Raw genomic sequence first — 57,671 nt, forward strand, 5'->3', positions numbered from 1 at the left:
GAAATGACTGAAAAAAATAGTTGCAATGGTCAAAATAGTAACGATTGTCGCCCCCATTTTACTCGTTCCACCACTATCACGAATAAGATATTCTTCAACCGATTCATTTTCAATTCCCCGTGCCTTAATACGATATATACGCCTTTCTGCAAATTGATAATATAATCCATTCGCAAAAATCCCCATGCCAAATATAATAAAAACGAGTAATAGAAATGTAAGGGGAACCATATTAATAACTGGCAACGCTACATTGAATCCCATATAATAAGAAAATGCATCACATGTTACTAATAACAATACAAATAAAGCAGCAGGTAAATAATACTTCCGATAACCAAGCCATCCTACATTAAAAATAGCTGCCCATCCATTCCAGCTCCACCTAGCAATTCTTTTATTTTCTAACTCCCATTTTTTTTTATAATGTGGATAATTTCTTCCTACATATACTTCTAACTCTTTGTCTATTAGCGAGCTTCCTTCACCTTGTTCATTATGCAAGTTTCGCTGACAATTTGCACAATTTAACTGACCATTAGTACAAGGTCGCCCACAATTTATACATTTCAAAACGATCCCTCTTTCCATCCATACTTCATTTTATAATACCTTCATGCTTCAATAACCACTCTTTCCTCCATAAACCACCCGCATACCCAACAAGCTTTCCACTCTTTCCAATCACACGATGACATGGAACGATAATTGAAATTGGATTCCGACTATTTGCTCCTCCTATCGCTCGTACAGCTTTCGTATTCCCAACCTTCTCCGCAATATCTAAATATGAAGCACTTACGCCATATGGAACAGTATAAAGTGCATCCCATACATTCTTTTGAAATGTTGTTCCTTCAGCAGACAATGGAACTGTAAACTCTTTTCTTTTACCTTTAAAGTATTCATCTAATTCATCTATACATTGTTCAACAATTTCATTTTTAAGTTCTTCTTTTCTTTCTTCAACAAATATAACAGACGTAATTCCTTTCGTATTCGCTGTAATTTCCAGCAAGCCTAATTCATTTTCATAATAAGCCCGATACATACGTCATCCTCCAATTCTTTTCATATTTGTCATTGTAACACGAATTGACAAAATTTTGCGTATAAGCGTTTCATTAGGGAAACTACAAACAGAATGATAAAATGAAAGAAAATTCAAACAAAGGGGGATTCCAATGCTTTTTTCACCTTATACAATTAAAGGTGTTACGCTAAAAAACCGTATTGTTATGTCACCTATGTGTATGTATTCATCAGAAAATGAAGATGGACAGGTAACCAATTTTCACCTTGTTCATTATGGGACTCGAGCAGCTGGGCAAGTCGGTCTCGTTATGATTGAGGCAACGGCAGTTGTACCTGAAGGACGTATTTCTAATAAGGACCTCGGTATTTGGGATGATAGTCTTGTTGAAGGTTTACACAAAACCGTAACATTCATCCGTGATAACGGTGCAAAAGCTGCCATTCAACTCGCTCACGCTGGAAGAAAGGCTGAATTAGAAACGGATGCTTTAGCTCCTTCAGCAATTCCATTTAACGATAGAATGAAAATACCAGTAGAAATGAATAAACAGCAAATTAAAGAAACTGTTTTAGCTTTTCAAAGAGCTGCTTTACGATCTAAAGAAGCTGGCTTTGACGTTATTGAATTACACGGTGCCCACGGTTATCTTATTAATGAATTTCTTTCTCCACTTTCCAATAAGCGAACCGATGAATATGGAGGTACACAAGAAAATCGCTATCGCTTCTTACGTGAAATCATTGATGCAGTAAATGAAGTTTGGACTGGACCGTTGTTTGTTCGTATTTCTGCTAATGATTATCATCCTGAAGGTTTAACTGTTCAAGATTATGTTCAGTATACAAAATGGATGCAAGAACAAGGTGTTGATTTAATTGACTGTAGTTCAGGTGCAGTTGTCCCAGCACACATTGATGTTTATCCTGGGTATCAAGTACAATATGCCAAACATATTAAAGAACATACTAAGATTGCAACTGGTGCAGTTGGATTGATTACGACTGGGTCACAAGCGGAGCAAATTTTAAATAATAACGAAGCAGATTTAATCTTTATCGGACGTGAGTTACTTCGCAATCCGTATTTCCCAAGAATAGCCGCCAATGAACTTGGCTTTGAATTACAAGAACCGTATCAATACAAGCGAGCACCTGGGAAAATCCATACGAATAAATAAAACCGAGAATAATATGTAATACTGAATCTAAAGTAATTAAAGATATACTACACGACGACACATGTTGTTTAACAATGTAGTTTTTAGGTGTATCAGCACTTTGCTTGATACACCTATTTTTTCATGTCTTTTATCACTACTTTCAATTGTTTTGTTTGGTGTGAAACTCAAGCAATTTTAATCCTCGCTTATAAATATGAACGCTGAGCTGGCCATGAACCTTGGAGTTTGCGAAGCTGTACAATTTGTCCTGTATGATAAGCATCGTGCAAAAGGATATTCAGATATTGTTGCCAAACTGATAGAGAAGGACTTGGTTGATCCAGTTCCGCTTCTTGAAGGGATGTTAATGAAGATTGTAAGGCATCATGTACGTGAAGTGTTCGCTTCACTGTTTGTTGCCAAGCATCATCATCATTAGGCCCACCTTGGACAAACGTGTCATCATTATTTTGTGGAGCAACAAATGTGTCATCTTGATGTAAGCGGGAAAGTAAGCGCTCTTTAAAGGTTAGTAAATGGTTTACATTTTCCCAAATCGTATTACTGGCCTTTCCTTTTGGTTGCCAACATGCTTGTGCAGCCGTAAGATTCTTTAACGCTTCTGATATCGGTGGATACCATTCTTCTTCGTAAAAAACTTGCTTGACTCCACTTTGCAATATTTCTTTTTTACTCATTAGTACAGCCTCCTTTTTGTAATTTTTCATAAAAATATAAAAAAGTAAAAATATACATACCCTTTATATCTGTGTAGCCCAATCGTTTTCAGATTTCACTCAGACAAACCTGAAAACAATGCTCGGTAAGATCGCTTCTAAATGGGCGGTATATCCTAATGACTTATTGGCATCAAAAACAATGGATATATGATAGTAGTGTATTTTTAAATGAAATAAAAAATTCTTATTAACCTAAAGCATGCGATAGGTTAATAAAATTCTAAAAATGTTGTTGTAGTAAATGAGGTCACTTGTAGTACAAAAATAGGATAGAAATAGCAGATATCTCTTCTGCCTTTCTATCCTTCTTTTTTGAATTTAAATTATAAATTGTCGTGATAATTGTTAAACAACATGCATTTACTGTTAATTCAAGCCTCAACCTTTATTTCTTTGGTCTTTCAGTAAAAGTCATTCTTCCCGGTTTTATTTATTCTATCGTTGTAATTTCATTTGAATTATAAATATGGATACCCGACTCTTCACGTAACGCTGTTATATACATTCCCTTCGCTACGTCTTTCGCTGAGATTGGTTTATACTTTTTAAAAGCACCTTTAAATATAAACGGAATAATACGAGATAACTTCTCAGCCATTCTTTCTCCAAAACGAAATTCTTGTCGATTTCCTACTAATAATGAAGGCCTAAAAATATGAATACCACCAATAACTAGCTTTTGCAACTCCTCTTCCATCTTCCCCTTTACTTGCGAGTAAAAGAAAAATGATTTAGGATTTGCTCCCATTGATGAAATAACAAGGAAATTTTGCACACCTTGTTTTTCAGCTAAACAAGCAGCTCGTAACGTATATTCATAATCTACTTTTTTAAAATTCGCCTTCGATTTCGCTTTTTTAATCGTTGTTCCTAAACAACTAAATACATCATCTACTGCAAAAAACTCTTTATATTCCTCTAATACCGAAAAATCCACCTGTTTCTGCTGTAATTTCTCATGTTGCCATTTCAATGGTTCCCTTACAAAAATAGTAACCGAATCGTAGTAATCTGAGTCAAGTAATAGACGCGTTATTTCTTGTCCAACTAATCCACTTGCACCAAGTACTAACGCTTTTCGTTCATTCATATATATGCATACCTCTTTATTTACTTTTCTCTCCTTTTGCTGATAATCGCTAATAGGAGTTTCCGTTTTATTATTTTATCATAAGTAAAGCACTATGCGTAAGCATAGTACTTTACTTACTCTTTTTTCTTTTCTTTTTCTTCCACTGGCAATTTCGTAATTGTTGTAGCATCCCCTAAATTACTTATTAGTCTTCTTAAAAAGATTAAAACAAAAGTTAACGGCAAAACAACCGCAAGTATTAAAAAGATAGCCTCCATAATGTATCCCAAGCGCTCATCCCCTTTTTTCTGCTCCCTCCCAATATATGAAAGTAACATTGTCACATATGCACCAATCATAAAAATTAATACCTTTCTTTTTGACAGATTTATAACAAAATCAAATCGTAATGATTATTATTTATTGCAACTTTCATAAAGATGTATTATACTAGGTTCGCAAACTAAAACGTAATTATTCCGTTTTGTGTTGAATCGATATTTTCTTCTTACATTTGGAGAAAATATAATTGTAAAAAAGAAAAGAGGAGAATTATATGCCGAAAAAATTAGCTATATTTTCATTTATACTTATTTTCACACTCATCTTTGCTGGATGTTCCAACAACAAAGATGGTGCAGCGAAAAAAGATGGGAAACTTTCTGTTTATACAACCATTTTCCCACTTGCTGACTTTGCAAAAAAAATCGGTGGTGATTATGTAAATGTAGAAGCAATTTACCCACCTGGTGCGGATTCTCATACATTTGAACCGAGTCAAAAACAGACTGTACAAGTTGCAAAAGCCGATTTATTCGTTTATAACGGCGCAGAATTAGAACCATTTGCCGAAAAAATGGAAAAATCATTAAAAAATGAAAACGTAAAAGTTGTAAATGCATCTAAAGATATCGAACTTCGTACTTCAACTGAAGAAGAGCAACACGATCATGGAGACGGTCATAAAGAAGATGAACATCACCATGATAAAGATCCACACGTTTGGTTAGATCCTACTCTTGCGATGAAACAAGCAGAAAAAATTAAAAATGCACTTGTAGAATTACAACCTGAACATAAAAAAGAGTTCGAAAAAAACTTCGCAGCACTACAAACAAAATTTACTGATTTAGACGATCAATTTAAAGCCGTTGTTGCAAATGCAAAAACGAAAGAAATATTAGTTTCACATGCAGCTTATGGCTACTGGGAACAACGATACGGTCTAAAACAAATTCCAATCGCTGGAATTTCAGCATCTGATGAACCATCTCAAAAACAGCTTGCTGACATTACAAAAACAGTAAAAGATCACGGTCTAAAATATATTTTATTTGAGACATTCTCTACTCCAAAAGTAGCATCAGTTATTCAAAAAGAAACAGGTACAAAAGTTTTACGCTTAAATCACCTTGCTACTATTTCTGAGGATGATGCGAAGAACAATAAAGATTACTTCACATTAATGGAAGAAAACGTAAATACTTTAAAAGAAGCAACAAACTAATCAACTATATTTTCTAGGCAGCTGAATATTTCATTCAGCTGCCTTTTTATGTATTTCCCCTTGACTTGACCGAAATAACAAGTAAAATTATCCATATTAGCTTTTAAGCTATAATAATTTAGAAGGTGAGTTGGAACTATGAACCTTCACATTTGTGAAGTAACAGCAAATAATTGGCGTTCAGTAGCTGCTTTAAGCGTAACAAAAGAACAGCAGCAATTTATTGAAAGTAATGCGTTTTCTTTAGCGGAATCATTATATGAAGAAAATGGAACGTCAGTAGGCTTATATGATGAAGAAACACTTGTTGGATATGCACTGTATGGATGGTATTGGAAAAAGAATGAAAGCGTATGGTTAGATCGTTTTATGATTGACCAACAATTTCAAGGAAAAGGATATGCAAAGCGTTTCCTTCGCCTTTTAATTCAGTTCTTACAACAAAAATTTGAATGTAAAATAATTTATTTAAGTTTACATCCAGACAACAAACTAGCAATGGGATTATACGAATCATTCGGTTTCCGCTTAAATGGGGATATTGATGATGAGGGCCCAGTTGTAGGTGTTGTAATGGAATTGCTTATAGATAAAAATACAAGCCTGTGAAAACAGGCTTTTTGTTATAGATTTATCAATGTAACATTTTCTATTTCTAGCTTCTTCCCCTTATATACTTCATTTTTACAATCTAATACTATCTCAACGAAGTGCTCATTCGATTGAATAAAAATAAGCCTGCGATTTACGCAGGCTTACTTCACACACTCTTGGAAATGTTCTTGGAACCACTCTTTATTAATATCTTTTCCGATGAAAACTACTTCACTTACTCGCTCTTCACCCTCTTGCCACTCTCTATCATACGAAGCAGCAAACAATGTATGTACACCTTGGAAAACAATACGTTTATCTACTCCATCAATTGATAATATTCCTTTGTAACGATATAAATGCTCTCCTAGTTCTTGAACGACAGCTGACATCCACTCATTAAGTTTTTGTAAATCTAACGGACGTTCTTCACGTAATACAAATGATTTTACGCCTTCTAGATGATTATGTTCTTTATGTGGGTAAATTTGTAACGTATCTCTCGTTTTAAACGTTTGTATTTGTAGTAATGATGGAATATCCACCTCACAGTTAGTCGTCGGAATTAATTTCGCAGTTGGATTTATTCCTTGAAGTTCATGTAGAAGGTCTTCCTTCTCATTTTCTTCAATTAAATCTAATTTATTAACTAAAACTACATCAGCAAATGCAATTTGTTCTTTTGCTTCTAGTCCCTTTTCAAAATGTTTATGTATATGGTAACTATCTACCACTGTTACAACGCCGTTAATTTGGTATGCAGATTGAATAACTGGATCTAAAAAGAACGTTTGAATAATCGGACCCGGATTTGCAAGACCCGTCGTTTCAATTACTAAGCCATCAAAATCCATTTTCCCCTCTGCTTTTACATCCAGTAATTGTTTTAAGGCAACGAGTAAATCTTCACGTACAGTACAGCATAGACAACCGTTTGTCATTTCCATAATTTCTTCTTCAACATTCATAATTAATTGATTATCTATACCAATTTGCCCTATTTCATTTACAATCACTGCTAATTTCTTACCGTGATCCTCTGATAAAATTCGGTTTAATAATGTCGTTTTCCCTGATCCAAGAAAACCCGTTAATATTGTTACTGGAATCATCCCTTACATCTCCTTATTGCTCTATGTTTCTACATTATAGCATATAGAGAAAATCGTTTTTGTAGCAAAACATATTTATTGTATGTACAACCGGCTAACTATATAATAGTATTTAGCAAGAAAGCCTTTTCAAAAATATTATTATTCATCAAGGAGGTACTTATAATGGAACGAGTTCAAATGACCGAAACACTAGAATTTTCTCGTATTATTCAAGGATTTTGGCGTTTAGCAGAATGGAATATGACGAAACAAGAATTACTTTCTTTTATTGAAGCTTGTATGGATATGGGAATTACTACTTTTGATCATGCTGATATTTATGGTGGATATACATGTGAAGGATTGTTTGGAGAAGCGTTACAACTAAAGCCTTCCTTACGCGAAAACATGCAAATCATCACAAAATGTGGAATCGCTCCCCCATCACCGAAATTTCCAGAACGATATGTCGCTCACTACAATACGAGTGCAGAACATATTATAAAAAGTGCGGAGGATTCATTAAAAAACTTACATACAGATTATATTGATGTACTGCTCATTCATCGTCCCGATCCATTCATGGATCCAAATGAAGTGGCAGAAGCGTTCTTACGCTTAAAACAAGAAGGAAAAGTTCGTCACTTCGGTGTTTCTAACTTTTTACCTTCTCAATTTAATATGTTAAGTTCGTATTTAGACTTCCCGCTTATTACAAATCAAATCGAAGTATCTGCGATGCAGCTTGAGCATTTTGAAAAAGGTACTATTGATTTATGCCAAGAAAAACGAATCAATCCAATGATTTGGTCACCTCTTGCTGGTGGTGAAATCTTTACTGGTCAAACTGAACGTGCTGTACGTTTACGTGAAACTTTACAAAAAATCGCTACTGAACTAGGCGTTGATAGCATTGATACTGTTATGTATGCATGGTTACTTGCTCATCCAGCAAAAATGATGCCAATTGTTGGCTCTGGCAAATTAGATCGAGTAAAAACGGCTGCAATGGCAACAAAAGTTAATTTAGATCGCCAACAATGGTTTACAATTTTCGAAAGCTCTAATGGACATCCTGTACCCTAATGCATACAAAAGAAGAGCTGTTACTTTACAGCTCTTCTTTTTCATATGTATTTCTCGTCATAGCGAACACACACATATCCCTTAATCCATTTCCCTCTACCGCAACACTCGCACTTTCTAAAATACCCTCTAATTTAAAGCCTAATTTCTCAGGTATCGCTCTACTCTTCTTATTTAGAGAATCGCATCGAATTTCTACGCGGTTTGCTTTCAGTTCAGCAAAAGCGTAATCCGTTATACCTGCTGCAGCCTCTACCATATAGCCCTTTCCACTAAACCTTGAATCAATCCAATACCCGATTTCAAATTGAGGTATATCCCAATTAATACGATGTAATCCGGCAGATGCAATAAATTCACCTGTTTCTTTCGAAAACACTAGTAATCTCAAATCCTCACGCTGCAAAAATTGAATATGCGATTTTCTAATACTCTCTTCTATTTCTTCCTCTGTTTGCTCTTTTTGTGCAAAAACCATCCAAGGCTTTAATTCTTTCATTGAAGCTTGAATCGCTTCATATACAACCTTACCATCACCTGGTTTTGGCATTCGAATAAAAAGCCTTTCAGTATTAAATTCAGTAGGAAAATCGAATAATAACGGATTCAATATAAACACTCCTTATAATTCTTTTATATATAATAATATCCATCTCAAGCTATATAGTAAAGAAATTTCTGAATTTTATACATTTTCCTCATTCACATCAGCCGCCACACGAATTCCAGATTCAATCGCACCCTGAATCCATCCGTGATATAGTGTTGTATGGTCTCCAGCGAAATATATTCTCCCCTCAGGTTTTACAATGGCTGGTTGTAATTCAGATTCTTGACCAGCTTGAAAAAGTGCAAACCCTCCCAGTGCATATGGATCTAATGTCCAACTTTTTGATATTCCAGACATGAACTCATCATATACTTGCTCACCTAATATTGTTGCTAAATTTTGTAGTGTGTAATAGATGCGATCACCTTTTGATAAACCATCCCATAGCAATGCATCGTATGACCACGTATAACTCCCAAGCATTATGGCTGGTCCTTTTGAACCGATGCCGTGACTTGGGTAATAGGCATAACGAATAGGAAGATCTGTTATAATTCTCCCCCCTAATTGCCCTTGGTCCTCCCAAAAACGACTTTTAAACTGAATTCCTATTTTTGTAGCTGGCATATAATGCAATTCACGAATTGCTTTCCATTTCGCATGAGATATAGAATCAAATGGATCTACTTCCACAAATCGCATTGTTGAAAAAGGGATTGTAACAATAACTATATCACCTGTTATGCTACTATATTCAAAAGTTTCCTCATTCCGATAGTAAGCTGTCACACCATTAGCTTGTTGATGTAGTTTCATTAATTTTTGGTTATATATAATATTTTCTTCTAATTGTGGTAAAAATGACTTTGGTAATCTATCGTTCCCATCTATTATTTCGCAAAATCCGCTTTCCTCTTGCATAATGTATAAAAAACGTAATGTCTCAATGAATGACCTTTCCAAAAAACCTTCTAAGTCTAGTAGAACTCCTATCATTTCAATCGTTACCGGTGAAAAATACGTATTATATTGATAAGGATGATACTTTAAAAACTGCCCTGTAGAGTACTTCCCAAAATCCTTTTCTACAACGTCCCAATTTTTCTCTGGGTTTCTTTTAATAAAATTTATAATTGGTTGAACTGCTAACAATAATAATTCCTCAGAAGTTTTCCCTTCTTCATTCATCTCAACAGGATACCTTAAAATACTCGGGTCTTTTTCGTATTGTTTCAATGTCGTTTTCCGGCCATTGACATAAATAATATCTGTTTCATTTCTATTAATAAAAGGGCTCACCTGTAGCCCAAACTTTCTTATATATGCCATCGTTAATGTATGCGAATACGGAATTCTCATCGCCCCAACATCTAAGTATAATCCGGTATCTTCCATTCTGACTGTCTCAATTCGGCCTCCTACACGATTATTCGCTTCAAAAATCTTTACTTGATGCCCTGCGTCCTTCAGTAAAGATGCCGAAACTAATCCAGCCATACCGGCCCCAACTATAATAATTTGTTTCGGACGTGTTGTCTTTTGCAATCCCTTCTCTATTATCTTTACATCCGCCTGTGTATCAAACATTATATCTTTTTGCACAATCCCACCCCTTACTTCATAAAATGTGCATTAGTGGTTTAGTGCATTTTATTCATAAATCCCCTTAAACATAACACCATATCAATTTGAAGATTCACTAAAAATACATATGGTGTAGCTCTCCCCCTTCTACGCGCTTCATACAATAAATATATATAGTAACTGTAGGGAAAGGGTGAATACACATGAAACGTACTTATGACTATCACGCAACAAAAAAACATTTAGAATTAAAGAAAGAGCAGCTTTGTAAAAAACTTACTAACGTTAAACTTTCTGAAGAAGAACGTAAGCAAATATATCTAGAAATTGATAACTACGAATATATTTTAAACTTAGTCGAAATGAATCATTATGAACGAGGGTTTTCTCGTTAAAAGCGGATAAAATATTATCCGCTTTTCCTTTTGAGCATTTCATTACGCATTTTTCGTAAGTAAATATATAATAGGATGTACATTAAGATTGAGAGGTATATTCTATGATCAAATTAAGTGTATTAGACCAATCACCTATTTCAGATGGTAGCACAGCAGTTGAAGCTTTTTCACATACAGTTACGCTTGCACAAGAAGTTGAAAAACTCGGATTTACACGTTTTTGGGTATCCGAGCACCATAATTCTGTAAGCTTAGCTGGTTCAAGTCCAGAAATACTTATTTCTCATATTGCAGCGAAAACGAATCGTATTAGAGTTGGTTCTGGCGGTGTTATGTTGCCACATTATAGTTCATATAAAGTCGCCGAGAATTTCCGCGTTTTAGAAGCACTTTATCCAAACCGCATCGACCTTGGTATTGGTAGAGCACCTGGTGGTATGCCTATAGCAACTCGTGCATTACAAGAAGGAAAAATGGTCTCACTTGATCAATACCCGGAACAAATTGCAGATGTCGCAATGTACTTACATGATAAAGTACCTGAAAACCATCATTATGCAAACTTAAAAGCTACTCCTATAATCCACACATCAGCTGAAATGTGGATGCTCGGTTCTAGTGGAGAGAGTGCTAAAATTGCGGCGCACAATGGAGCTTCTTTTGCATTTGCACAATTTATTAATGGCTTCGGAGGTCCAGAAGTTATGAGGGCTTACCAGGAACAATTCCAGCCTTCATTTTTAGGGGATAAACCAAAATCAATCGTCGCTATTTTTGTAATATGTGCCGAAACAAACGAAGAAGCAGAAAAAATTGCTTCTAGTTTAGATTTATCAATCTTATTACTAGAACAAGGAAAACGGACTACTGGTACTCCATCTATCGAAACTGCTCAAAATTATTCGTATAGTGCTTATGACCTATTCCGCATTAAAGAAAATCGCCAACGTATGATCGTCGGTGACCCATCATCTGTGAAAGAAAAAATATTAAACTTAAGCAAAGCATACAATACCGAAGAATTTATGATTGTCACAATCACACATCAATTTGAAGACAAATTAAACTCTTATCGCTTATTGGCTGACGCTTTTAATTTATAATTTCAAAAGGGAGATACATCACATATGATGCACCTCCCTTTCTTACTACATATTGTTTTTGCTTCCTATATATTCAATAGCTTCTTTTAATAACTCATCAAAATTATTAGGATAATCATGTTTTAAGTTAGGCACAACTTTATACTTATGTTCTATATCTTTATCCTTTAATAACTGTACAAATTGCTGCGTGACTTCATAACAATCTTCATCTTGATCGCCACATATTATATATCCCTTTATACCTTTATCCTGTAACATCCCCAGCAACTCATTCCATTCTTCAATCGCTGGAAGCCACGGTGCCATAAAAATAAAACCATCCACATTTATATCTTTTTGTAAAATAGTATATAAAGCTACTCTTGCTCCAGCAGAAAAACCACCAATTACTACATTTTCTACTGTATGATTTTCTATAAACTTATCGTAATGCTCTTTTAATTCTTCTTTCCCTCTATCTATATCATCCCAAACAAACCCATCTGAAAACTGAATTTGCGAAGACTGTGGTAAAGCTAACGTATAATCTTGTGTCAAAACTGATTTCCAATATGGTTCTATTATTTGTATATTTTCTTGATCACCATGCATTGTAAGTAGTAGATTTCCCTTTTTCTTGCTGTAAATATATTTCACGTCTGCTCGTTCTGTTTTCTTTGCTAATTCTTCTCTTTCTTTACATAATTGAACCATTTTATGAAACTCTTCAAATTTATGTAGTGGTTTTAAATCGTCGTCGGAAATTAAATACTCATTTCCATACCAAAATCCATTTTCTATAATTGCTTCCTTCATTAAATGCAACGCTTCTTCTTCAAGTCCAGCTGCACTTGCTAATGCATATTTAAAATTATATATTTGCGCCTCATTCCCCACTACACCTTTAGCATGTTCCATTATATAAGTGTACGCTTCAAAACTTCCTTTATTTGCATAACAATCTAACGTTTCATTTAACAACTTAATATACGTCATGTTATTTTTCATATTGTAGTTCCCCCGTAACCTTTTTACTTATTTCTCGAACTATTAAACCATTCTGTGGTCACGGTGTATTCTATAACTTAACAATAGCCGATTCTCAGAATGATATTTACTAACTAATGTATGTATACGCATAATACATCGCTTCTTTCTATCTACTAGTTTTAGTATAAAGTTAAATAGACTGAAAAATCAATATTTTAATAACCAAAAAAAGACAACAATATATTTATTGTTGTTTGCATCACATCTACCTACTATTCTTTTTTTTCTTATCTGGTTTACTTGAAACTAAATAATGTTTTTCTGAAATATATAAGTTTCTTTTTAATATACGATTTAAGTAAGGTCCTAGTTTCATTCCGCATACGAGGCGATCTTCGCTATTTTCAACAATTGGGAACATTTCTTTTTCAGTTACATATTGATCTACTGCCTTTTGTACGACATCAATTTCTTTAACTAGTTTTAAATTTTCTTCTGTATGTTCAAATACTTCAAGCGTTTCCTTCGTAATAAGAAAAAGATTTGTTGGAAATGCAGGTAAATAGGGCTTTAACAAATCATAATTTACAGTGTAATCATCATTTACTAAGACTGTATAAACGATATTAGCATTCGTTTCTAGAAACTTAGCCATCGCTTGCTCTAATTCGTCTTTCGTAATTTCCCTCTCTTCTTTTCCAGTTCTGAAAAAGCGAAACATCGCATCGCCTCCTTTTCACTATATTATAGCATAAAAGAAAACTGAAAAATTATAAAAAACTCTATTGAAAGAATTTTTCAATAGAGTTTTTTATAATTTTTTATTTTAAGAATGCACTTAACATCCATACATGTTGTTCTAATGTCGTATGAATTGCTAATAACATATCAGCCGATGTTTCATCACCAGCTTCATCAGCTACTTCCATACCTTCTTTTAACTCTTGAATGAGTGCAGAAAAATCGTTTACTAAAGCTTGTACCATTTCTTCTGCAGACTCCTTGCTTGTTCCTTCGCTCACAGTTGAAGTTGCTAGATACTCTTTCATTGTCGCTAACGGTTTTCCTTCTAACGCTAAAATACGTTCTGCTAACTCATCAATATATGTTCCAGCCTCATTATAAAATTCTTCAAATTTCTCATGTAATGTAAAGAAGTGTGGTCCTGTCACATACCAATGATAATTATGCAATTTCACATATAACACATTCCAGTTTGCTACCTGCTTGTTTAATACTTCAACAACATTTGTTTTCGTACTCATACAATCCACTCCTCTTATCATTTTATAATTATTATCTTTTAATAATTCAATTACATTCTACCATACATTTCCTATTCTCTCGAGTGAACAGCTTATATGTAACAAAGTTTTAACACCTTTAATATTTCCCTAATATCATATAATTCATGTATTCTTTCAACTACTTCATATGTCTAATCGTCCAAGCTTACACATATGCATAATAGTAAGTCAAGCTCATCATAGAAGAAAGAGGGATAACATGGACAATCAACAATGGCAAGTAGCAAAGAAAGTCGCTGCTACTTATATCGGAACTGTCGTTGGAGCTGGATTTGCTACTGGGCGAGAAATTGTTGAATTTTTTACAGTTAACGGATTGTACGGGACAATTGGCATATGTATAAGTGGATTTTTTTTTATTTGGCTCGGCACTAAGATGATGTTACTCTCATCACAAATCGGGGCATTTTCAGCTCAAGAATTCAACAAATACTTATTTGGGGATGTATTTGGAAATGTCGTAAACACATTATTATTACTCGTATTATTTGGTGTAACGAGCGTTATGTTATCAGGAGCCGGAGCAGTATTTGAAGAACAACTCCGCCTTCCGAGACAACTTGGCATTTTCATCACAGTCATCGCCTGTCTCATTATTGGGAGCCGAGGATTACAAGGTGTTTTTGAAGTAAATACGCTCGTTGTACCTATTATGATGATCTTTATTATCGGACTCGCCATTACAACTTTTATTCATGATTCAACTCCTATTATTAACACCATTCCTACAGAAAGTTGGAATATGAAATGGATTACTAGCCCTATTACATATGTCGCATTAAATCTTTCTCTCGCCCAAAGTGTTCTCGTTCCATTGGCCAGTGAAGTAAAAGATCGAAAAGCTATTTTATGGGGTGGTATTTTAGGTGGCGCGGGGCTTTGCTTTATTTTATTATGTAGCCACTTAGCAATATTATCAGTTGAACAATTTTATCAATACAACATCCCAATGGCTGAAGTTGTAAGAAGGTTTAATGCAACTTTCCACTTTTTCTTTGTTCTTATCATTTTTGGTGAAGTGTTCACAACATTAGTTGGGAATATATTCGGAATGACAAAACAAATGCAATCCATTACCGGATGGAAAAGCAACCATATTATTTACTTCATATTACTAATTAGTTATTGCTTTAGTTACATCGGTTATAGTGAGCTTCTTCATATTTTATATCCTATTATTGGTTGGGTGAGCATCATTCTACTACCGATTATTGCTTGTAAACAACTTCAAAAAACATGAAAAAGCATCCGTGTATACGGATGCTTTTTCATGTTCATTCACAGTCTCCACATACTTCCCAGTATGGCCCCATCTCCACTGCAAGGTATGGCTTTAATTGCAATCGAATCATTCGACTTGGCATGCGTTCTAAAACGAATTGAATGCCATCTTCCTCTTCGTCTAACTCAACTTTCGAAATAGCAATTCTTTGCATAGTAGTAATGGGGCTTCCATCTTTATATAAAGTGATTTTCACCTCATCATATTCATTAAAATATAATTCAACACTCATTTGTTTTTTTAACATTTCATCAACAATTTCATATTTATCATTTTGTTCCTGGATTATATATTTCCAGCCGTCTCTTCCCGCTTCTAGTGGAGCAACTTGAAATAATGTCACCAAATCCTCGTATAGCATAAGATAACCCCTCTCTTACTAAAAAACGATGAGTATTTTATATACCCTTTATCTCTATCACTATCCATGTTTATTGTACCATATATCAAGAATCTTACCCCATTCATTTGCTTCATAAACACATATAAAACATATAGTATTCTTATTTCATTCTCTGCTCACTAGTATAGCTTTTTGTTGACAACTAATCTCCTACTGATTTATTAGCCCACACCAATCAGGCTTTTACGGGCAGCCCGAAAATAGCGGGATAAATATTTTGGATTTTATATAAAAAAGAAGAGTGACTTGTATCACTCTTCCCTCAAAAAAATTTTCCCGTCGCTACTAATGCTAAAACTATAATTAAGCATGCAAATAATAGCGATACAATTAAACTAAAAATCGGTAATACTTTCTTTTCATTCTTCCTAGATAATAACCTTAAACTAAGAATGATGTTTAATGGTACAAATATAAAATAAAAGTATTTAACGATTTGTATTGAGCTATTTGAAAGTGTTTTAAATACAAACACTTCAATTAAAAAAACAACAAAGAATAAAATACTTAACCAAAATGAGACATAACTAAGCCATGAATGTCTTTTCGTTCCCCAATATACTCCCATAATGATCTCCTTTAAACGTAGTCTATATTATATTAATTATACACCCACTAAACAAATTCCTCTATTTTTCGACAAACATTAAATAAAGTGAACCTCTAATCATTTATATCTCACTGTTTCTGTTTCCCTTTACCTATTAGCTAAAAAGGCTGTCTCTAATAGCACAAATGCTATTTTGAGACAGCCTCCTCTTTTTACACTTTAAACCTTTCAATTAACACTTGTAACTCTTCAGCCATTTGAGATAATGTACCAGCTGCAGAACCAATTTCCTCCATGGAAGCCAGTTGCTCCTCAGCTGACGCAGCAACACTTTGTGTACTCGTCGAGTTATTTTGTGCTGTCATTGCAATTTGACCAACTGAAATAGATACTTCATTTGCACCTTTTGACATTCCATTAGCCGTTTCAACCATCGTTTTTATTTGATCAGCAATTTCATTTGTAGATTGTAAAATCTCAGTGAAATTTTGTTTCGTTTCATTAGCGATAACAAGTCCAGATTGAACTTCTTCATTTACATTATTCATAGATTTTACTGTCTTACTCATATCATCTTGTATTTCACAAATTAATTTACTAATTTCACTTGATGAAACGCTAGATTGTTCTGCTAATTTTCGTACTTCATCAGCAACAATTGCAAAGCCTCTTCCATGCTCACCAGCTCTTGCAGCCTCAATTGCTGCATTTAAAGCTAGAAGATTGGTTTGATCTGCAATATTTTGAATTACTTCTAAAATATCACCAATTTGCTTTGATTTGTTATTCAACAACTGAATAACAGCATCTGATTGTGAAACAGATTCCGCAATAGACTGCATTTGATTTACTGTTTTTCCGACTAGTTTTCCGCCATCTTCTGCTTTTTCACGAGTATGAGCAGAAGCAGCATTAATAGATGATGAACTATTTGCTACATGCTGAATCCCTTCTGTTACATCAAACAGTAACATGGCACCATTTTCAACACTTGATGTTTGCGTCGTTGCCCCACTTGATATTTCATCCATTGCCATTGTAATTTGTTCAGTCGCTTCACTTGCTTGTCTGACGCTTGCTGTTAACTCTTCAGATGCAGCAGCAACATGCCCTGCTGAAGTATTAATCCTTCCAATTAATGTACGTAATGAATGGGTCATCTCATTAAACCCTTTAGCGAGTTGACCAATTTCATCATTTGAATGTATTTGAATCGTTTGAGTTAAGTCCCCTTCACTTATTTCTTTAGAAGTGACAACTAATCTCTTTAACGGTTTCGTAATAGAAAGTGTCACGAAATAAATAAGCGCTCCTCCTACAACTAATGAAATCAGCATAACAATTAACATATTATAAAAAACAGGTTGAGCAGCTTCAACTACTTCATTTGAGTACATCGTCCCACCGATTTTCCAACCTGTTTTTAAATTTGTAGCGAATACCATTTTCTTCTCACTACCACCATAAGAGTATGAAAAAGTCCCATGATTATCTTCATAAATCTTCTTAGCCCAAGCATCATCTGCTTTGTCGCCCGATTTCTCTTGAGGGTGGGCAATTACTTTTTGCTTCCCATCTAAAATGAAAGCATAGCCTTTTTTACCAATATTGATTAACTTTGTTGTTTTCAATAAATTATCTAAGCTTAAATCTACTGCAACAACACCATTTTTATCTTCTGTTTGTTTTGCAATTGTTACGACAATATGTCCATTTCCTTGTGCCTTATATGGTTCAGTGACAACAATTCCACCTTGCTTATTCACTGCATCTTTATACCAAGAACGTGTCGTTGGATCGTAATCTGCTGCCATTTGTATATTTGGTTCTTGTACAAATTTCTTATCATTTCCTGCAACATATACTTGTTCAACATCTTTATTTAAGTTGATATATTGAGATAGCATTTTCCTTATTTCATCTTGATTATCCCCTTGATACATATCACCGCGAATCACTCGTGCGAAGTTATTCACATCATTGAATTTTGCTTCGATCATTTGATTAATTAAATTATCCAATATTTTTATATTATCATTAGCACTATTCATAATTTGTGACTCAAAATTCTTTTTAGCTGTTTCATAAGACATGCCCCCAATAACAGAGACAGCCGCAATTAAAATAACAAAAAATGAAGTTAATAACTTCTTTGCTACTTTCATATCCCGAAACCAACTTAATAGTTTACTCATTATAAACCTCCTACATTTCAATATTAAGTTTTAAAGATAATACAGAGTTAGTTATGAATATATCCCATTCCCTAGTTCTATTTTTACAATTTTGTTTGATGAACACTTTGTAAAGTTTAAACAAATAAATTCTTTTTGTCCATATATATGAATAATATTATTATAAAATTTACAAATATAAAAAACCAAAGGAATAAACCCTTTGGTTTTTTATATTTTTTTATGTTGTTTAGAAATCTTTTTCCATCTATCTCGTTCTGCTCTTGCCAGAGTAATGTTTTGTTTTCTCATAACATATGCCAGTTCTCTTTGCAGCTTTTTATAGCTTAGCAAGCGCTCTACTGCTATAAGTCCATTATCTATAGCGCTGCGTACTCCACATCCTGGTTCACCCTCATGTTTACAATCTCGAAAGCGGCATGTTTTTGCAAGATCTTCAATATCAGAAAATGTGGTTTGAATTGCCGCACTTCCTTCCCAAAGTTGAAGTTCCCTCATACCAGGAGTATCAATTACTAAACCGCCACTCGGTAGTTGGAACAACTCACGGTGAGTTGTCGTATGTCTCCCTTTACTATCTTCTTCACGTATATCTCCTGTCTTAGCTACATCTGTTCCTATTAATGCATTTAACAAAGTAGATTTCCCTGCACCTGAAGATCCAACTAAAGCAATTGTTTTACCTGGAGCTACAAATTGTTGTAATGATTCGATTCCAACGTACGCTATGCTATCAATAACGAAGATTGGAACACCGATTGCTACTGCTTCAGTTTCTGTAATTTTCTGTTCCACATCTTCACATAAACTACTCTTCGTTAAAACAATAACAGGCATTGCACCACTTTCATAAGCCAATAGCAAATAACGTTCCATCCTTCTTACGTTGAAATCATGGTTAAGAGCATTTACTAAAAATAGATAATCCACATTCGTAGCTATAATTTGTTCCTCAGTTCGGTAGCCAGCCTCTTGTCTAGAAAAAGAGCTTCTCCTTGGAAAAACGCGATGAATAATCGCCTTTCTCTCTCCTTCTATTTTCTTTATATACACCCAATCACCAACTGCCGGATAATCGCCCTTCGTTAACGCTTCATGACGAAATTTTCCAGACAATTCCGCTACATATTCACCATCATTACAAATAATCCGATATATATGCTTATGCTCAAGTAAAATACGCCCTACTTCATAGTTCTCCACAGCTTGTTCTTCAAAAAAAGAATCCCAGCCGAACGATTCTAAAATATTTTGGTTCAAATTGATATCCTCCCTAGTTTAAGCTAAGTGGAAGGATAGTGCGCTCACTTATATAGTATCGCCCTTTCCATCCACCTTTGTATTTGGTTTATTATTCATATAAGTCAATTTCGCCATAATACATCACCCCGTTCTCATTTTAATTACTCTCATTATATGGAATATATCTTTAAAAAGCTACCTCATTTTACGTAATTTTCAAATAACTTATTTTTTAGCATTCTAATTTGTCCACGATGACTAATTTCATCTTCTAGCACGTGAAACCAAAGGTAGTGCTGATTATACGCTACGCCGTTAGGCCACTTTCTTTCTGACATTAGCCATTCATCATCCTGTTGTCTCAAACACTCTAATGTTTCCTCTCGAACTTTCTGTAAAAGTTGTACATAATACTGTATTTCATAGCCACGAATAAATCTCCCCGCTTCCCCTAAATACAGTGCATCTTCCCATATTTCTAATTCTTCTTTTGTAAAATCACGATTTTGAAAAGAAATAAGCTGATGGACTTTTTCTATAGCAGCTATATGCTTTAGTAAAGCACCAATTGAATTCTCACCACTCGGCATTATTACATCCAATTGCTCCACTGCTAAATCATCTATTTCCTGTAATGTTACTGCCCGCGTATGCTCCATCATACTTACTAGTTCCCCTATATTTTTTGTATAACCATCTACACTTCTTATTCGATAATCTATATACATTTCACGCACCCCTTTCTGAATTCATATTAGTGAAAAAATGCTTCATATAATAGACTGAAATATATCAGATTTTTCTGTTATAATTAAATTGAATAAGCACTTTACCTAAACAAATTTTCTCAATATGCTTATTTGAAATATTAAAAGGATTCAATATGTAAAAATCGAATCTTATTCACTAAAAGGAGTGGATTCGATGGAAATGTATCAATGGCTAACTGCGGTTCTTGTTGGTGGCATTACTGGCTTCGTTTCCCATCTGATCAATAACCAAGGCAAGTTATTGCTCCCACGCCGTCTAAAAACGTTTTTCCACTTTGGGTTTTTAACCGATATATTTACCGGTAGCCTAGCTGCACTGCTTGGACTCGTTTTATTCGATGTCACCACAATAAAAGAAATTATAAAAGTATCTATTGTAACTGCCATCTCAGGTCAAACATTTTTACTTCATCAAGCTTTAGGTGGTGAACAGGCTAAAAATACGCAAATTGGGAAAGCTGATGAGAAAATTCAAGAAATTGACAAACTATTACGACGTTAATCTATACTTTCTTTAAAAATTATTGTTATAATAAAAAATAAATATTTTCTATTGCGTCGTTTGTCAGAAGAAAGGGTGTTTCGTATGACAAAAAAGAAAATAGAAGATTTCTTAACAAACTCCGAAAAAGAGGAACTGCTAGAAAACTATAAATGTTTACGAGAAGCCCGCACAAAAAATGAAGCTAACTATTTTGGTGAAGCAGTAGACCATCTATTAAATAAAGTAAAAAAGCGAATTATTGAAGAAGCAGGAATACATGATGAAAACGCAGCAACAGTTCAATCTAAACGAAAAGCACTGTTTTAGTACATAACTAAAACAGTGCTTTTTCTTTATAACGCTTCTATGATGCAATTCCCTTCTCATTTTTTACAGAAAGTTTTTCACTTTTCCTAAACAAAAGTAAAGAGATTATATATAATAGTGCCGTAAAACATCCTATAAACATAAAATTATGGGAAACAGTAAATAATCCACCAGCTACTACCGCTCCAATCATTTGTCCAATATACATAGAGGCATTCGCAAGTGCTGCACCTGTTCCCCTTGCTGTACTCGACAAGTTTTGTAAACGTCGCATCATTAATACAAATAATATACCTGTTACAAAAAATAAAACGAAAAAGAATAATTCAACAAAAATTATGTTATTTAAGTGTGGCAGTAATACATATAGAAGTGCTGTAAATACAATTCCACCATAGAAAGACATGCTAAAGCCGATTTTATTCAAGATTCTAGACCCCAAAATATTACCTGTTAAATTCCCTAATCCTAGTACGAGCATAGCTGTACCTATTTCATTTACGTACAAGCCAAATTGAACTGCAAGCCAAACCCCAAAGAAAGAGAATGCTGCGAAATTACCAGTCTGAAAAATAAAATATGCAAAATAAGAGAGTGAAACCTTTGAATCTCTAAGTAATTGTTTATAGCGCTGTAAGATTGATTGTTTATTATCCTCTGTTTGAACAGGCTTTATTTCTGGTATAAAAACACCAATAAAAATAACGAGTAATGCTGAAAGGATGCCAATGACAAAGAATGGTGTTGTATAATGTATCGTTGCTAAATAGGCCCCAATTGGTAGTCCAAGAATTTGAGCAACTGATAACCCCGCTGTTGCAATCCCAATTGCTTTCACAATCTGCTTCTTCTCTATTAGGAATGGAATAGATGCCCACACTTGCGGGGATACAAACGCTGCACTTACACCTGCTAAAAACCGAAAAATCAGCATCCATAAAAAACTAGGTGCAATTCCACACAAAAACGTACTAATTGCGAAAAAGGTCATACCTAATATCATTACTTTTTTTCTGTTTAATCCATCTGATATAGGACCAGCGATAAGCGCAAATCCAGCGTATCCTAAAGCATATGAACTCACCATCCATCCTGAAAACTCCGTTGAAACATGATACACCTGTTGTAATGTTGGCAAAAGTGGTGAAATCAAAAATGTATCAGTACCAATCATAAACATTATTGTAAAGAATACACCTAGTACTCTTTTCATTTATGCCATCTCCTTATATATGGAAAGAGGGTGATATCCCTCTTTCCTATCTATCCTCTAATATAGATTCAATTTTTTTCATATCCTTCTCATTCAATGAAACGTCCACTGTTTTTACACTTTCTCTTATTTGTTCTGCACGCTTTCCACCAGGAATAACAGCATCGATTCCTGGTTTATTTAATAGCCATGCTAATGCTAAATGAGACATTGCTATATTATTTTCTTTAGCTAAACCTTTTAACTTTTCAATTTTCTTAAAGTTTTTCTTATATGTATTTTCCTCAAAAAGATTTACGCCATTGCGCCAATCCTTTTCATTCATTTTAAAATTTTCTGTATATTTACCACCTAATATTCCAAAAGCAAGTGGCCCATATGGAATAAATGAAATACCCGCTTCAATACAATACGGTAAAAGTTCTTCTTCCGCAGTACGATCTAGCATATTGTAAGGCGATTGTACAACATCTATATCTCCATATTGATTCGCTTCTTTTAATTGTTCTACATTTACATTTGATATCCCAATTGAACGAATTTTCCCCTCTTCTTTTAATCGGATAAGCTCTCCAATTGAATCTATGTAACTTGTTTCAGAGTTTGTAAAATGTAAATAATATAAATCAATATACTCTGTCTGTAATCTTCTTAAACTATTCTCCACAGCGTTTCTTAAATAGCTTGGCTCATTATTAATATAAACCTCTCCATTTAATAACGGCTGTATTCCACCTTTTGTAGCGAGTACATATTCATGACGCTTTCCTTTTAAAACCTCTCCTACTAATTCTTCTGATCTACCAAAACCATATGAGTCCGCTGTATCAAAAAATGTAATTCCTTGTTGAATTGCCTCTTCAATCATTTGTTTTCCTTCTTCTTCATTCACATTTGCATATAAATTATGTCCCCCTACTGCATTTGTTCCTAAACCCAATTGTGAAATATTTAATCCTGCCTTTTGTAAATTCGTATACTTCATTTTTTCTCCCCCTATATTTCTATTGTTCGATTATATTCGAACAATAGAAATATAGCACTTTATATGTTATAGTGCAACTAGAACAACTTATACAAGTAGGTGAAATGATGCGAACACTATATCATCCTAATCGTGAGGAAATTCAATTTTCCTCTGTCCTATATGCACTTAGCGATCAAATCCGCTTACAAATTGTAAATATGTTACTAGAGAAAAACGAACAATCTTGTGGTGCGTTAAACATTCCAATTGCAAAATCGACTTTATCTCACCATTTCAAAGTTTTACGTGAATCAGGTGTGATGTATACACGTCTTGAAGGTACACAACGTTTTATTTCAATTCGAGAAGAAGACTTAAATGCTAGATTTCCCGGTTTATTAAATGTCGTACTAAACGCGACAGAACCCTACTAAAAAACATCTCATATGAATATGAGATGTTTTTTAGTATTTCCTATGCTTTTTATACAGTGAAACTTTAATCAGCGGGGGTTTTGTTCATCCTTCACCGATTGTTAGCCCTCATTAACCGGGCTTTTACCGGCAGTGGATCTCCTAACTTTCTACAGCCGCTTTATACTTGAGTACAGCACCAATTGTATTCTCACCACTCGGCATTATTAAATCTAATTGCTCCATTGCTAAATCATCTATTTCCTGCACTGTTACTGCCCGCGGATGTTCCATCATACTTACTATATACAGCCGGGTACTATAAATTAGCTACAAAACCATGTGCTCAATTCTTTTTTATTTTATTTTTGTACTGAACCCTTTGATACTTTAAGAATTTGATTACATTTTATACACATCATTAATATAGGACCTCCCACCTGTTTCAATTCCTGTAGTTGCTTATGCTCGCATTTCCCCATATTATTAGCTCCCCTATCATATAATTAGGTCATATGTAATCACCATAATTACCAGGTCCATCCCTAATTTAAAGTCTGTATAAAACGTTTAAACGCCGATATCCCTTCTTCGTCTCCTTTAAATTTAGGCTTTTCTAAAAATTAGAACTCCAGATTTCTCTGTCTCCACCCTATGTAACCCTTTGGATAGATCGGTTTTATGTTTTCGGATTAATTTGCCAGTGCAGCTGTATGTCTCAATTGTTATATTGACAAGATTTGTTTCTAAATCTAGGATGAACTCCTCGTTTAAAGTGCCATTTACAATAATAAATTCCTCGGGAATATTGGTACCAGTCTTAATACAAACATCTGCGTAAATGGCGATTAGTCTGGTCGAGTCATTCACAGTTTCTACTATCGGATAAAGTAATTCCGGTGCAGTAGGCTTTAAATCACCATTTAATAATACGTCTTGGTATTTTTTCGAAAACCCTAGCCAAAACTTTGCCATTTCAAAATGATCTTTATTTAATTTTTCAAAACGCATGGAAAATTGTGGTACACCAAAAATAACATTGATTAATTGCAGTGCCGCATTTTCAGTCGTATCTTCTGGACTCCACATAATCATATCGGAATGAACAGCAGTGTTTCCTGATAGCAAGCGTAGATCCATAATACCAACACGGTTTGTAATTGCATCATTCGGGCAATCTCCTACCCTGAAAATATTTCCATATTTCCTCATATAAGGTCCGATATATCTTTGTCTGAATTCAACCATAATGGATGGCTTAATTAATTTTAAACTTTCCATAATATCAGTAAATAGACGATCCACCGCTTCCTGTACGGATTCATAATCCCGTTCTGGATCAAATTGAATTGCTTGTCCCTTCGCTCGATTTAAATCAAATAAATCAATAAAATCAAATTTAAATCCGTCTAGATCCCACTCTTTCAGAGCTTTTTCGTAAGTAGATATCAAATATTCCCTGACTTCTGGGTAACGTGGATCCAAAACTCCTGCCTGGAGATTATCACTGAAATATAAAATTTTACTTCGGAATCGCTCCCATGTCTTTGAATAGATTCCCACAAATGGTACACTATACCACAATAAATATTTCATCCCCAAATCATGTACTCTCTCAACATGTTCCCTCATGCCCACGATTCTTTTAGGAGACACTTCCCAATCTCCACAATAAGCATAACCACGATGATCATCTTCTGTCTGCCAGCCATCGTCAACGATAACAGCCCCACAACCTAACTGTTTCGCAATCTCACATTGTTTCTCGATTTCATCATCAGATATGTCCTGATGGAAGCTATACCATGTCGAATACATAGGAAGCTTCGCAGTTTCTGGAACAAAGGATGGCCCATATCCATCCATTTCCTCATACCACACGGAAATATCTTGGATTGCTTGATAATAAGGAATATCCCTCATATCGACTCGAATCACTCCATCATAGGATGATTGAACTTTGGATGGCTCTGTAAATAATGTGATTTGCGCTTTCATCGTTCCAGTTTCTTCGTGGACGCCCAAATTAAAATTAACAGTATCCATCGCATTGGAATATGCTACAGCCAGCCTGTTTTGTCCTTCTTGATTATAGAAACAGCCAACCGGGGCTAATACTGTTGCTTTAGAAGAAAAACCTCCATCCCAATCCACACCGAAACTTTTACTACGGGAGGATCCTGGATGCCAATATGATTGAATATCAACAATTGGGTGATGCCAAACTAAATTAACTTTTGGGAATTGAATGGGTTGTTCTGATCCTATATGGATATGAACAAATAAAACTCCATTTTCTTCTCTTTGGTCAATTTTGACTTTGACACTCTCTTCATGAATGGCCTCAATGTTTACCTTTTGTGTGATCATAGCCTCTCCTCCTCTTTTTCTTTTTTAGAATATTGAATTATAGAGCTACACCTTTTAAGCGAGCAAAAATATTTTTTGTAAACAATACGATGACTAGTGCAATACCACTACCACCAAACATGAATAATAGACCTGGATATATAAAAAAAAGAAGTGACATCAGAATGAGAGTGATGATGATCATGATCGTTTTTATCGGATTTGCTATGCCTATTAATGTGGCATATTTAAAATAATGAAATGTTTTTACTTCAAAATGATTAAATGTCTGAATAATATAGAGTAAATTCACTACATAAAATAAAAGCATTGACAAACTCATAAGGGAAAGAACCCTACTTACCAAGGTGTCATACATTTGAAAAAAATAAAGATCCGTCATAAGTATCGATCCTATTAAAACGATGACAAAACCCATTTTGTTCGATTTTTTAAAATTAGATTGATAGGAATTCCAAAAAGTTGCTACCATTTTTGTATCCTTTTTGTTGATCAAATCCATTATTAATTGGAACATAGCAACCGTCGATGGGAATAATCCAAACACCCCAAAACCAATCAATGTAAATCCAATCCACAATAAATTAAGACATAACAATTTCATAATCCATTCTAATAAATGATAAATCCTTGCGATCACGGCCCACTTCCTCCTTTCTGTCTTCCTTGATCAGGTAGGAAATAAACATTATTTGATACCTGTATTTTGAACGCCATCCAGGATAAAGCGCTGTGCTATAAAAAATACTACAATGGGAGGAATACAAATTAATAGAGTCGAAGCCATGATAGAAGTCATATCAACTCCAAACATCCCTTTGAATTGCATGAGTCCCAACGTTAAAGTGTATTTAGTTTGATCGTTCAGAAAAATTAATGGTCCTAAATAATCATTCCATGAGCCTAACATTTGAAACACACCAACAACCACCAATACTGGAGCCATTAACGGAATGAATATCCGAGAAAAAATTTGAAAATGGTTCGCCCCGTCTATGATCGCTGCTTCTTCCATTTCTTTCGGAACTCCTAATAAAAATTGGCGAAGTAAAAAAATGAAATAGGGTGATCCAAAAAAGTTAGGAACAATCAGTGGTTTTAAAGTATTAATCCAGCCCAACTGATTAAATTCCATATATAAGGGAATTGCAGTTACATCCCAGGGAATCATCATTCCTGCTAGTAAAATTAGAAAAAGAATGTCCCTTCCTTTAAAATTGAATCTGGCAAATCCATAAGCTACTAAAGAAGATGATAATAGTTGTCCGATGATGCCTAATCCTGTAACAATCAAAGAATTTGTCAGAAATGTTGTAAAAGGTAAAACAGTCCAGGCTTTATAAAAATTACTAAATTCAAACTGAGACGGAATTAGTTTCGGGGGAAAAACAAATGTCTCAGCAGGGGTTTTTACAGCTGTAATGAACATCCAAAGAAATGGTGCGATAAAAAATAAACAAAAAATAATCAGTATTGTATGTACAATAACCTTCGTTGTTATACTTCTCGTAATCATCATATTCCTCCTTTCCTATTTTTGTTTCTTTTTCATTTCATTTTCATAGTAAACCCAAGTATTAGACGATTTGAAAACCAGTAATGTCAGAGCCAAAATAATTAAGAACATAAACCAAGCATTTGCGGATGCATAACCCATTTTAAAATACTTGAAAGCATTTTCATAAACATACATCGCATAGAAATACGTCTTTCTTAAAGGCCCTCCACCTGTTAGAACAAGCGCGAGTGTTAACTGTTGAAATGCTGAAATGATAGCAGTAATGACATTAAACAGAATGGTTGGACTCAGCATCGGAAGTGTTATTTTACTGAACTTTTGCCATTTACTTGCACCATCTATATCTGCAGCTTCATATAGGTCTTTCGGTATATTTTTTAAACCGGCTAAGAATATCAGCATCATAGTCCCTTGCCCCCAAATACCTGCAAACACGATGGCAAAAAGTGACCAGGTTGGATCATTTAGCCAGTTTGGTCCATTAATGCCTATTAATGATAGTAGATAGTTTAGTAAACCGTATTCTCCATCGTACATCCATGACCAAATCATTGAAAGGGCTACTCCCGAAACAACCGTCGGAAGATAGAATATCGTTCTATAGCCTGAAAGCCATTTTACTTTTTGATTTAATAATATAGCTAGCAGGAGAGCAATACCGATGTTTAACGGTACTAAAATAGCAGCAAACTTAAAGGTAACTCCTAAAGATTGCCAAAAAACTGGATCATTTGTAAACATATCAACATAATTTTTGAAACCAATAAATGTTGGGGTTCCAACAATAGGCCAATCAAAAAAGCTTATGATAAGAGAAAAAATCAAAGGTCCGAACGTAAAACATAAGAAACCTATGATCCAAGGAGAAATGAATAGAAAGGGAGTAAGGTCTCCCCATCTAATCTTTGATAGAATGGATATGGGTCGTTCGGGAACCGTTTGAGTTATTTTATTTTCAGTTTTTATACTCATGAAATGATCCCCTTCTTTCTCTTAAACTATTTTTCCAATGCAGGCTCTGTTAATTTAACCGCTTCATTCAAGGCTTTATCTGCTGAATTTTGCCCTAATAATACACTGCTAATTGCATAATCTAGTTTTTTGTCAACTTCTGTCCATTTGTTTGTAAGTAAAAAGCCTGGAGTATCTGATGATCTTTCAAGCATAGAATAGAATGTACTTAATAACTGATCATTTTTATGACTTTGTTCGGAAACCACACTCTTAAGTACTGGCATATCAGTCTTTCTCATTTTTGCTGCTTCTGCTGATACAAAGTATTTGATAAATTTCCAAGCTATGTCTTTTTCTTTAGAGTCTTTGGCCATTGCAATTCCTGCAGAATGGATAACACCCTTTGAAGGTTGTCCATGAAAGGACGGAATTTCTGCAGTTCCAAAATCCATGCCAGCCTTTTTAAAATCTTCTAAAGGCCAAATGCCGTTCTCGATCATAGCGATTTTCCCTGATTTGAAACTTTCAGTGACTTTATCAGACACAATAGCACTATTTTCATCAATCATATGTTTAAAGTCTTTAAGGATTTCTTGTGTTTTTGAACTATTCATATATCCATCTACCTTTTTGCCATCAGGACTAATGAAACTACTCCCATTACTCCATACATATTCTTGGAATGCATATGAATTATTTTTGGAAGAGAGAACAAACCCATATTGTTTCTTTTCAGGATTGGATAACTTTTTCGCTGCATCACTGAACTGCTCCCAAGTCCAACCAGAAGTCGGAAGAGGTACCCCTGCTTCTTGGAAAAGTTTTTTATTGTAGTAAATGACGCGAGTGGTAAAACCAACTGGAAATCCATAGGTAGTATCTTTAAATTTGTGATAGTTTTTAATATTTGTATAAAAATCATCAAAAGTATTTTTAAAACTAGTGTCTTTATTTACGTAGTCATCAAGTGGCTCCAGAGATTTATAGTAATCTGGATATTTCCACATATACATGACATCAGGGGGATTTTTTGCTCCGAAAGAAGCAGCCAGCTTATCCTCAAACCCGTCAGCATATGCTTCAACTTGCACTTTCACTCCTGGATTCGCCTTTTCAAACTTTTTCGCAATATCTTGTTGGTATTTGAGACTCTCTCCAGTATCCCATGTAGCAAAGCGTAATACTTTCTCCCCACTTTTACCTTGACTAGAAGATTTCTCACTGTTCACGCAAGCAGAAAGCACCATTGCCAAAGAAATAGCTACAATTAATAATAACGATATTCTTTTTTTCAACATAAATCCCCCTATCATTTTTTGAAGATCAATTTTGTCTTTTGTAAAACAATCTTTAGACCTAAATTTAAGAATGCGTTTTCATTTTTTCTTAAATTTTTTTAAATCCCCTCACCTCCACAACTTTTTCTAATAATCAAACTAGTCGGAACCACCACTTTTAATGGCAGTGTTCTCCCATCAATGCGTTCAACTAGAAGATTTACTGCTACTTTCCCCATCTCCTCGGTATGAACTTTTACAGTGGATAATGGAGGAGTAACAAATTCGCATAATTCAATCCCATCAAATCCAAAGATTGCGATATCATCAGGAACTTTTAATCCTGAATCCGTTAAAGCTTTCAAAGCACCAATGGCCATAGGGTCACTTCCAATGAAAAAGGCGGTAGGGAGATTCCCTGAATGGATCGCTTCCTCCATTAGCGTTAAGCCATCTTTCGTTGTCCATTTTCCAATATAAGTATATTCCGGGTTATATAATCCCTGTTTCGTTAGCATTTTTTCATATGTTTTTTTTCGTACATCATGAATCTCTAATTTTCCAGATAATCCACCAATGGTATATGATTGACCACCAATATAACCGATTTTTTTGTGTCCTAAATCCAATAAGTATTGAATAACCTTTTCAGTAGCTTTTTCACAATCTATCACCACTGAATCATATAGTTGTTCGTCAGGAGATACATCGACAAACACTAAATGTTGTACTTGCTTTACTTGATTTTCCACCTCTTCTTGACCTATGACTCCTACTATTATTAATCCATCCAATCCTTCTAAATCCTTTTTATTGAAAGGAGGTCTCAACACTTTCGATAGTTCAATTCCCAATTCAATCATCCTCTTTTCAATTCCATTACGAATGGCCAAAAAATACGGATCATCAAATTCCGATTCCTGAGAAAGATACATCAAAAGCCCAATTTTTCCGTACTGCTTAGGATTGGTAATTTTTTTTCCTATATTTCGTTGCTTTTTAGGTATGTAATCTAACTCTTCTGCAGCCTGAAGAATTTTTTTCCGAGTCTCTTCTGTAACGGATAAAGTTTGATCCTCATTTAACACTCTTGATACAGTTGTTTTTGATATCTGTGCCTTTTTGGCAATTTCATTTAATGTTACCAATATGATTACCTCTTTTTCTTTTTTAGTAAATAAAATTAATAATTTAGTGAATTTTCACTTAAATATAATATATCAGGGGCAAAAAATAAGTGCAATGTTATTTTTGTAATTTTCAATTTATTTTTACCACTATTCACCCATATTGAAATTCAAGGATCCGAAGATTTTAATAACTATTAACATTCACTCATTTTTTATTACGATAAAAAGAGCGAAAAAAGCCCAGTGAATAAATCAATTAATTCAGTAAACTAAAAACAAAAATTTACTGAAGAAACATTCAGCCTCTTCAACTATAATTGAATTAATCTCATTGCTATTGGGGTAGTGAGTGCCATCAAAGGAGTTAATAAAAATAATGAGTGTTTACTCGAGACAAGAACTTTAATGGATCTGGTTTTTAGAAGCGATTTTACGCAAATTACTGAAAGATATTTTATCGATACTAATGGAGAATATGTTTTAAACTGTTCGCGTTTTCATAGTATATCTGGGTTCAGTGAAGGATTAGCTTTAGTAAAAGTGGACCGTAATGGTTTATATGGTTTTATTAATAAGCAAAGAAACATTTTTTTATAAAATATATTCTTTCTATTAAAATCGGATTGATGAAGATTAATCATTAATATAAGATAAAGAAATCCTCCCCTCAAGTTTTTAGTTTACCTTGTCCTACGAATAGCGAAAAATGAAGCCTAATTCATATGAAAGGGCGTGTTCCTATGATTCAAAAATTAAAATCATATTATGGGAAAGATATAAAGATTAATGAAGCCGTGTTGTCTGAGGATTATAGCTGGTTTTTAGTTGAAGAACATAAAGTAGGGATTCGAAAAACTCGATTACATAAAAAGGAACATCTATTGCTTTCATCTATCTTAACACCTATTCATACTGATACATTTTATGAAACAGAAAAAGAAAAATCATGGTATGAAGTATTATATAAAAATAAGAACATCCCTATAGTATCGGTTCGTTTTTTACATTTCTTCACAACGCGCACTATAGTAGAAAGAGAAGAATTTCAATACGCTTTACAGTCTATGTTTCCTGTCACCACTACAACAATATGGGAAACTTCGCAAACTGGCACCCTCATCCTAGAAGAAAATGTACCGGAGTCTGTATTGCAAGCAGCCCTTGATACACTAGAAACAGATTTTTTTATATCTCTATCCTTTTTTATGGGAAGACACTATACACAAACAAATGAAATTGCTCGACTATATCAATGGGAGCGAAATTTATTTTCTGTTCTTTCTCCCTATTTATCGCAAAAAATTATACACATTGAACAACTACTCCCTTATCAATTAATGATCTCATTACCGAAAGAAGAAAGAGAAAAATACACGAATCAATTATTAGCACACATTTCTAATAACAAGGAACTAATAGATAGTGTTAAAGTATTCTTCCAATGTAATTTAAATGTATCACTTGCAGCTAAACAATTATATTTACATCGTAATACTTTACAATATCGAATTGATAAATTCATTGAAAAGACAGGAATTAATATAAAAACTTTTGAAGGTGCAGTAACAGTTTATATGGCTTTTCTTTCATTGGATATTTCGTAAACCTGCATAAAAACCTCTCATTCTTTTGTGCACCCTGCCAATTTACCTACGCCTTAAATAATCTTATAATTCAATTAATTATAAAGAGGAGTGAGTAATCATGACAGAACTTGTATTAGATCATATTTTTAAAGTTTATGATAATAAGACCACTGCTGTTTCTGACTTTAATTTACATATTGAAGATAAAGAGTTTATCGTATTTGTCGGTCCTTCTGGATGTGGAAAATCAACCACTCTACGTATGATTGCAGGTCTAGAAGACATTTCCGATGGTTCGCTTTATATTGATGGAGAGCGTATGAATAATGTCGCTCCAAAAGATCGCAATATTGCGATGGTATTTCAAAATTACGCACTATATCCGCATATGACTGTTTATGATAATATCGCGTTTGGCTTGAAACTACGCAAACTTCCAAAAGAGGAAATCAATCGCCGAGTAACGGAGACGGCGAAAATCTTAGGGCTTGAAGATTACTTAAAACGAAAACCAAAGGCATTATCAGGTGGACAACGCCAACGAGTTGCACTAGGAAGAGCTATCGTCCGTGATGCAAAAGTATTTTTAATGGACGAACCTCTATCGAATTTAGACGCAAAATTACGCGTAAGTATGCGTTCAGAAATCTCTAAACTGCATCGTCGTTTAAATACGACCACTATATATGTGACACATGATCAAACAGAAGCAATGACAATGGCATCACGCCTGGTTGTTATGAAAGATGGGCTCATTCAGCAAGTGGGGACTCCAAAAGAAGTATATGATAATCCTGAAAACATTTTTGTTGGCGGATTCATTGGTTCTCCAGCTATGAATTTCTTTACTGGAACTTTACAAGATAAATATTTTCATATCGAAAATATTCGCTTCAAAGTACCAGATGGTCTACTAAAAACATTAAACAAACAGGGGTATAATGGAAAAGCAATCATACTCGGTATTCGTCCTGAAGACATTCATGATGAACCAATTGTTCTTCAATCTTCTCCTGAATCCACTGTCGAAATTACAGTAGAAGTTGCTGAATTATTAGGTGCTGAAACGATGATTCATGGAAAACTTTCGAATCAAAACTTTATTGCGCGAATTAACGCCCGTTCCGAGATTAAAACTAACGATACACTTCAATTAGCTTTTAGTTTAGCGAAAGCACACTTTTTCGATATTGCTACTGAACAACGTATACGTAATAATTGATGGATGAATTCTTTCTAATTTTGGACAGACTGGTCCCGTAAATCAAGCTCTTCTTTTTTAATTATACGCAGCATAGCTTCTACTTCAGAAAGAAAGAATGATTGTAGCTGTGTCAAAACATTTCGTGAAGAAGACTTAAAATGCTCGGTTACACAGTTTATTACATGCGACAGAACCATACTAAAAAACATCTCATATGAATATGAGATGTTTTTTAGTATTTCCTATTCTTTTAGCAAATCTATTAATCCATTTCCTTCAGATGTACGCTCATACCCTAAAGGCACGGTTCTTTTAATAAGTTGCGCATATATTTCTGGCTCTGATAGCTTTCTACCATATTCTCTCTCGCACTGCTTAATAAGAAGTGCTAACGCCCCAGCGACATGCGGCGTCGCCATTGAAGTACCACTTAATACCGCATATTTCCCCTCTGGATACGTAGATAGTATTCCATCTCCTGGCGCTACTAAATCAATTTCTTGATTTGAATTACTAAAGCATGAAATTTTTCTCTCTAAATTAACAGCACCTACTTCAATTACTTCAGAATACGCACCTGGAAAATCTAATTCTTCAGTATCATCATTACAATCTCCATCATTTCCTGCAGCGCATACGACAAGTACGTCCTGCTTTACTGCATTTTGAATAGCTTCATGTAACTCTGGTACATCTTGCGGACCACCAAGGGACATTGAAATAATTCTCACTTTCTCTTTATTCGGCCCCCTCCAATTCACTGCATAATGAATCGCCTCAATAATTTGCTCATAACTTCCAGAACCGTCTCCTGCTAATACTTTTAATACTAACAATTTAGCAAGTGGTGCTACACCTAAAACACCTACTCCATTTTCAGTGGCTGCAATTGTACCCGCTACATGAGTACCATGCCCATTATTATCAAGATAAGTATTTTGATCCCCTTCATAATCTTTTGTGAAATTTCTTCCACCAATAATACGATCCTTTAAATCTATATGATTTATATCACAACCTGTATCTAAAACGGCAACGACAATGTCTTTCCCTTTTACACTCTTTTCCCATACTTCCGGAGCGTGAATCAGTTGTACGCCTGGTGGAATTTCGTTTACTTGTTCAACCACTTTATTTACGGTAAACGGAATTAATTTAATACCTTTTTGTTTATTTGCTGTACTACTGTTCATCGTAATCCCTCCTGAAAATGTATTATTTTCATTTCAGAACACTAATTTAGATTTAATATTCGTTTTATTCGCTCCATTTTCCTTCCTTTCAAATATTTCTCAATAAACAAAATAAAAGGACCTATTAAATGGTCCTTTTACTTTTCAGTTTTTCAAAAGAATAATATAAATTAATACTAAATCTCACTCTTGTCCAAAAACTGCTCAATTTCTTTTATTACATGTTTTGCTCCTTCTATACTAACAGTAATGTTTCCATTTGCTAATGAAATATTTTGTTCTGAAACATCACCTGTTATTTGACAAGCATTGTAAGGTTGATATTTTTGTAAGATGACTTTGTCTTCTTCTACGAAAATTTCAAGTGGTGATTTAATTTGTATTCCTAATACATCTCGTAATTCTTTAGGAATAACTATCCGTCCCAATTCATCTACTTTTCGAATAATTCCTGTTGCTTTCATGTTACTCCCCCCTTACTCTCTATTAATTTTTTCACCTCGCTATTTTCATTTTATCACTATATATTTGGTAATGGCTGCCTCTTTTTAGAAAATATAGTACAAAAGTTAAAAAAACACATTCAACGAATATTCAATCTTTCTTTCAATTGTTTTAAATAACGAGATCGTATAAGTATGAAGTATATTGCTTGGATACCTATGAAAATACTTAACACAACCATATTCTCTTTAAAAAGTGAGTACTCAAACATTTGTCCTAATGCCGTTAATGCTACTGCCCCATGTAATGTTGCAACCCCAATTGGAACGAAGAATAAAAGCGCTAAGCGAATTGTAACTACTTTCGATAATTCTCCTCTTGTTAATCCAACTTTTCGAATCATTTCAAATAAACGAGCATCATCTTCTAAATCAGAAAATAATCGGAAGTATAGAAAACTTCCTGCACAAACGAAAAATACAATGCCAATAAAGAAACCTACAAATAAAATTGGCCCCGCAATTTGTAAACTTTGATTTTGATCGTACTCTTCTGCACTAAACGTTGAATATTCTTGATAAGGCTTAAGCTGATGCGTAAGCTCTTTACCAATCTCAATTTCATCTTTCGTTCCTTTCGTTTTATACATATAATCTTTTACTTCTGTAAATCCATCTTGTAATAAATCATATTGATTGTTAGAAATCACATACACATTACCCATAAGTATTTTACTTAGTGAAGAAGTATTAATTTTTTTCACTTTTAAAGTCTCATTAATATTTGATAAAGAAATTTCTTTTCTTTCTTTTATCGGTGGTCCTGGTATTTCTGCTGATAAAAATAAAGCTTCTTTACCTGATAATGTATTGAACGGTTCTCCAGTTAACTTCGCATATTCCTCATAATCAGCTTCTTTTATAAAAATGGCGCTTCTTAACGACTGCTCCTCAGTTTTCTTCGATGAAATATTTATTTTTGAAGCTGCTATATTATGTTTCTTTAATCCTTCGTCAATGATTTTCAGATGCTGTGATTCATTACTATTTCCTTGCTTAGAATGATAGTGAAACGAAATTGGTCTGTTCATAATTTCTTTCGTCATTGAAGCAAATCCAACCAATGTACCAATTGCTGAAAATGCTACCGTTGAAATAATCGTTACAATAAAGAACATTCTCGCGTTATCTCTCATACGGTATGCTAAATCTGATAAAGTAATAATATTTGTTCTTGTCCAGTAGAAACGTTTACTTTTTTTACATAATCGAATAATAAAAACGCTTAACTGCTTATACAGTAAATACGTACCAATAATGACTACCGTTGTGACAGGTATCATCATAATAAATACCATTGCACCATGTGACATAAGAGCTCCTACATACCCTGCGCCCAGTAGTACTACCGCTAATATAGAAGAAATAATAGATGCTTTCGGTTCTGGCTTCGCCTCTGCTGATCCTCTAAACAATTGCATAATTTTATTTTTACGAACCATTCCTGCACTAAACAATGAAATGATAATAAATAATACGAAAAACATAACACTCGTTACAGCAATCGCTGATTTCGGTATGTAATAAGATAAAGAAATATCTAATTTTAATAACAATGGAGCTACAAAAATTAATATACCTGAAAACAACATACCTGAAAGAATACCTATAATAATTGCCCCGATACCAATCATGATATTTTCAAAAAAGATAAGTCGCTTTAATTGATATTTCGTCATTCCAAGCATCATTAATATCCCTAGCTCACGCTTTCTCGTTTTTAAAAACATTCCCATAGAATATAAAATGAAGAAAAATGTAAATAAGTAAATAATAGACTGTGCAAAAGACATACTTACAAATACATATTGTCCTAATGTCCCTGCACTTAATGCTGGATGAAATGCAAAAAATGAATAAACAAAAAAAGCCATAATTGCAAATGCACTACTAAAAAAATAAGCCGAGTATGTCCGTCTATTTCGTGTCACATTTCGAAATGCGAGTTCTCTAATATTCATACTACTTCTCCGCCCTTCTACTAACTATGTTTTTATATTAGTAAAGTTCGGAAATATCTTCCATCGATTCAAATGACAAAAACCTTACATTATTGAAAGGTTTAAAAAAATTGCTTATACAAAAAAGTTTACTTATAATTACTACATTCATATTCATACACGCATCCTATTGTATATTCGTTAGTTTTGCGAAATAATAAAGGATAGAAGTATGTACCAATATACATATAAACTTATTAACCGTTTTAATATGAATAGGAGGAAAACATAATGACATTACAAGAACAAATTATGAAAGCATTACACGTTCAACCTGTAATTGATCCGAAAGTAGAAATTCGTAAACGAATTGATTTCTTAAAAGATTATGTAAGAAAAACAGGTGCAAAAGGATTTGTACTTGGAATTAGCGGCGGACAAGACTCTACATTAGCAGGACGTTTAGCTCAGCTTGCAGTTGAAGAAATTCGTAAGGAAGGTGGAAACGCAACGTTTATCTCCGTACGTCTTCCGTACAAAGTACAAAAGGATGAAGATGACGCACAATTAGCATTACAATTTATTCAAGCTGATCAATCTGTTGCTTTTGATATCGCTTCAACTGTTGATGCTTTTTCAAATCAGTACGAAAACTTATTAGGAGATTCATTAACAGATTTCAATAAAGGTAATGTAAAAGCACGTATTCGCATGGTTACACAATATGCTATCGGCGGACAACAAGGATTACTTGTTATCGGAACTGATCACGCTGCAGAAGCTGTAACAGGATTCTTTACAAAATTCGGAGATGGTGGTGCAGACTTATTACCATTAACGGGATTAACGAAACGCCAAGGACGTGCTTTACTACAAGAATTAGGTGCAGACGAGCGACTTTATTTAAAAATGCCAACAGCTGATTTATTAGATGAAAAACCAGGTCAAGCTGATGAAACAGAATTAGGCATTACTTACGATCAATTAGATGATTATTTAGAAGGTAAATCAGTTCCAGCTGACGTTGCAGAGAAAATTGAAAAACGTTACACAGTGAGTGAGCATAAAAGACAAGTACCAGCGTCAATGTTTGATGATTGGTGGAAATAGAACACAAAAAAGAAGCTAATCTCATTTAGCTTCTTTTTTATATGTTAACGATATACACCTACTCTTTTCTCTAATAAATCCTGTAAGCAATCTTCATGTTGCTTATTAAATAATGGCGGCATTTCGTCTAACGGGAAAAACTTCAAATCTAACGTTTCATTTCCGTCTATTTTTTTGCTCCCTCCAACGATTGAAAACTTAAAGAATATCACAATTGACTGGGCTTGATCACCATTCGGATATGTTTGAAAATATTTCGTGTACACTCCAATAAGCTCATTTATTTCTACATCATACCCGGTTTCTTCTTTAATTTCTCGAATCGCAGTTTCCGCAGCCGACTCTCCTATCTCCATTGCGCCACCTGGAAAGCCCCAAGCATTAAAGTCTCCTCTTTTTTGCAGTAATACTTCTCCCTCTTTATTAAATACACAACCACCCGCAAAGTTTAAGAAAACATAATCATGCCCTACTTTTTCACGTAATTCTTTTATATAATCGGCCATTCTCTTCCCCTTTTCATACTTCTTCTATCGTTATTTCTTATTTGTTTCTAGCAATTCAATAATTCGATTTAGCTTCTGATTCATATTGATAACATGCTGTTTTTTTACAGCGGTGTTTTGCAATATTTTTTTGATAAACAAAGTAAATGATATGAAAAACAAAACGATAAGTCCGATTACTAGACAAGTATATATCAATGTAAATATATTACTTTCGAACAAGTTCATTCAGCCTTCACATCCTCTCCTTTTTGATTTTATCACATAATTCTAAATCTTCATAGAATAATCAATAAATATAAAAAGAGCACCTTTTACAGATGCTCTTCTTCATTAATTAATACGTAAATGTAATTGTCGCTAATGAATAACCCGCCATTGCACTATATGGTGCCACTTGATAAGATACACGCTTTGCACCTTTTGGCCAAGTTATTTCATCTAGTACTTTCTTTATATCTTGCATTGTTCCATCCATTGACTGTTTATATCGCACTTCTACTTTTTCTGGCTTGGAAGCAAATTGTTGCTGTAATTTTTTCTTAAATTCATTGTAATTTTCTGCTCCATATTGTGCAGACAAGTACTTTAAATTTGTTTCTTTTAACATCTGTTCATATACAGCAGTTTTTGAACTACCGGCTTTTATTTTGTTTGTTAATTCGTTGAAGTAACTTGTAGTTGCTGCTGGGTATTTACTTCGATCCCATTCATGGTCTTTGCTTAATTGGTCATCAGACATATTAAAATATGAATATGTTACACGCCCAGCTTTATCAGGTACAGGATCATCAAACGTAGTATCAAGGTGGTACCACTTGTTATCAATGTTTACTAAATTCCATGCGTGAGCTTGTCCATTTCCTTTTCCAGTTACAATATGAGATTGAATACCTGCTTCTTTTAGTAATTGATATGTTAACAATGTATATCCTTGGCAAACTGCAGAACGATTCGCTAACGCTTCATATGCTGTATATGCTTGATAAGACGTATCATAGGATACATGTTTCACAACATAATCATGAATAGCTTTCACTTTTTCATGTTCATCCATGCCTTGTTTAATGATAGAATTCACAATTGCTTTCGACTGAGACTTTACATATTGTGTTTGCTCTTTTGATTCACGATACTCCACTTGTAATGTGAACGTATAATTCCCTGGCATCCCTTTTATAGAATATTTAGTAGACGCTACATTATATTTTACATATTCATCAGCATCTACAATTTTACTATACTCTTTATATAATTGATCCATAACATCTCTAGCATTTCTATCTTTCGTTTTATATGCAATTGTAATATTTTCATCTCGATTATCAATGTGTTTTTTTAATTCTTTTCGAAAATCATCCAATAATTTAGCATCTGATTGTGTAGTCACTACAGTCGATGTAGTAGCTGCGTAAGATACAGACGACGCATGTAAGCCACCCATTACAATTGTTGAACAAAGTGCGACAGCCGTCACATACTTATTTGTCTTTCTCATCTCGTCACTCCTTACATTCTATAAATATACGAAAAAAAGCATCGTATATTTTCAGAGTATACAATACTTTTCAGAAAAGGTCATATGAGATTATGCATATTTATTAATAAACATTATGAAAAAAGTTGTTCTTTTAGAAAAAGAACAACCCCTTCTTTAGCAAGTTTGTAACACACAACATGTATTTTCAAAACGTCGATTCTTCAAATCTTCATTTCCAATACAGAAATAAAGCATTCCTAATTCTCCCCAAACCATATTACAATTTTTATAATCAGAATCAATTTGGAATAAAAGCGTCATATGCTGCGGATCTATCCCCATATATTGTCCGATCTCGTACAATACTTCTTCTTGTACGGAGAATGGTTCTCCAAACATTTGATGATTATCATAGTTGTCTGGGATTAGCTCTTCAAGTAATTGCAAGAAACGATCTGAATCCGCCTCATCTTCAATGAAAAGCTCCGGTAATTTATACGTAAGTTCAAATGAAATTGTACATTGAGTAAATTGCACCTGATCTTCATCTGCTCTTCGTAATTGCTCTGCGGGAATATCATAATAAAGTACACGCCCAGCTTCACTTGGATTCACAGCTTCTTCAAAATAATTTTCAATACTAAAGAAATATAACATCCCTGTCTTAGGAAGATTATGATCCATGCCAACGTTTTGTAAATCACTTAAATTAAATTGTGCGATAAAGCGTAATGGATTCCCTTTGTATGTTGGATATTCAAATGCATCCGGCAAATCAGGAACTCCGCCCATCTTCGAACTACCTATCGCAATTGTTTCCTGTTGATTTGGCACAACTTTTATACAAGGAAATATAGTATTTACAAGCTCCTGTTTCAAATGCGCTAGTTCATATTTATCAATTAATACTTCAATTTTCTGCTTCATAAATTCTCCTTACATTTACATACTTATTTGTATCATAGCACAAAGATTATACTCCATTCATTGTAAATTCAACAAGCTCTCAAAAAAACGGGCTCATCCCTCGTACGCGAACAAGTTTAAAAGAGCATAGTATACATTGTTCCTACAAACATGATATCTCATAATTTCTTACAGTATACTTTCCCTCGTTCATTTTCACTTTTAATATAAGGAGGAATTCCACATGGGTTACGGTGGTTACGGTTACGGCGGTAGTTGTGGCGGTTACGGCGGCGGTTACGGCGGTAGTTGCGGTGGATGTGGTTATGGAGGTTTCGCTTTATTAATCGTTTTATTTATCCTTCTAATCATCATCGGAGCTAGCTGTTGGGGCGGCTTTGTAGGCTGCTAGTAAACTTAAAAACTATTGTAAAAAAGCACGTACAATACGTGCTTTTTTGCCATTTCAGAATTTATCCCGCTATTTGCGGGCAGTAAGACTCCCACCTCAAAATTCGGCTGTAAAAAAAGAAGTTAGGTGGGAGGCGGGCTGCCCATAAAAGCTCGATTGGTGAGGGCTAATAATCAGCGTGGAATACCCCCCACTGATTAAAGTTTCACTTTATTATCCGAAAGGGAGTATGTTTATGAAGATTGATGGTGTTTTCGAAGGAGGCGGTGTACGCGGAATTGCACATGTAGGAGCAATTTGTGCGTTAGCCGAAAAAGGTTATGAGTGGGAACGTTTAGCAGGGACATCAGCTGGTGCTATTATCGCAGCACTTCTAGCAGCAGGATACTCCTGTTCCGAATTAAAAACGATTATAACTGACATTGATTATAACAAATTTACTAAGAAGACTTTTCTTGATAGAATTCCCTTTATCGGTAAAGGATTAAGTGCATGGTCTACTCTAGGTATTTATTCAAATGCATTTCTCGAAGAATGGCTCGAAGACCTGCTTAAAAAAAAAGGAATTCATCTATTTACAGACTTACCTGATTTGAATAAACTCAAAATTATCGCTTCAGATATAAGCAATGGTAAAATGGTTGTCTTCCCTGATGATTTACCAAGCTACGGATTTTCGAATTATCGCTTCTCTATCGCTAAAGCAGTACGAATGAGTGGAACCATTCCGTTCCTCTTCGAACCAGTGAAATGGCGAACACCAAAATGGAAACAGCCTTGTTATATGGTTGACGGAGGTATTTTAAGTAATTATCCAATTTGGATTTTCGATTCACCTTCCTCGCCTCGCTGGCCTACCTTTGGATTTCATTTCGTGAAAGATGAAATTCAAGCTGATCCCGCCCACTATGAAGATCCTATCTCCATGTTCAAAGGCTTATTTAAAACGATGATGCAAGCTCATGATTTACGTCATTTAGATAAAGAATCAAAGGCAAGAACTATTACAATTCCAACAGGAACCATTACAAGTACTAATTTTCATTTAACTAAAGAAGAGAAAGAATGGCTCTATAACTCTGGTTATAACGCCGCTAATAATTTTTTACAATCTTGGAATTTCAGGCAATATGTTGATAAATATAGAAACGGAAATCAGGATCAAAAAACAAATCGATTTTTCCGTCAGCTCGACTCATAATATTATTTTTTTCATTAAAGAGAGATCGATACTCTAAATATAAATAAGCCTAATAATTTAGTATGTTATTAGGCTTATTTACTTTCTGCATACTTCCACACATCGTTTAAGGATAAGTTAACCCTTTTGCTTCTTCCGCGGTAATTACTACGTAACGATTTCCTGTTCTTAATCCTAACAATTCAGCTTTTTCAATCGCGTCCTGCTTCGTCTCTGCATAAGCTGCTAAATATTTATCTCCGTCAATAATTTGACAAATCACATATTGTTTCATCCTTTTCTCCTTTTACCTTTTTATCCCGCTATTTGCGGGCTAATAACCAGTGTGGATGATCAAAAATCATATTGATTAAAGTTTCACTTTATTAATTGCGCTACCTTTTTTATCCCAATTTCAATTTCTTCTAAAGTTGCATAAGAATACGAAAGTCGTAAAAATTGGTTCGCACTTCTATCATACAAAGTACCTGGGTTTAATAACACCTTTTCTTGCAAAGCTTTTTCAAATACACTACGATTCGAAAAAGGTAGATTCATATGTAACCAAATATAAAAGCTCCCTGCTGGCTCATGCCAAGTTGCAATTTCACTGCAATACTTTTCTAACATACTTATCATAAAATCTCTACGTTTTTTTAATTCACTTCTGATTAACTGTAAATGTTCATCATACAAACCATCTGTAAACCACTCTGCTGCAATTTGCTGGGATATAGAACTTGAACCATAATCTGTTTGCATTTTTATATCTGCTAATCTTTGAATAACTGGTTCAGCCCCAACAATCCAGCCAATTCTTAAACCAGGACTTATAACTTTGGACATGCTCCCTATATGTAATACTATCCCGTTTTTATCATACGCCTTTAAAGGCTTTGGAACTGGTGCATCGAACCATAAATCTTGATACACTGCATCCTCAATAATAGGTAATCCAATTTCATTACATATACCCATCACTTCTTTCCTCTTCTTAGCATTCATACTAAAGTTCGTCGGATTATGAAAAGACGGAATTGTATATAAAATCGATGCATTAAATTGCTTCATATATTGTGTAATATATGAAGTGTTTATACCATTCTCATCCATTGGCATTCCTATCAAGCGCATTCCTGTTGATTGAAAAACATTAATAGAATATAAATATGATGGTTTTTCTAATAGAATTGATGCTCCTTTTGGAAGTAGCCCCATGGAAATAAGCTGCAGTGCTTGAATTGCCCCTGAAACAATTAAAATAGAGTCAGGGGATACATAAACACCATGCCCTTTTAAATATTCCGCAATTTTTTCTCTTAGATGGCGATTTCCTTTCGGTTCTTCATACCCAAGTGGAACATTTGTCTTCATACACTTATTAATAATTCTCTTCATTTTTTCCTCAGGTAAAAGACTCGGTGAAAGCTCACCAGTTCCTAATCGAATTACATTGGGATAAAATTCAGCTTGGTTAATCTCTTGTATAGCAGGAAGATTCGGGTAATGAAGTCCTGTTTCTACATAAGATTGCCAATTAGGTGGCGGGGCATATGTTGAAGTATTCTCGCTATTATTTATAACAATTGTTCCCTTCCGACCGTTCCCCTCAATATAACCTTTTGCTACTAATTCATCGAACGCCATTACAATTGTACTTCGATTCACTTCAAATGTTTGTGCCAAAGCTCTTTGTGAAGGTAATTTCGTTCCAACTGTCCATTCCCCATTAACAATTCTTCCCTTTATGTATGTTTCTATTTGTTTATATAGTGGAATAGACGAAGACATATTAGGTTTCCATTCTAATCTTTCCATCCTATCACCCCACATTCATTTTGGTTGGTCGACTATCCAACCATATGGATGGATACAATTTCTCATTTCCTCTATACAATATACACTATCATAATTAATTACACTAAGTAGGAGGTAATATAATGAGTGAAGCAATTATTCACGGTATCATCCTTGCATTTGGCCTTATCATCCCATTAGGTGTCCAAAATGTTTTCGTCTTTAACCAAGGCGCCAGTCAACCAAATATTTGGCGCGCTGCTCCTGTAGTCTTAACTGCATCTATATGTGATACATTATTAATTTTAATTGCTGTACAGGGTGTATCCCTTGTACTCCTTACTTTTTCTTGGCTAACAACTACCTTGTATATGATTGGATTTTTCTTTCTTATGTATATGGGCTGGGTTATTTGGAAAAGTAATCCTTCAAATGATGTACAACAAGAAAAAAGCATGCCTTTAAAAAAGCAAGTTATTTTCGCCGCATCAGTTTCATTACTAAATCCACACGCAATTTTAGATACAATTGGTGTAATTGGAACAAACTCTATTCAGTACATAGGAAATGAGAAATGGGCTTTCACTTTCGCAACAATTATCGTTTCTTGGATTTGGTTTATAAGCTTAGCTATGGCTGGAAAATTTCTAAAAAGACTAGACTCAACAGGAAAAACGATCATAGTATTAAATAAATTTTCAGGGCTAATCATCTGGGGCGTCGCACTTTATATGTTAAAACAAGTGCTTTTTCCTAACTGAATAAAGTGAAACTTTATTCAGTGGTTTTTTTCTCAGTCCTACTGATTATTAGCTCACACCAATCTGGCTTTATGGACAGCCCGAAAATAGCCTGATAAAGAGAATTGCATGCTAATTACAAATCATGCAATTCTCTTTCCAATTATGAAGTTGGTTCCGGTTTTTGTTTTTGCACCATGTTATCTTTTGCTGGTTTAATCCAAATAATTGCTATGACAGCACCAATAGCAGCGAAGATACTTGTTAAATAAAACACTTCATGGTCCGCCCCTTTCATAAAAAAAGAATAAAGGGGTGGTCCAGCTGCTACACCGATAAATCGCATTGAACTATAAAATGAAGTAACTGTGCCCCTCTGCTCTTTTTCAATTCCTTGAGTAATAAGAGCATCTAAACATGGTAACGCAATACCAATACCTACCCCCATAATAACAAGACAAAGAAGTAGCAAATAGATCCCTTTTATAAATAAAGGTAATACGACAGAGGCAGCAGCCAATAAAAACCCAATATAAATACACTTTTTCATAACATCCTGTTTATCTCCAATTTTCTTACCAGCCATATATGAGCTAAGTGATAGTACAAGTAAAGGAATAGCAAGTACACACCCTTTCCATATACCATGAATGTCGTACTTCGACTCCAGTATAGTCGACAGATAAAAAAGGATTCCGAATAAAATAAGCATAATAATTGCACCTAGTATAAAAATGGCAATTAACCATCTTCCCTTTTCTCGAAACGTAGAGATAATAGATTTAACAAATTCTTTCAGTGGAGGCGCTTGTTCTTCTTGTTTCTTCGCCTTTACTAACACCAATAATAAAACAATCGATATTACACATAAAACTGGAATCGCCCAAAATGGTAAGAACCATACAATGGCCGCAAGAGCAGATCCTAAAATAGGACTCAATACTTTTCCAAATGTATTTGACGTCTCAATAATACCTAAGCCGGCACTAACCTGTTTTTCATCTTTGTACAAATCACCAACGCATGGTATAACAACTGGCATAGCTCCAGCAGCTCCTATCCCTTGAATTGCCCTTCCGATAAGAATCCAAACATAGGGATTATCAACTTTCCATGATACCCAGCCCGTAATCGCTCCTCCAATAGCTGCAATTACTAAACTTGGAACCATTACCATCTTTCGTCCCCATCTATCTGATAAATAACCAGCAATTGGTATAAGCAAAATCGCAATGATAGAATAAATTGTAATAATCATGGATACTTGGAAAGATGAAATATGTAATTTTTTTTCAATGGTTGGCAGAATTGGAATAAGCATTGAATTACCTAATGTCATAACGAGTGGAACTGATGCAAGCGCAATTAAACAACAGTTTTCTTTTTTTAACATGTTGATTTCGGAACCTTTCATCATATATTTCTTACCATATAATAGCCCTGCTGGAACTTAATTTTACATTCCACCAGGGCTATTACATCTTTACTACTTTCCATTCACAACAAAAGAAATTGGGTAAAACATAGCGTTACTTCTATTCTTTGAATCCAGTTCACAATATATCCATACCAATTAATTGAAAATAAAAAAGAAAGGAAGAATCCTTCCTTTCTCCTATAACCTTCTACATTTAGCGAGTATATCCGCCACCAAGCTGTTGTTCTGCCATCGCTACAAGGCGTTTTGTAATTTCACCGCCTACAGAACCGTTTGCACGTGAAGAAGTATCAGCTCCAAGTTGTACACCAAACTCTTGTGCAATTTCATATTTCATTTGATCTAGAGCTGCTTGTGCTCCATTTGATGCTAATTGATTAGTGTTACGATTTCTAGCCATTACCGATCACCTCCTTATATATATTAAATTGTATCAAAACCGATATTAAATACCTGGTAATTTTTGGTTATTCATTTTTTTAAAAAAGAGTCTCGCAATGAGACTCTTTCATCATTTCACATTATGAAGTTACTACTTCTAATTTTCTATTTGTTAATACCTTCATTACTAAACTTTTCGTCTTTTTACAACATTAAATCCGTATTTTTTAATAGCCGAAAGTTTAGTTTACATAATATAATTATTTAAACCTAAATTGATAATGTTTTATATAAACAATCCATATCTCGCCACACATATGCTATTTCTTCTATATTTAGTCTTGCTAAAAATTTTGTATCAATTTTTTCAGGATTATATTTTTCATAAAATTTTTTAGAAGGATTATTAGAGACAACCCAAACTAAAAGAGATTGCATATTACTTTTTTTACAATCTGATAGTAAAGCTTGAAATAAACGTTGTCCTATCTTCATCCCTTGATACTCTTGTAAAATGTATATTGCATATAATTCCCCATCACAATTATATGTCCCCGTTCTTTCAGTCCCACCATCGATAAATCCGATAATCTCCCCATTTAAGGTCTCTGCTACAAACCTATATTGATGCCCGTCTTCTTTTTGAAAAATACTTTCCCATAGCTTTTCTCGTTGTTCATACGTTATATTTTCTAAAATTTCGTTAGCAAATATCCCTTTATACGTTGTTTTCCAGCTTTCCACATGCACTTTTGCTATACTTGCAATATCATTTTTCGTTGCCCTTCGAATATGTATCTCCATCATTTGCATCCCCCTATGTAAATAATTATAGCAAAATGCTTTTTGATGTATAAAAAAAAGAGTGAATTTTCATCACCCTTTTCAATCTTTTTTATCTACTTTCCACTTCAACAGATACAACATGATCGATTTCTTTTAGAGAACTATATAACTCAGTTGTATATAAATCTTCCGGAGCTAAAATAACCATTTCTAATTGCTGAGATGCTCCATTATCAATATCTTTAATTTTTACTCGCTTCACTTGCATATTTAAATTTTTAATTTGCTTAAAAATCCCGTCTAACTCTCGATGTTTGTTTACAGTAATTTTTATAGACAAGTCCTTTTGTCTCAATGAATACGGGCCTGCAATTTTCACAAGTTGAGGAAGTACATTAATTGCTAATATAATTAAAATCATGGCAACAGTAGCATGTACATAAAATCCTGCTCCAATCGCAATACCTAGTGCTGAAGCAGCCCATACCATAGAAGCTGTCGTTAATCCTGAAATAACGTCATTACTTCTTCGTAAAATTACCCCTGCTCCAAGAAAACCGATACCACTTACAATTTGAGCAGCTAATCGCATTGGATCCATATTCGTATGTCCTGGAACAGAATATACATTCACTGATTCAATTGAAACCATCGTAATTAAACAACTCGCTACAGAAATAACCATACTTGTTTTCACTCCAAGCGGTTTATTCTTTAGCTGTCTATCTATTCCGATGAATAATCCTAAAAAGAGTGCTAAACCTAATTTGAATAAAAATTCATATGACATATTTCATTCTCCTTACTTTACAATGTTCCCTTCGAATAATACACTATAACTCTTTTATGATATCAATTCCAGTCTTTTCTATTCATTGAACGACAAAAGCCGAAAAAACATTTTTTACTGCAATGTTTTTCCGGCTTTTTCTATAGGTTTTTTAGCATGATTAAGATACTTTTTTATTTTTGTTCTTTAGTCTTAATCTGTGCATCTTTATAAAATGCTAATTTACTGTCATTATACTCTTTTGTATGTTTGTTAAATTGTTCTTTCTCCTTTTGAGCTTCCACATTTAACTCATTAACAGTTTTAACTTTTTCACCAATTTCTTTTAACTTCGTTTCTTTTACTTTTAATTTTTCATACAGCTCTTTTTCATTCGCTAATGCCTTCGTATAATTCTCATACATCTTTTGGAAAGATTCATAACGGTTTTTATACGACTCTTCTACTGCTTTTGCTTGTTTTTGCAATTTCTTATCTTCAAGCTTCTCTATATTGCTTTGAACCGATTTCGTTTCCTTCTGAGCTTTTTCTAACAGTTCTTTCTCGTTTTTCATTACTTTTTCACGCTCATCTACATTTGCAGTAGCTTGCTCGATTTTCTGCGTAACTGCTTCATTATGCTCTTTACCTTCTTGTAAAATTTGAGAATATAGTTCTTGCCCTTGCTTCTCTAATTTCTCTAATTTTTTCGTATCATCAACTAAAGATTTTTCTTGTGTCGCTGCTGCTTCAAAAGCCGTATATAAATTTTCTTCTGGCTTTTCACTGAAACATCCTGATAATAATCCTACTGATAATGCTCCAACTACTGCTACTTTTCCATACTTCAACTTCAATTCCTCCAATTATAAACGGTTATCGTGCCAGAAGTTCACTGGGAAGTGATTCTCTTCATGATATGCTTCAAATTCATAACCCTTTTCTTTTAGACCCTTTAAAATTGCTGGCACAGCAGCAACTGATTGCGGGTGAATATCATGCATTAAAATGACTTCTTGTGGTTTTGTTGCACCAGCTAATACATTTTGAGCGATTTGCGCTGCCGCTGCATCAACTGGTACTTTATTGTATTTCCAGTCTAAAGAGTCAATTGTCCAGTCCCATACTTTCAAACCGTCCTCTACTACTTTATTTCGGAGACCTTCATTTAAACCAGGCGTCGATCCGTATGGAGGACGTGTTAATTTAGGAGATTTCCCAATAATATTTGCGATTAAGCCTTGATCTTCTTTCATTTCATTAACATACTCGCCATTTTTATATAACTTCGCATAATTGTGTGTCATACTATGCATTCCAACATAATGTCCTTCTGCATTTTCACGTTTTACTAAATCAGGAAACTGTTTCACATTTGCGCCAATTAAAAAGAATGTCGCCTTCGCATCATGCTGTTTTAACATATTCAATAATTCAGCCGTATATTTTCCTGGCCCATCATCAAATGTAAGGTAAGCAACTTTTCTTTCCGTTCCATTAAAACGACTTGGTGCCGTTTTATTCATTTCAACTTTCGGTTGTTCACTTGCAAGCTGTATTACATTTTCTTGTTTCGCAACAGCTTTTGCTGGTGAAGTAATAGATTGAAACATGAAATACCCAATAGCTACTGCTGCAATCGCTATTAAAACGACTACTACTCGTTTAATGTTAAAAGCCTTTTCCATTCTATCGAATTCCTCTCCCTATTAATCTTATATATAAATCACCCAATGTAATTATACATTTATTTATTTTATTACACTATATAAACAAACAATATATGAATTATAGTGGGAGCTTTATCAAAATTGTTGTTCCTATTCCTTCTTTACTTATTATACTAAGAGTACCTCCATGAAGGTCTACCATTTTTTTTACTATAGCTAGACCAATGCCTGCACCTGCAACATGATTATTAATTTGATAAAATGACTGCTCTATAAAAGGTAGATGCTCTTCAGCAATTCCAATACCTTGATCTGTCACTTTAATCACTGCTTGTCCTTCACGTTTTGTCACTTCAATGTGAACTGTACTGTTTTCATATGAATATTTAATAGCATTATGAATAATATTCAAGAAAATTTGCTTTAGCCTATTTCGATCCCCCATCAATTCAATTCGTTCTAGAGTATGGATGAATTGAATTTTCTTCTTTTCAGCGTTAGGAGTTAATTGCCAAATCGTCTCCTCTAGTATATCGTACAATTGCACTTTTTGTTTATATAAATTAAAATGATTTGATTGTAATCTTGAAAAATCTAGCAATTCTTCTACTAAATGAATCAATCGGTCTGTCTCACCTGAAATAATTCCCATACCTTGCTTTATTTCTTCTTCCGTTAAATGCTCTACAGTTTTTAACGTCTCACTCCAACCTTTAATTCCCGTTAAAGGCGTCCGTATTTCATGAGAAATAGAAGCAATAAATTCATTTTTCATCTGTTCTGCTTTTTCTATTTTATCAGACATATAGTTTAAACTATGTGCTAACTCACCTAATTCACCGGGATAGTCTTCTTTAATTCTATCTTTCAGTGTTCCTTCTGCGATTTGTGAAGAAACTTGAATAATAGATTCAATTGGCTCAACAAATGAATTTGCCAAGCGTCTGCTAATTAAGAAGACAATTCCTGAAATAACAATACCTACAGAAATAGTAAACATCATGATTTCAATAATCTTTGCATTTACATGTGTTAAAACAGTCGTATATTTTAAAACACCGATAGTTTGCCCTTGATGTACGAGTGGACTTAATACTTCTAATTGTTTTTCATTATCTTTCGTAGTAGTAACTTGGTGATACATTTCCCCCTCTAGTAAAGAATAAGGAATATTTACTTTACCTTCTACCTTTTGTCCGCTTGACGACTGTATAATCGTACCGTGCCGATCGATCAATTGTAATTCTGTTCCTTCCAATTGAAAACTTCCAATGATGTCACCACTATATTCGTTCAAACGAATAAAATATAATGAATTATACTCAGAGAAAAAACGTGTACTCGTCTTCGCATGAGATTCTATATACTGTACAATACCATTATAATAATATTGATAAATAGAGACTGAAAATGCTATTTCAAACAATACAAGCATAAGTGTTATGACCGTCATAAAATACAAAGTCACTTTCCGTCTCATTTTATAGTTTCCTTCCACACATATCCTTTACCCCACACTGTCAGGATAAACTGCGGTTCAGATGGATTGCATTCTATCTTTTGACGTAACCGCCTCATATTTACATCTACGACTTTCGTCTCACCTACGTAATTAACTCCCCAAATCATATTTAATATTTCATCCCGTGATACCGGCTTAGAAGCATGGTCCATTAAATATTGTAGTATCATATATTCTGTAGGGGTTAAATCCACTAATTGCCCATCTTTATATAAACTTTCTTCTGTAAGATTTAATGAAAACGGACCAGATGTAAGTATATTTGTTTTTTCTGCATGCACTTCTATTCTTCTTAATAAGGATTGTACACGTGCCGTTAACTCTACTGGACTAAACGGCTTTGCAATATAATCATCCGCCCCAATTCCTAATCCTTGTACCTTATCCTCATCTTGTACACGTGCGGTTAACATAATAATACCCATTTTTTTATTATTTTCCCGAATAGCTTTACATACTTGAAAACCGTCAATCCCTGGTAACATTACGTCAAGTAGTGCAACTTGAACAGTATGTTGACGTAAAATCTCTAATGCTTCTTCCCCTGTATTAGCCTCTAATACATGAAATCCAGCACGTTTCATATTTAATACAATAAAGCTACGAATTGGTATTTCGTCTTCCAATACTAAAATTGTTGGCATAATTCCCACCTCCTACTCTTGTTGATAATCCGCTAGCGGTTTTATATATGCTTTCACTTTTTCAAACTTTGATTGCTTCGGTACTGCATATACGTGAGAAGCTGTTTTAACTGCTGCCTCGTATCCTTTTATTTTGAACCAGTCTCTCCGCTTAAAAATATGGACTTCAAGCCATACTTCATTTGTACTTGCATCCAAAAACTTTTGAACATTTGATTCCTTTTGCTGATCTGGGATAGTAATTTTCCCCATTAACTCTTCAGGAATTTTCACAAAATATCCTTTTTCTATATTGATATATCGTTCTTCTATAGGTTTAGTTCCATCTTCACTCCACTGTATGTAACGTTCAAAGAGCGGACTATCACCATATGATTTATCTTCCCAACCTTTTGGACGTACAGTACGAACAAATTCAATAATGCCGTCTTCATTTACGTCTTTACTTTCCACAACATAATCATTGAATAAATCTTCTTTCCCGCCTATAGGTAATTCCTCATAATGATCCTTATTAAATTTCGCTACATATGTTACACCTGAATGAGCCCCAACTCCCGCATCAATTACAACCGCCTTTGACATTTTGGAAATACATCCAATCTGTATTCTTTGAATACTATTTATAAATGGGTCAAATGAAACTTCAGATATAGTCTTAAACTGCTCAATGAACTCAACTGTCAACTTCTCATCTTTTTCATAAGTAACAAGGCTTATATCATTAAGACCATTTCTGTTTAGATCTTCTATAAATAGCTTCGTATAATGCCGATTATAAATCTCCTTCATATCTTCATTTTCTTCCGAGAAAACATACATAACATGATCTAAAGATTGGCGACTTACAGAGATTCCAATTAATAATTCTCTCTTCCCATTCCCTGTAAAATCACCCACTTCAACGATATCTACTTCTCCTCCATCAAATTTATGCGTGGACTTTATTTTCCATCCATTTCCGATTTCCTCATATACAGCTAAATATACGCTATGATCTTCATTCGGCAATTTATAAAATACGATGGCTTCTTTTTTATTATCTTGTTTAAAATCCATTGACCAAATCATTTGTTTATCTTTATTAGACATCGGAGTAAGCAATCGATAATTAACAGGCAAATCTTTATCTATTTGCTCTTTCAATTCATTTATCCACTTCTCATTTGCAGGAGCCACCATTAAATTTGTCGGAGCTTCAGACATTTTACATCCAGTCAATATAAAAATGATTCCCATAATGCCTATCCATTTCTGCATATGATATCTTTCCTTACTACAGATTTTAAGTATTTCTTTATACTTTTGCTTCTCCAATATTCTCATACATATGAGTATAATTTTTCTAAAATAAAAAATCGTTACAGAAAAGTTACAAATCCATTTCCAAAAAAAAGATTGGCGGAGGCCAATCTTTTTTTACTATTCATTTCGAACTGATTTTGGTGTTACACCTAAATGTTCATTTAATTTATTTGAAATATCTTTTACATTTTTTTCGTTTGGAATGTAATAATAAATACCACCAATACGTTTATCTGTTCCTTCTATTTGCATCTTTTCCATTTGCAGATCCGATCCTGCCATATTTTTCGTAATAGCAAGCATATCATCAAATGTTAAATTTGTTTTCATATTTTTATCAATTGCATCAAGTAAAGAGCCCATTTTGCTAATCGATTGAACAGACATTGCTTTTTTCGCAATTGCTTCAATTACAAGTTGTTGCCTTTGACCACGCATAGCATCACTGTCAATTTTACGCGTTCTTGCAAGTGCAAGTGCTTGCTCTCCATTTAAATGTTGGAAACCTTTTTCTAAATGAATCATACCTGCTTGGTCTTTACTATCTTGTTCTGTGAAAGTAACCGGTACATCAATATCAATACCACCAAGCGAATCTACAATTTGTACAAATGACTCGAAGTTAAACTTCACATAATAATCAACTGGAACATTTAAAAATCGTTCCACTGTATCTCGTGTACTTTCAACACCACCAAATACGTGTGCGTGTGTAATTTTATCTAATTTCTTTCTAGATGGAATGTAAACGCGTGAATCACGTGGAATACTTACTAATTTAACTGACTTATCATTTTTATTAATTGTCGCTAATAAAAGTGCATCTGTCCGAACCGCTTCACCATATTGGCTTTTTCTCATTTCACTTCCGTCTACACCCATAATTAAAATTGAAACATTATCCTTTAAAGGTTCAACTTCTTTATCCCGTTTTGATGACTTATCAATTTTTGCATATGCATCACTTACAACAGCTTTTGCTTTGTTATATATAAACGATCCATATCCTACTCCTCCAAAAATAAGTAGGAAAAATGGAATTAAAATGAACCATTTTATAGACTTTCTTTTAGAACGTTTTTTACTACTTCTCGTGTTTTGTTCTAATTCAGAGCTCATGTTCATTCTCCTCTCTTTCTCTTTTCCTAGTATAATGTATGTCTAGTAATCTTCATATTGAATTTCCTTTCAATCACCTTACATTTTTGTAAGGTTACATCATGAATTCAATATGTATTCCATTTCACATTATACTCTCGTGCTTATTTTTGGCAAGTCTCCATTTACAAACTTCAAAAATTTAACACTTCGAAAAATTCGAATTTACAGATTTACTATTCTGCTATTTGTGAATATAAGACTTCAACCTCAAAATTCAGTAAGTATGCAGAGGCAAGTTCCCTTTAAAATCCCGATTGGTTCACCTAATAATGAGTAGGGAATGCCCCCACTCATTAAAGCTTCACTTTATTGACTCTCATTTGGTGTATACATTATTTGCTTCCCGTTATTATAAATTAAAGCTGAATTTGCTTTAATTTTCGTTTTTTCTATTTCCACATCGTCATTCGAGAAATTCACAATGATTTTAATATCTTTTCCATATGAAGCAGATTGTACTAGCTTATCTTCTGACAGATATGCAAAGTTCGTCATTTCTTCTTTTACTGCCTTTTCATGAACTTCATTCCAAACTTTCAGATGCTGTGTAATTTCTTTTTTATGCTTATTCCACTCTACTTCATCTAAATGGTACAACGGAGGAACATTATATAATAACTCATATAACATACGATTTCCAACTTCATCTTTCACCTTCAAACTTCCCCATTCCCAGTGGTGCGTTGTAATAACGGAATTGTTGTATACTAATTTATATAATGGTACCGAATATACTGGATTTAAATACACTTGTTTATATTCTTCTTTCAACGGTACTTGCTTTGCATATTTTTCAGGAACATTTTGATTTGGTGACCAATATCCACCTACATAATACGGGCTTGTTTTGTTTTTCCTCATATCTTCATCGTCCCATTTAATAACTGGCGTTTCAATTCCATGAGCAAATGCAATCGTACTACTTGCAAAATCATTTCCGCCCTCAGAGCCAACTACCATACCTTTTTCTTGCGCAATATAATCCATTCGTTTTAATCTTGCTTTTAAATCTTGTTCTTGTGTCGTTATATGTTTCGTTGAATAATCATCATAAATTTCACCCGTTGCATCACAATCAATAAACCATGAATTATACTTAGGTCCATTTTGTAATATATCGTTCATTCGTTCTTTTACACTAGGAAGTGATAATGTCGGATTTAATTTTCGACCTCTTCCTAAAAACCCTTGCACCTTCTCTCCATTTTTCTTCGTTACAGTTGCTTCTTCATATAACGATGGATCATTAAAGGAAGCTGTGTTCCAATTTTTATCACCTTTTTCGTGAATGGAATGGTAAGAATCATACGGACCAACTAAATATCCCATTTTCTTAGCTTCTGTAACGAAATTAGGCTGCATAAATCCTTGTTCCCAGTTCGGCAGACCAATCCATGCTTTGTCTATCCCTGCTTCTTTCATTTCCTTTATAATATCTGTTCCATCTGCAGAACCCCATTCACTCACCTCTTCAACCGCATCACCGAGTCCTGACTTTAATAAATGCTTATTTAAGCTATACAACTCCGTCTTCGCTAAGTAATCTATGCCTTTCTTTAATAGTGCACTAGCTTCCTGATCAACTTTCGGGAAAATATCCTCTTTATAAAATTCCTTCATTGATAATACTTCGTTTACATAACGCAAAATAACATTTTTTTGATACTTATCGATGAAATCTTGTTTACTTACTTGCTCAAATACATTCAGTTCTCCAGGTTCTGAACTATTCTTTTGAATGAGTTCTTTTATATGGCTAAACAGTGGGCTATTTATTTGCCCCCTTAGCTTTGGCCAATTTACGTTACTTTCTGATAAACCATTTTGATTCCAAAAATAAAAATGACCTGCACCGTAAAGTTTTTCTATCTCTTTATTTTTTCTAGCCTTTTCTTGTAATGTTTTAAATTCACCTTTTTCAACGATATTGTTCTTATATAGTTTGGCGATACTTACTGCATCATTATTTGTCACATATAACTGAAATCCATATGTTTTATTTTTATTTATACTCGGGAATTCATGTGTAAAATCAAATCCTATTTTCGGATCTGAATGAAATTTCAATTCATTATTAAACATATTGTTCGCAATATATACAATCGAATATTTCGAACCATTTAATGCGAAAAACTTCATG

The 57,671-nt window shown here is 34.1% G+C and carries 62 protein-coding genes (2 of these 62 only partly in view); 17 read left to right on the plus strand and 45 right to left on the minus strand.

Going from position 1 to position 57,671, the window contains the following annotated elements; all coding sequences use genetic code 11:
- Window positions 1-573, minus strand: the 5' portion of a protein-coding gene (locus VK90_RS10735; RefSeq protein ID WP_048372639.1) for a DUF2628 domain-containing protein. 423 nt of this gene lie to the left of the window's left edge; 573 of the gene's 996 nt are visible here — the first part of the coding sequence; the start codon lies at window positions 571-573; its stop codon lies off the left edge, out of view.
- A gap of 25 nt (window positions 574-598) precedes the next feature.
- Window positions 599-1,051 (minus strand): methylated-DNA--[protein]-cysteine S-methyltransferase, encoded by a 453-nt coding sequence (locus VK90_RS10740; protein ID WP_002171519.1) that lies wholly within the window; start codon window positions 1,049-1,051, stop codon window positions 599-601.
- 133 nt (window positions 1,052-1,184) lie between these two features.
- Here VK90_RS10740 and namA point away from each other — a divergent pair, with 133 nt between their 5' ends.
- A complete protein-coding gene (namA, locus tag VK90_RS10745) occupies window positions 1,185-2,213 on the plus strand; it encodes an NADPH dehydrogenase NamA (RefSeq protein WP_048372641.1) in 1,029 nt (342 codons plus the stop codon).
- A gap of 188 nt (window positions 2,214-2,401) precedes the next feature.
- Here namA and VK90_RS10750 read toward each other — a convergent pair whose 3' ends face one another.
- The 3 genes from VK90_RS10750 to VK90_RS29825 all read right to left on the minus strand — a co-directional run bounded on the left by VK90_RS10750 (window position 2,402) and on the right by VK90_RS29825 (window position 4,366).
- The gene (locus VK90_RS10750; protein WP_048372643.1) at window positions 2,402-2,893 is read right to left on the minus strand and encodes a DinB family protein; all 492 of its coding nucleotides are present in this window, start codon (window positions 2,891-2,893) and stop codon (window positions 2,402-2,404) included.
- A 472-nt stretch (window positions 2,894-3,365) separates the two neighbouring features.
- The gene (locus tag VK90_RS10755) at window positions 3,366-4,025 is read right to left on the minus strand and encodes an oxidoreductase (RefSeq protein ID WP_048372646.1); all 660 of its coding nucleotides are present in this window, start codon (window positions 4,023-4,025) and stop codon (window positions 3,366-3,368) included.
- 116 nt (window positions 4,026-4,141) lie between these two features.
- Window positions 4,142-4,366 (minus strand): hypothetical protein, encoded by a 225-nt coding sequence (locus VK90_RS29825; RefSeq protein WP_002171515.1) that lies wholly within the window; start codon window positions 4,364-4,366, stop codon window positions 4,142-4,144.
- 197 nt (window positions 4,367-4,563) lie between these two features.
- Between VK90_RS29825 and VK90_RS10765 the strand changes: the two genes are divergently transcribed.
- Window positions 4,564-5,514 carry a metal ABC transporter substrate-binding protein gene (locus VK90_RS10765; protein ID WP_048372648.1) on the plus strand — a complete coding sequence of 317 codons (951 nt, stop codon included), beginning with the start codon at window positions 4,564-4,566 and terminating at the stop codon, window positions 5,512-5,514.
- A 138-nt stretch (window positions 5,515-5,652) separates the two neighbouring features.
- The gene (locus tag VK90_RS10770) at window positions 5,653-6,123 is read left to right on the plus strand and encodes a GNAT family N-acetyltransferase (protein ID WP_048372651.1); all 471 of its coding nucleotides are present in this window, start codon (window positions 5,653-5,655) and stop codon (window positions 6,121-6,123) included.
- Between the two features lie 146 nt (window positions 6,124-6,269).
- Here the strand turns inward: VK90_RS10770 and VK90_RS10775 are convergent, their stop codons facing one another.
- Window positions 6,270-7,220 (minus strand): CobW family GTP-binding protein, encoded by a 951-nt coding sequence (locus VK90_RS10775; protein WP_048372652.1) that lies wholly within the window; start codon window positions 7,218-7,220, stop codon window positions 6,270-6,272.
- A 165-nt stretch (window positions 7,221-7,385) separates the two neighbouring features.
- On the opposite strand from VK90_RS10775, the gene VK90_RS10780 reads away from it, so the two are divergent.
- Window positions 7,386-8,288 carry an aldo/keto reductase gene (locus tag VK90_RS10780; RefSeq protein ID WP_048372655.1) on the plus strand — a complete coding sequence of 301 codons (903 nt, stop codon included), beginning with the start codon at window positions 7,386-7,388 and terminating at the stop codon, window positions 8,286-8,288.
- Window positions 8,289-8,313: 25 nt separating this feature from the next.
- On the opposite strand, the gene VK90_RS10785 is transcribed toward VK90_RS10780, so the two are convergent.
- Window positions 8,314-8,898 (minus strand): GNAT family N-acetyltransferase, encoded by a 585-nt coding sequence (locus tag VK90_RS10785; RefSeq protein ID WP_048372656.1) that lies wholly within the window; start codon window positions 8,896-8,898, stop codon window positions 8,314-8,316.
- A 75-nt stretch (window positions 8,899-8,973) separates the two neighbouring features.
- Window positions 8,974-10,440 (minus strand): flavin monoamine oxidase family protein, encoded by a 1,467-nt coding sequence (locus tag VK90_RS10790; RefSeq protein WP_048372658.1) that lies wholly within the window; start codon window positions 10,438-10,440, stop codon window positions 8,974-8,976.
- A 185-nt stretch (window positions 10,441-10,625) separates the two neighbouring features.
- Between VK90_RS10790 and VK90_RS10795 the strand changes: the two genes are divergently transcribed.
- Entirely contained in the window at window positions 10,626-10,817 is a 192-nt protein-coding gene (locus VK90_RS10795; protein WP_048372660.1) for a DUF3896 family protein, read from the plus strand.
- A gap of 104 nt (window positions 10,818-10,921) precedes the next feature.
- Window positions 10,922-11,923 (plus strand): LLM class flavin-dependent oxidoreductase, encoded by a 1,002-nt coding sequence (locus VK90_RS10800; protein ID WP_048372662.1) that lies wholly within the window; start codon window positions 10,922-10,924, stop codon window positions 11,921-11,923.
- A 45-nt stretch (window positions 11,924-11,968) separates the two neighbouring features.
- Here VK90_RS10800 and VK90_RS10805 read toward each other — a convergent pair whose 3' ends face one another.
- From VK90_RS10805 to VK90_RS10815, 3 genes are all read right to left on the minus strand, one after another.
- Window positions 11,969-12,913: an alpha/beta hydrolase gene (locus VK90_RS10805; protein WP_048372664.1), complete on the minus strand. Its 945-nt coding sequence runs from the start codon at window positions 12,911-12,913 to the stop codon at window positions 11,969-11,971.
- A 247-nt stretch (window positions 12,914-13,160) separates the two neighbouring features.
- A complete protein-coding gene (locus VK90_RS10810; protein ID WP_048372666.1) occupies window positions 13,161-13,616 on the minus strand; it encodes a DUF3939 domain-containing protein in 456 nt (151 codons plus the stop codon).
- Between the two features lie 100 nt (window positions 13,617-13,716).
- Complete coding sequence (locus tag VK90_RS10815; RefSeq protein WP_002171502.1) at window positions 13,717-14,160, minus strand: Dps family protein; 444 nt, start codon at window positions 14,158-14,160, stop codon at window positions 13,717-13,719.
- Between the two features lie 241 nt (window positions 14,161-14,401).
- On the opposite strand from VK90_RS10815, the gene VK90_RS10820 reads away from it, so the two are divergent.
- On the plus strand, window positions 14,402-15,442 hold the full coding sequence (locus tag VK90_RS10820) for a YkvI family membrane protein (protein WP_048372668.1): 1,041 nt from the start codon (window positions 14,402-14,404) through the stop codon (window positions 15,440-15,442).
- A 34-nt stretch (window positions 15,443-15,476) separates the two neighbouring features.
- Here VK90_RS10820 and VK90_RS10825 read toward each other — a convergent pair whose 3' ends face one another.
- The 5 genes from VK90_RS10825 to VK90_RS10845 form a co-directional block, all read right to left on the minus strand.
- Window positions 15,477-15,845, minus strand: a complete 369-nt coding sequence (locus tag VK90_RS10825; RefSeq protein ID WP_048372670.1) for a DUF3979 family protein — start codon at window positions 15,843-15,845, stop codon at window positions 15,477-15,479.
- Between the two features lie 304 nt (window positions 15,846-16,149).
- Window positions 16,150-16,455 carry a hypothetical protein gene (locus VK90_RS10830; RefSeq protein WP_048372672.1) on the minus strand — a complete coding sequence of 102 codons (306 nt, stop codon included), beginning with the start codon at window positions 16,453-16,455 and terminating at the stop codon, window positions 16,150-16,152.
- A gap of 194 nt (window positions 16,456-16,649) precedes the next feature.
- Entirely contained in the window at window positions 16,650-18,632 is a 1,983-nt protein-coding gene (locus VK90_RS10835; protein WP_048372674.1) for a HAMP domain-containing methyl-accepting chemotaxis protein, read from the minus strand.
- 210 nt (window positions 18,633-18,842) lie between these two features.
- Window positions 18,843-19,892 carry a ribosome small subunit-dependent GTPase A gene (gene rsgA / locus VK90_RS10840; protein WP_048372676.1) on the minus strand — a complete coding sequence of 350 codons (1,050 nt, stop codon included), beginning with the start codon at window positions 19,890-19,892 and terminating at the stop codon, window positions 18,843-18,845.
- Between the two features lie 182 nt (window positions 19,893-20,074).
- Window positions 20,075-20,602 carry a DinB family protein gene (locus VK90_RS10845; RefSeq protein ID WP_048372679.1) on the minus strand — a complete coding sequence of 176 codons (528 nt, stop codon included), beginning with the start codon at window positions 20,600-20,602 and terminating at the stop codon, window positions 20,075-20,077.
- 196 nt (window positions 20,603-20,798) lie between these two features.
- Between VK90_RS10845 and VK90_RS10850 the strand changes: the two genes are divergently transcribed.
- Window positions 20,799-21,146: a DUF4257 domain-containing protein gene (locus VK90_RS10850; RefSeq protein ID WP_048372681.1), complete on the plus strand. Its 348-nt coding sequence runs from the start codon at window positions 20,799-20,801 to the stop codon at window positions 21,144-21,146.
- Window positions 21,147-21,230: 84 nt separating this feature from the next.
- Window positions 21,231-21,455, plus strand: coding sequence for a hypothetical protein (locus tag VK90_RS10855; RefSeq protein ID WP_048372684.1), 225 nt, complete (start codon window positions 21,231-21,233; stop codon window positions 21,453-21,455).
- 37 nt (window positions 21,456-21,492) lie between these two features.
- Here VK90_RS10855 and VK90_RS10860 read toward each other — a convergent pair whose 3' ends face one another.
- A complete protein-coding gene (locus tag VK90_RS10860) occupies window positions 21,493-22,668 on the minus strand; it encodes an MFS transporter (RefSeq protein ID WP_048372686.1) in 1,176 nt (391 codons plus the stop codon).
- 46 nt (window positions 22,669-22,714) lie between these two features.
- Window positions 22,715-23,653, minus strand: a complete 939-nt coding sequence (locus VK90_RS10865; RefSeq protein ID WP_048372688.1) for an aldo/keto reductase — start codon at window positions 23,651-23,653, stop codon at window positions 22,715-22,717.
- A gap of 107 nt (window positions 23,654-23,760) precedes the next feature.
- Here VK90_RS10865 and VK90_RS10870 point away from each other — a divergent pair, with 107 nt between their 5' ends.
- A complete protein-coding gene (locus VK90_RS10870; RefSeq protein ID WP_025149967.1) occupies window positions 23,761-24,069 on the plus strand; it encodes an ArsR/SmtB family transcription factor in 309 nt (102 codons plus the stop codon).
- A 141-nt stretch (window positions 24,070-24,210) separates the two neighbouring features.
- On the opposite strand, the gene VK90_RS31080 is transcribed toward VK90_RS10870, so the two are convergent.
- The 7 genes from VK90_RS31080 to VK90_RS10900 all read right to left on the minus strand — a co-directional run bounded on the left by VK90_RS31080 (window position 24,211) and on the right by VK90_RS10900 (window position 31,316).
- Window positions 24,211-24,345: a hypothetical protein gene (locus VK90_RS31080; RefSeq protein WP_255300207.1), complete on the minus strand. Its 135-nt coding sequence runs from the start codon at window positions 24,343-24,345 to the stop codon at window positions 24,211-24,213.
- Between the two features lie 309 nt (window positions 24,346-24,654).
- A complete protein-coding gene (locus VK90_RS10875; RefSeq protein WP_048372691.1) occupies window positions 24,655-26,418 on the minus strand; it encodes a glycoside hydrolase family 36 protein in 1,764 nt (587 codons plus the stop codon).
- A gap of 37 nt (window positions 26,419-26,455) precedes the next feature.
- Window positions 26,456-27,058 (minus strand): YesL family protein, encoded by a 603-nt coding sequence (locus tag VK90_RS10880; protein WP_048372692.1) that lies wholly within the window; start codon window positions 27,056-27,058, stop codon window positions 26,456-26,458.
- A gap of 48 nt (window positions 27,059-27,106) precedes the next feature.
- A complete protein-coding gene (locus VK90_RS10885; RefSeq protein ID WP_048372694.1) occupies window positions 27,107-27,934 on the minus strand; it encodes a carbohydrate ABC transporter permease in 828 nt (275 codons plus the stop codon).
- Window positions 27,935-27,949: 15 nt separating this feature from the next.
- The gene (locus VK90_RS10890) at window positions 27,950-28,909 is read right to left on the minus strand and encodes a carbohydrate ABC transporter permease (protein ID WP_082147873.1); all 960 of its coding nucleotides are present in this window, start codon (window positions 28,907-28,909) and stop codon (window positions 27,950-27,952) included.
- Between the two features lie 26 nt (window positions 28,910-28,935).
- Complete coding sequence (locus VK90_RS10895; RefSeq protein ID WP_048372696.1) at window positions 28,936-30,186, minus strand: ABC transporter substrate-binding protein; 1,251 nt, start codon at window positions 30,184-30,186, stop codon at window positions 28,936-28,938.
- 101 nt (window positions 30,187-30,287) lie between these two features.
- Window positions 30,288-31,316 carry a LacI family DNA-binding transcriptional regulator gene (locus VK90_RS10900; RefSeq protein WP_048372697.1) on the minus strand — a complete coding sequence of 343 codons (1,029 nt, stop codon included), beginning with the start codon at window positions 31,314-31,316 and terminating at the stop codon, window positions 30,288-30,290.
- A 387-nt stretch (window positions 31,317-31,703) separates the two neighbouring features.
- On the opposite strand from VK90_RS10900, the gene VK90_RS31405 reads away from it, so the two are divergent.
- The 3 genes from VK90_RS31405 to VK90_RS10910 all read left to right on the plus strand — a co-directional run bounded on the left by VK90_RS31405 (window position 31,704) and on the right by VK90_RS10910 (window position 34,106).
- On the plus strand, window positions 31,704-31,895 hold the full coding sequence (locus VK90_RS31405) for a WG repeat-containing protein (RefSeq protein ID WP_442853650.1): 192 nt from the start codon (window positions 31,704-31,706) through the stop codon (window positions 31,893-31,895).
- Window positions 31,896-32,038: 143 nt separating this feature from the next.
- The gene (locus tag VK90_RS10905) at window positions 32,039-32,902 is read left to right on the plus strand and encodes a PucR family transcriptional regulator (protein WP_048372699.1); all 864 of its coding nucleotides are present in this window, start codon (window positions 32,039-32,041) and stop codon (window positions 32,900-32,902) included.
- Window positions 32,903-33,002: 100 nt separating this feature from the next.
- A complete protein-coding gene (locus tag VK90_RS10910; protein ID WP_048372701.1) occupies window positions 33,003-34,106 on the plus strand; it encodes an ABC transporter ATP-binding protein in 1,104 nt (367 codons plus the stop codon).
- Between the two features lie 224 nt (window positions 34,107-34,330).
- On the opposite strand, the gene VK90_RS10915 is transcribed toward VK90_RS10910, so the two are convergent.
- The 3 genes from VK90_RS10915 to VK90_RS10925 all read right to left on the minus strand — a co-directional run bounded on the left by VK90_RS10915 (window position 34,331) and on the right by VK90_RS10925 (window position 37,745).
- Window positions 34,331-35,281, minus strand: coding sequence for a serine protease (locus VK90_RS10915; RefSeq protein WP_048372703.1), 951 nt, complete (start codon window positions 35,279-35,281; stop codon window positions 34,331-34,333).
- Between the two features lie 176 nt (window positions 35,282-35,457).
- The gene (locus VK90_RS10920) at window positions 35,458-35,745 is read right to left on the minus strand and encodes an AbrB/MazE/SpoVT family DNA-binding domain-containing protein (RefSeq protein WP_048372706.1); all 288 of its coding nucleotides are present in this window, start codon (window positions 35,743-35,745) and stop codon (window positions 35,458-35,460) included.
- Window positions 35,746-35,864: 119 nt separating this feature from the next.
- Window positions 35,865-37,745 carry an FtsX-like permease family protein gene (locus tag VK90_RS10925; protein WP_048372707.1) on the minus strand — a complete coding sequence of 627 codons (1,881 nt, stop codon included), beginning with the start codon at window positions 37,743-37,745 and terminating at the stop codon, window positions 35,865-35,867.
- 270 nt (window positions 37,746-38,015) lie between these two features.
- Between VK90_RS10925 and nadE the strand changes: the two genes are divergently transcribed.
- Window positions 38,016-38,834, plus strand: a complete 819-nt coding sequence (gene nadE, locus VK90_RS10930) for an ammonia-dependent NAD(+) synthetase (RefSeq protein WP_002171488.1) — start codon at window positions 38,016-38,018, stop codon at window positions 38,832-38,834.
- Window positions 38,835-38,878: 44 nt separating this feature from the next.
- Here nadE and VK90_RS10935 read toward each other — a convergent pair whose 3' ends face one another.
- The 4 genes from VK90_RS10935 to VK90_RS10950 all read right to left on the minus strand — a co-directional run bounded on the left by VK90_RS10935 (window position 38,879) and on the right by VK90_RS10950 (window position 41,747).
- Window positions 38,879-39,340, minus strand: coding sequence for an NUDIX hydrolase (locus VK90_RS10935; RefSeq protein WP_002171487.1), 462 nt, complete (start codon window positions 39,338-39,340; stop codon window positions 38,879-38,881).
- 30 nt (window positions 39,341-39,370) lie between these two features.
- Window positions 39,371-39,568 carry a DUF4083 domain-containing protein gene (locus VK90_RS10940; protein WP_048372710.1) on the minus strand — a complete coding sequence of 66 codons (198 nt, stop codon included), beginning with the start codon at window positions 39,566-39,568 and terminating at the stop codon, window positions 39,371-39,373.
- A 109-nt stretch (window positions 39,569-39,677) separates the two neighbouring features.
- Window positions 39,678-40,838, minus strand: a complete 1,161-nt coding sequence (locus VK90_RS10945) for a transglutaminase domain-containing protein (RefSeq protein ID WP_048372711.1) — start codon at window positions 40,836-40,838, stop codon at window positions 39,678-39,680.
- 156 nt (window positions 40,839-40,994) lie between these two features.
- Window positions 40,995-41,747 carry a YwqG family protein gene (locus tag VK90_RS10950; RefSeq protein WP_048372712.1) on the minus strand — a complete coding sequence of 251 codons (753 nt, stop codon included), beginning with the start codon at window positions 41,745-41,747 and terminating at the stop codon, window positions 40,995-40,997.
- Window positions 41,748-41,970: 223 nt separating this feature from the next.
- Between VK90_RS10950 and VK90_RS10955 the strand changes: the two genes are divergently transcribed.
- Both VK90_RS10955 and VK90_RS10960 read left to right on the plus strand, forming a co-directional pair.
- Window positions 41,971-42,138: a YjcZ family sporulation protein gene (locus tag VK90_RS10955; RefSeq protein ID WP_002171483.1), complete on the plus strand. Its 168-nt coding sequence runs from the start codon at window positions 41,971-41,973 to the stop codon at window positions 42,136-42,138.
- Window positions 42,139-42,373: 235 nt separating this feature from the next.
- Entirely contained in the window at window positions 42,374-43,339 is a 966-nt protein-coding gene (locus tag VK90_RS10960) for a patatin-like phospholipase family protein (protein ID WP_048372716.1), read from the plus strand.
- Window positions 43,340-43,445: 106 nt separating this feature from the next.
- Here the strand turns inward: VK90_RS10960 and VK90_RS27620 are convergent, their stop codons facing one another.
- Both VK90_RS27620 and VK90_RS10965 read right to left on the minus strand, forming a co-directional pair.
- Window positions 43,446-43,613 (minus strand): DUF3933 family protein, encoded by a 168-nt coding sequence (locus tag VK90_RS27620; RefSeq protein ID WP_002171481.1) that lies wholly within the window; start codon window positions 43,611-43,613, stop codon window positions 43,446-43,448.
- Window positions 43,614-43,696: 83 nt separating this feature from the next.
- Entirely contained in the window at window positions 43,697-45,136 is a 1,440-nt protein-coding gene (locus VK90_RS10965; protein WP_048372718.1) for an aminotransferase-like domain-containing protein, read from the minus strand.
- A gap of 122 nt (window positions 45,137-45,258) precedes the next feature.
- Here VK90_RS10965 and VK90_RS10970 point away from each other — a divergent pair, with 122 nt between their 5' ends.
- Complete coding sequence (locus VK90_RS10970) at window positions 45,259-45,876, plus strand: LysE/ArgO family amino acid transporter (RefSeq protein WP_025149976.1); 618 nt, start codon at window positions 45,259-45,261, stop codon at window positions 45,874-45,876.
- Window positions 45,877-46,018: 142 nt separating this feature from the next.
- Here the strand turns inward: VK90_RS10970 and VK90_RS10975 are convergent, their stop codons facing one another.
- The 11 genes from VK90_RS10975 to VK90_RS11025 all read right to left on the minus strand — a co-directional run.
- Entirely contained in the window at window positions 46,019-47,272 is a 1,254-nt protein-coding gene (locus VK90_RS10975) for an MFS transporter (protein WP_048372720.1), read from the minus strand.
- 214 nt (window positions 47,273-47,486) lie between these two features.
- Window positions 47,487-47,693: an alpha/beta-type small acid-soluble spore protein gene (locus VK90_RS10980; RefSeq protein ID WP_002171477.1), complete on the minus strand. Its 207-nt coding sequence runs from the start codon at window positions 47,691-47,693 to the stop codon at window positions 47,487-47,489.
- 251 nt (window positions 47,694-47,944) lie between these two features.
- Entirely contained in the window at window positions 47,945-48,481 is a 537-nt protein-coding gene (locus tag VK90_RS10985) for a GNAT family N-acetyltransferase (RefSeq protein WP_048372722.1), read from the minus strand.
- Window positions 48,482-48,569: 88 nt separating this feature from the next.
- Window positions 48,570-49,250 (minus strand): MgtC/SapB family protein, encoded by a 681-nt coding sequence (locus tag VK90_RS10990; protein WP_002171475.1) that lies wholly within the window; start codon window positions 49,248-49,250, stop codon window positions 48,570-48,572.
- A 173-nt stretch (window positions 49,251-49,423) separates the two neighbouring features.
- Complete coding sequence (locus VK90_RS10995) at window positions 49,424-50,080, minus strand: YkyA family protein (RefSeq protein ID WP_002171474.1); 657 nt, start codon at window positions 50,078-50,080, stop codon at window positions 49,424-49,426.
- 15 nt (window positions 50,081-50,095) lie between these two features.
- Window positions 50,096-50,917 (minus strand): peptidoglycan-N-acetylglucosamine deacetylase, encoded by an 822-nt coding sequence (locus VK90_RS11000; protein ID WP_002171473.1) that lies wholly within the window; start codon window positions 50,915-50,917, stop codon window positions 50,096-50,098.
- Between the two features lie 100 nt (window positions 50,918-51,017).
- Window positions 51,018-52,379, minus strand: a complete 1,362-nt coding sequence (locus VK90_RS11005) for a sensor histidine kinase (protein WP_048372723.1) — start codon at window positions 52,377-52,379, stop codon at window positions 51,018-51,020.
- A complete protein-coding gene (locus VK90_RS11010; RefSeq protein ID WP_002171471.1) occupies window positions 52,376-53,065 on the minus strand; it encodes a response regulator transcription factor in 690 nt (229 codons plus the stop codon). Before VK90_RS11010 ends, VK90_RS11005 begins: the two co-directional genes overlap by 4 nt.
- Before the next feature lie 12 nt (window positions 53,066-53,077).
- Window positions 53,078-54,325, minus strand: coding sequence for a hypothetical protein (locus tag VK90_RS11015; protein ID WP_002171470.1), 1,248 nt, complete (start codon window positions 54,323-54,325; stop codon window positions 53,078-53,080).
- A gap of 162 nt (window positions 54,326-54,487) precedes the next feature.
- On the minus strand, window positions 54,488-55,489 hold the full coding sequence (locus VK90_RS11020) for an LCP family protein (RefSeq protein WP_048372725.1): 1,002 nt from the start codon (window positions 55,487-55,489) through the stop codon (window positions 54,488-54,490).
- A gap of 348 nt (window positions 55,490-55,837) precedes the next feature.
- Window positions 55,838-57,671: the 3' portion of a glycoside hydrolase gene (locus VK90_RS11025; RefSeq protein WP_048372737.1), read on the minus strand. 473 nt of this gene lie beyond the right edge of the window; 1,834 of the gene's 2,307 nt are visible here — the last part of the coding sequence; its start codon lies beyond the right edge, outside the window; the stop codon is at window positions 55,838-55,840.

Origin of the sequence: Bacillus sp. LK2 (assembly GCF_001043575.1) — a bacterium.
GTDB classification, from domain to species: domain Bacteria; phylum Bacillota; class Bacilli; order Bacillales; family Bacillaceae_G; genus Bacillus_A; species Bacillus_A paramycoides.

Coding starts and splice junctions, on each gene's coding strand:
- VK90_RS10740 (WP_002171519.1), bottom strand. CDS start 1,051: ATGTATCGGGCTTATTATGAAAATGAATTAGGCTTGCTGGAAATTACA.
- namA (WP_048372641.1), top strand. CDS start 1,185: ATGCTTTTTTCACCTTATACAATTAAAGGTGTTACGCTAAAAAACCGT.
- VK90_RS10750 (WP_048372643.1), bottom strand. CDS start 2,893: ATGAGTAAAAAAGAAATATTGCAAAGTGGAGTCAAGCAAGTTTTTTAC.
- VK90_RS10755 (WP_048372646.1), bottom strand. CDS start 4,025: ATGAATGAACGAAAAGCGTTAGTACTTGGTGCAAGTGGATTAGTTGGA.
- VK90_RS29825 (WP_002171515.1), bottom strand. CDS start 4,366: ATGATTGGTGCATATGTGACAATGTTACTTTCATATATTGGGAGGGAG.
- VK90_RS10765 (WP_048372648.1), top strand. CDS start 4,564: ATGCCGAAAAAATTAGCTATATTTTCATTTATACTTATTTTCACACTC.
- VK90_RS10770 (WP_048372651.1), top strand. CDS start 5,653: ATGAACCTTCACATTTGTGAAGTAACAGCAAATAATTGGCGTTCAGTA.
- VK90_RS10775 (WP_048372652.1), bottom strand. CDS start 7,220: ATGATTCCAGTAACAATATTAACGGGTTTTCTTGGATCAGGGAAAACG.
- VK90_RS10780 (WP_048372655.1), top strand. CDS start 7,386: ATGGAACGAGTTCAAATGACCGAAACACTAGAATTTTCTCGTATTATT.
- VK90_RS10795 (WP_048372660.1), top strand. CDS start 10,626: ATGAAACGTACTTATGACTATCACGCAACAAAAAAACATTTAGAATTA.
- VK90_RS10800 (WP_048372662.1), top strand. CDS start 10,922: ATGATCAAATTAAGTGTATTAGACCAATCACCTATTTCAGATGGTAGC.
- VK90_RS10805 (WP_048372664.1), bottom strand. CDS start 12,913: ATGAAAAATAACATGACGTATATTAAGTTGTTAAATGAAACGTTAGAT.
- VK90_RS10810 (WP_048372666.1), bottom strand. CDS start 13,616: ATGTTTCGCTTTTTCAGAACTGGAAAAGAAGAGAGGGAAATTACGAAA.
- VK90_RS10815 (WP_002171502.1), bottom strand. CDS start 14,160: ATGAGTACGAAAACAAATGTTGTTGAAGTATTAAACAAGCAGGTAGCA.
- VK90_RS10820 (WP_048372668.1), top strand. CDS start 14,402: ATGGACAATCAACAATGGCAAGTAGCAAAGAAAGTCGCTGCTACTTAT.
- VK90_RS10825 (WP_048372670.1), bottom strand. CDS start 15,845: ATGCTATACGAGGATTTGGTGACATTATTTCAAGTTGCTCCACTAGAA.
- VK90_RS10830 (WP_048372672.1), bottom strand. CDS start 16,455: ATGGGAGTATATTGGGGAACGAAAAGACATTCATGGCTTAGTTATGTC.
- VK90_RS10835 (WP_048372674.1), bottom strand. CDS start 18,632: ATGAGTAAACTATTAAGTTGGTTTCGGGATATGAAAGTAGCAAAGAAG.
- VK90_RS10845 (WP_048372679.1), bottom strand. CDS start 20,602: ATGTATATAGATTATCGAATAAGAAGTGTAGATGGTTATACAAAAAAT.
- VK90_RS10850 (WP_048372681.1), top strand. CDS start 20,799: ATGGAAATGTATCAATGGCTAACTGCGGTTCTTGTTGGTGGCATTACT.
- VK90_RS10855 (WP_048372684.1), top strand. CDS start 21,231: ATGACAAAAAAGAAAATAGAAGATTTCTTAACAAACTCCGAAAAAGAG.
- VK90_RS10860 (WP_048372686.1), bottom strand. CDS start 22,668: ATGAAAAGAGTACTAGGTGTATTCTTTACAATAATGTTTATGATTGGT.
- VK90_RS10865 (WP_048372688.1), bottom strand. CDS start 23,653: ATGAAGTATACGAATTTACAAAAGGCAGGATTAAATATTTCACAATTG.
- VK90_RS10870 (WP_025149967.1), top strand. CDS start 23,761: ATGCGAACACTATATCATCCTAATCGTGAGGAAATTCAATTTTCCTCT.
- VK90_RS31080 (WP_255300207.1), bottom strand. CDS start 24,345: ATGATGGAACATCCGCGGGCAGTAACAGTGCAGGAAATAGATGATTTA.
- VK90_RS10875 (WP_048372691.1), bottom strand. CDS start 26,418: ATGATCACACAAAAGGTAAACATTGAGGCCATTCATGAAGAGAGTGTC.
- VK90_RS10885 (WP_048372694.1), bottom strand. CDS start 27,934: ATGATTACGAGAAGTATAACAACGAAGGTTATTGTACATACAATACTG.
- VK90_RS10890 (WP_082147873.1), bottom strand. CDS start 28,909: ATGAGTATAAAAACTGAAAATAAAATAACTCAAACGGTTCCCGAACGA.
- VK90_RS31405 (WP_442853650.1), top strand. CDS start 31,704: ATGGATCTGGTTTTTAGAAGCGATTTTACGCAAATTACTGAAAGATAT.
- VK90_RS10905 (WP_048372699.1), top strand. CDS start 32,039: ATGATTCAAAAATTAAAATCATATTATGGGAAAGATATAAAGATTAAT.
- VK90_RS10910 (WP_048372701.1), top strand. CDS start 33,003: ATGACAGAACTTGTATTAGATCATATTTTTAAAGTTTATGATAATAAG.
- VK90_RS10915 (WP_048372703.1), bottom strand. CDS start 35,281: ATGAACAGTAGTACAGCAAATAAACAAAAAGGTATTAAATTAATTCCG.
- VK90_RS10920 (WP_048372706.1), bottom strand. CDS start 35,745: ATGAAAGCAACAGGAATTATTCGAAAAGTAGATGAATTGGGACGGATA.
- VK90_RS10925 (WP_048372707.1), bottom strand. CDS start 37,745: ATGAATATTAGAGAACTCGCATTTCGAAATGTGACACGAAATAGACGG.
- nadE (WP_002171488.1), top strand. CDS start 38,016: ATGACATTACAAGAACAAATTATGAAAGCATTACACGTTCAACCTGTA.
- VK90_RS10935 (WP_002171487.1), bottom strand. CDS start 39,340: ATGGCCGATTATATAAAAGAATTACGTGAAAAAGTAGGGCATGATTAT.
- VK90_RS10940 (WP_048372710.1), bottom strand. CDS start 39,568: ATGAACTTGTTCGAAAGTAATATATTTACATTGATATATACTTGTCTA.
- VK90_RS10945 (WP_048372711.1), bottom strand. CDS start 40,838: ATGAGAAAGACAAATAAGTATGTGACGGCTGTCGCACTTTGTTCAACA.
- VK90_RS10950 (WP_048372712.1), bottom strand. CDS start 41,747: ATGAAGCAGAAAATTGAAGTATTAATTGATAAATATGAACTAGCGCAT.
- VK90_RS10955 (WP_002171483.1), top strand. CDS start 41,971: ATGGGTTACGGTGGTTACGGTTACGGCGGTAGTTGTGGCGGTTACGGC.
- VK90_RS10960 (WP_048372716.1), top strand. CDS start 42,374: ATGAAGATTGATGGTGTTTTCGAAGGAGGCGGTGTACGCGGAATTGCA.
- VK90_RS27620 (WP_002171481.1), bottom strand. CDS start 43,613: ATGAAACAATATGTGATTTGTCAAATTATTGACGGAGATAAATATTTA.
- VK90_RS10965 (WP_048372718.1), bottom strand. CDS start 45,136: ATGGAAAGATTAGAATGGAAACCTAATATGTCTTCGTCTATTCCACTA.
- VK90_RS10970 (WP_025149976.1), top strand. CDS start 45,259: ATGAGTGAAGCAATTATTCACGGTATCATCCTTGCATTTGGCCTTATC.
- VK90_RS10975 (WP_048372720.1), bottom strand. CDS start 47,272: ATGATGAAAGGTTCCGAAATCAACATGTTAAAAAAAGAAAACTGTTGT.
- VK90_RS10980 (WP_002171477.1), bottom strand. CDS start 47,693: ATGGCTAGAAATCGTAACACTAATCAATTAGCATCAAATGGAGCACAA.
- VK90_RS10985 (WP_048372722.1), bottom strand. CDS start 48,481: ATGATGGAGATACATATTCGAAGGGCAACGAAAAATGATATTGCAAGT.
- VK90_RS10990 (WP_002171475.1), bottom strand. CDS start 49,250: ATGTCATATGAATTTTTATTCAAATTAGGTTTAGCACTCTTTTTAGGA.
- VK90_RS11000 (WP_002171473.1), bottom strand. CDS start 50,917: ATGGAAAAGGCTTTTAACATTAAACGAGTAGTAGTCGTTTTAATAGCG.
- VK90_RS11005 (WP_048372723.1), bottom strand. CDS start 52,379: ATGAGACGGAAAGTGACTTTGTATTTTATGACGGTCATAACACTTATG.
- VK90_RS11010 (WP_002171471.1), bottom strand. CDS start 53,065: ATGCCAACAATTTTAGTATTGGAAGACGAAATACCAATTCGTAGCTTT.
- VK90_RS11015 (WP_002171470.1), bottom strand. CDS start 54,325: ATGCAGAAATGGATAGGCATTATGGGAATCATTTTTATATTGACTGGA.
- VK90_RS11020 (WP_048372725.1), bottom strand. CDS start 55,489: ATGAGCTCTGAATTAGAACAAAACACGAGAAGTAGTAAAAAACGTTCT.